Raw genomic sequence first — 54,981 nt, 5'->3', positions numbered from 1 at the left:
TGGTCGTCTAGTTCAAGAATTCCGCGCTACAGAAGCTGATCTTGAAGGTCGTGAAGTTGGCGGAACTATTGGTGTAGATGTGTTCACAGTGGGTCAAATTGTTGACGTTACTGGTACATCTAAAGGTAAAGGTTTCCAAGGTGGTGTTAAGCGTTGGAACTTCCGTACTCAAGACGCTACACATGGTAACTCTGTATCTCACCGTGTTATCGGTTCTACAGGTCAAAACCAGACTCCTGGTCGCGTGTTCAAAGGCAAAAAAATGCCTGGTCACTTAGGTGCTGAACGTGTAACTACACAGGGTCTTGAAATCGTTGCTATCGACGCAGAACGTTCAGTTCTAGTTGTTAAAGGCGCGGTTCCTGGTGCTACTGGTGGCGACGTTACTGTTCGTCCTACTATCAAGGCCTGAGGGGAAATAACGTGAATTTAAATACTGTTTCCGGCTCTGCTGTTGAGTTATCTGAAGTTGCGTTTGGTCGTGATTTTAACGAAGCTCTTGTACACCAAGTTGTTACAGCTTACTTAGCTGGTGGTCGTCAAGGTTCTAAAGCGCAAAAATCACGTGCTGACGTTTCTGGCGGTGGTAAAAAACCTTTCCGTCAAAAAGGTACTGGCCGCGCTCGTGCTGGTTCTATTCGTAGCCCAATCTGGGTTGGCGGTGGTAAAACTTTTGCTGCTCGTCCACAAGACTGGTCTCAAAAAGTAAACCGTAAAATGTATCGCGGTGCTATGCAATGCATCCTGGCTGAGCTTGTTCGTCAAGATCGCCTTGTTTTAGTTGAAGAGATTGCTGTTGCAGCTCCAAAAACTAAAGAATTGCTTGCAAAACTTAACGACTTGAATGCACCTCGTGCATTAATCGTTACAGATGCTGTTGATGAGAACTTGTATCTTGCTGCTCGCAACATTCCACACGTTGATGTGGTTGATGCTGCTGCAATCGATCCTGTTAGCTTGATCGCGTTCGATAAAGTTGTTATGTCTGTTGCTGCTGCTAAGAAAATTGAGGTAGAACTCGGATGAACAACGAACGTATCTATCAAGTCCTACAAGGACCTGTATTCTCAGAAAAAGCACAAGTTTTAGGCGAAACTGCTGGTGTTCAAGTGTTCAAAGTTGCACTAGATGCAAACAAACTTGAAATCAAAAAAGCTGTTGAGCAACTATTTGGTGTTCAAGTTGTTAAAGTTAACACAACGATCACTAAAGGTAAGACTAAACGCTTTGGTAAAACATTAGGACGTCGTTCTGATGTTAAAAAAGCATACGTCACCCTGAAAGCTGGCCAAGATGTTGAAATGGCTGACTTGGGCGATACCGCTGAAAACGCAGCGGAATAAGGACGAAAATTATGCCGATTCAAAAATGTAAGCCAACGTCTCCAGGACGTCGCTTTGTAGAGAAAGTGGTTCATAACCACCTTCACAAAGGCGCGCCATATGCTCCGTTGGTTGAAGCTAAAAAACGTACTGGCGGTCGTAATAACAACGGTCACATTACAACTCGTCACGTTGGTGGTGGTCATAAACAGCACTACCGTATCGTAGACTTCAAACGTAACAAAGACAGCATCCCTGCTGTAGTTGAGCGTATTGAATACGATCCAAACCGTACAGCTCATATTGCTTTATTGAAATATGCTGACGGTGAACGTCGCTATATTATTGCACCTAAAGGCCTTCGCGCTGGTGATCAAGTTCAATCTGGTAACGATGCTCCAATCCGTCCAGGTAACTGCTTACCACTTCGCAACATGCCTATCGGTTCTACTCTTCACAACATCGAGCTTAAAATCGGTAAAGGCGCACAATTAGTACGTTCTGCTGGTACATCTGCTCAATTGTTGGGTCGTGACGGTTCTTACGCTATCATTCGTCTTCGTTCAGGCGAAATGCGTAAAGTACACGTTGAATGCCGTGCTGTGTTAGGTGAAGTTTCTAACTCAGAAAGCAACCTTCGTTCACTTGGTAAAGCAGGTGCATCACGCTGGCGTGGCGTTCGTCCTACCGTACGTGGTATGGCGATGAACCCAGTAGACCATCCACATGGTGGTGGTGAAGGACGTAACAAAGGTATTCAACCTGTAAGTCCATGGGGTCAAAAAGCTAAAGGGTACAAAACACGTACCAACAAGCGTACGACTAAGATGATCATTCGCGACCGTCGCGTTAAGTAACAAGTAAAGGAATCTGACAATGCCTCGTTCTCTGAAAAAAGGCCCATTCGTCGATGCGCACTTGTTCGCTAAGGTTGAAGCGGCTATCGCGGCTAATAACCGTAAGCCGATCAAAACTTGGTCGCGTCGTTCGATGATCTTACCGGATTTTGTTGGTCTAACAATTTCTGTACACAATGGCCGTAACCATGTTCCAGTGATTGTATCTGAGCATATGGTTGGTCATAAATTAGGTGAATTCGCGCCAACTCGTACCTATCGTGGTCACGGTGTTGACAAGAAGTCTAAACGTTAATAGGTGCTATGATGGAAGTAACTGCTAAATTACGCGGTGCCGCTATCTCGGCACAAAAAGCACGTTTGGTTGCAGACCTAATTCGCGGCAAATCTGTTGCGCATGCTTTAAATATCTTAAACTTCAGCAACAAAAAAGCTGCAGTTTTAGTTAAAAAAGCATTGGAATCTGCGATTGCAAACGCTGAACACAATAACAGTTTAGATGTAGACGACCTTAAAGTTTCTACGATCTACGTTGATGAAGGCATGAGCCTGAAACGTATTTTGCCACGTGCTAAAGGCCGTGCAGATCGTATTACTAAGCGTACTTGTCACATTACCGTTAAGGTAGGGGTTTGATATGGGTCAGAAGGTTCATCCAATCGGTATCCGCCTAGGTGTTGTGAAACGTCATAACGCTAACTGGTATGCGAATCCGAAACAATATGCTGAATATTTGCTAAAAGATCTTCAAGTTCGTGAGTTTTTAACTAAAAAACTTAAGAATGCGATGGTGAGCAATATTCTTATCGAACGCCCTACAGGCGCAGCTAAAGTAACTATTAGCACTGCACGTCCTGGTATCGTGATCGGTAAAAAAGGCGAAGACATTGAGAAATTACAACGCGAATTAACAGCCATTATGGGTGTTCCTGCGCAAGTAAGTATCAACGAAATCGATCGCCCAGATTTAGACGCTCGTTTAGTTGCTGAAGCAATCGCTTCTCAATTAGAAAAACGTGTAATGTTCCGTCGTGCTATGAAGCGTGCGGTTCAAAACTCTATGCGTGCTGGTGCTAAAGGTATCAAAGTGGAAGTTTCAGGCCGTCTAGGTGGTGCTGAGATTGCGCGTACTGAATGGTATCGTGAAGGTCGTGTACCTCTTCATACTCTTCGTGCTGACATCGACTATGCTACTATGCGTGCTGAGACTACTTACGGTACGATCGGCGTTAAAGTATGGATCTTCCGTGGTGAGATCTTGGGCGGCATGAAACAAGTCATGAACCCAGCTCCAGCTGAAGAACGTCCAGCTAAACGTGGCCGTGGTCGTGGTGAAGGTCAAGAGCGTCGTGGTCGTCGCAATGATCGTTCTGCTGAAAAAGGAGAATAATCCATGTTACAACCTAAACGTACTAAATTCCGTAAAGTGCAAAAAGGCCGTAACACTGGTCTAGCACATCGCGGTAGCTCAGTATCTTTTGGTACTATTGCACTTAAATCAGTTGAACGTGGTCAAATGACAGCACGTCAAATTGAAGCAGCGCGTCGTACAATCAGCCGTCGTATTAAACGTGGTGGTAAGATCTTTATCCGTGTTTTCCCAGACAAACCAATTACTGAAAAACCATTAGAAGTTCGTATGGGTAAAGGTAAAGGTTCTGTGGAATACTGGGTTTGCCAAATCAAACCAGGTAAAGTCTTGTACGAAATTGATGGTGTTAACGAAGAACTTGCTCGCGAAGCGTTTACGCTTGCTGCTGCAAAACTTCCGTTTAAAACCACTATCGTGACTCGGACGGTAATGTAATGAAAACTAATGATCTACGTGAAAAGTCGGTAGAAGAGTTGACAGCTTTGCTTGATGAGCAACAGCTTAACCAATTCCGTCTTCGTATGGCGAAAGCAACTGGTCAATTGGGTAAATCGCACGAAGTTGCGCTTACTCGTAAGACAATTGCTCGTATTAAGACCCTCCTTACCGAAAAACAGGGGAACGGACAATGAGTGAACAAACAGTTCGCACGTTAACCGGTAAAGTAGTTAGCGACAAGATGGACAAGTCTATCGTTGTTCTTATCGAACGCCGCGTTCAACACCCGTTGTATGGCAAATTAATCCGCCGTTCAACTAAATTACACGCTCATGATGAAAACAATGTTGCTAAAGTTGGCGACGTAGTAAGCATCAAAGAAAGCCGCCCAATGTCTAAAACTAAGTCTTGGACTTTAGTTGAAGTTGTTGAAGCTGCTGCTGAGTAATTAAACGTTCTTGCATCATCGGTCAATTTCGAGTACTCTTTGAGCCTTTCGAAATTGCGACCGGTGATGCTCGGTTTTGGAGTAGGGCAATGATTCAAACCGAAAGTATGCTCGACGTAGCAGACAACAGTGGTGCTCGCCGCGTACAATGTATTAAAGTACTTGGTGGTTCACATCGTCGTTATGCTTCTGTTGGCGACATTATTAAAGTTACTGTAAAAGAAGCTATTCCACGCGCACGTGTTAAAAAAGGTGACGTGATGAATGCTGTAGTTGTACGTACAAAATTCGGCATCCGTCGTGCAGATGGTTCAGTTATTCGTTTCGACGATAACGCAGCTGTTATTTTGAACAACAACAAAGCGCCGATTGCAACTCGTATTTTCGGACCAGTGACTCGTGAACTTCGTACTGAACAGTTCATGAAAATTATTTCATTGGCTCCTGAAGTTCTATAAGAGGCACTCATGGCTAAGATTAAAAAGGGCGATCAAGTAATTGTGATCGCAGGTAAAGAAAAAGGCAAACAAGGTACTGTTTTGTCTGTTTCAAATGACCGTGTTAAGGTTGAAGGCCTTAACTTGGTAACGAAGCATCAAAAGCCTAACCGAGCTACTGGCGCTGAAGGCGGCATCGTAACTCAAGAAGCTGAGCTTCATATCTCTAACGTGGCAATTTTTAATGCTACAACCCAAAAGGCTGACCGTGTTGGTTACCAAGTGATTGAAGGCGTGAAAACTCGCGTATTCAAATCTAATGGTGAATCAGTGGCGGTAGCGAAGTAATAGGTTGACTAGGCAATGGCCAGACTTAAAACGCGTTACAACGACGAACTTAAGGCTCAATTAAAAGAAACATTGGGCGTTAAGAATGTGATGGATATCCCTCGCATTACAAAAATTACCATCAACATGGGTGTTGGTGCTGCATCAGCTGACAAGAAATTGTTAGATGGCGCTCTTTCTGATATGCAAGCAATTGCTGGTCAAAAACCAGTACTTACTTTAGCTCGTAAATCTATCGCTGGTTTCAAAATCCGTGATGGTTGGCCGATTGGCTGTAAAGTTACTTTACGTGGCGAACGTATGTACGAATTCTTAGACCGTTTGATCTCTATCGCGATCCCTCGTATCCGTGACTTCCGTGGTTTCTCTGCGAAATCATTTGATGGTCGTGGTAACTACTCAATGGGTCTTAAGGAACAAATCATGTTCCCTGAAATCGATTTTGATAAGATTGATCGTATTCGTGGTATGGACATTACCATCACTACGACTGCTCGCACCGATGACGAAGGCCGTGCGCTTATGCGTGCATTCGGCTTCCCGTTCAAATAAGAGGTCGATATGGCTAAGAAAGGTATGATTAATCGCGAATTGAAACGCGAAGCTACTGTTGCTAAATACGCTGCCAAACGTGCTGAATTAAAAGCAATTATCGCAAACGTAAATGCATCAGACGAAGAACGTTTCGAAGCGATGATGAAATTTCAAGCATTACCACGTAATGCGTCTCCAGTACGTCTACGTAACCGTTGTGGTTTAACTGGTCGTCCTCATGGTTACTTCCGTAAGTTCGGTTTAAGCCGTAACAAATTACGTGAAACAGTAATGCAAGGTGATGTACCGGGCGTTGTTAAGGCAAGCTGGTAAGGAGCACTATAAATGAGTATGCAAGATACCGTTGCCGACATGCTAACACGTGTTCGTAACGCACAAATGGCAAAGAAACAAACTGTTTCTATGCCAAACTCAAAGTTGAAAGTTGCGATTGCTAACGTACTTCAACAAGAAGGTTATATCGCTGATGTAGCTGTTGCTGACAATGAAGGCAAAGCGACTTTAACGATTACTTTAAAATATTTCGAAGGCAAACCAGTTATCGATACTGTGAAACGCGTAAGCCGTCCTGGTCTACGTCAATATCGCGGTAAAGATGCACTTCCTAGCGTTAAGCAAGGTTTAGGTATTGCAATTGTTTCTACAAGCAAAGGCATCATGACTGATCGCGCTGCACGTGCTGCAGGTATCGGTGGTGAAGTTATTGCTTTTGTTTCTTAATAGGTGATTCCTCATGTCTCGTGTGGCTAAAGCCCCAGTAACTGTACCTAACGGTGTTACAGTTACTCAGAACGGCCGGCAGGTCGAAGTGAAAGGCAGCAAAGGTACATTGTCTTTCAACCTGCATGCGCTGGTCGAGCTAAAACAGGAAGACGGTACTCTAGTTATTGCTCCTAAAGCTGAATCTAAAGATGCTTGGATGCAGGCTGGTACTGCTCGCGCTGTGCTTAACAACCTTGTAAAAGGTGTTAACGAAGGTTTCGAACGTAAGTTACAGCTTATCGGTGTTGGTTATAAAGCTGCGGTTAAAGGTAACATTGTTAACCTTAACCTTGGTTTCTCTCACCCGATCGACTACAACCTTCCTGAAGGTGTAACTGCAGAAACTCCTACTGCAACTGAAATTGTACTTAAATCAGCTGATAAAGCTAAATTAGGTCAAGTTGCTGCAGAAATCCGTGGTTACCGTCCGCCAGAGCCTTATAAAGGTAAAGGTGTTCGTTATTCTGACGAAGTTGTACTTCGTAAAGAAGCTAAGAAGAAATAAGGCGCGAGGTTCTTATGAACGAAAAGAAACAATCCCGTTTGCGTCGTGCGAAAAGCACACGCTTGCACATCCGTGCATTGGGTGCGACTCGTTTGTGTGTAAACCGCACTCCGCGTCACATCTATGCTCAAGTTATCTCTGCAGATGGTGGCAAAGTATTAGCGCAAGCTTCTACTTTAGACGCTACTCTACGTGCTGGTACTACTGGTAACGTTGAATCGGCTCAGAAAGTTGGTGCTTTAATTGCAGAACGTGCTAAAGCGGCTGGTGTAACTAAAGTTGCATTTGACCGTTCTGGTTTCAAATATCATGGTCGTATCAAAGCCTTGGCTGATGCTGCTCGTGAAAACGGCTTGGAGTTCTAATCATGGCTAAAGTTGAACAAAACGAAGGTCTTGTTGAAAAGCTGGTTGCCGTTGATCGTGTAGCCAAAGTTGTTAAGGGTGGTCGTATCTTCTCTTTCACAGCATTAACTGTTGTGGGTGATGGTAATGGTCGCGTAGGTTTTGGTCGTGGTAAAGCACGTGAAGTTCCAGCTGCTATTTCTAAAGCACTTGAAGCTGCTCGTCGCAACATGATTACTGTTGACCTTGTTGACGGTACTGTTCAGCACCCTATCAATGCTCGTCACGGTGCAAGCCGCGTTTACATGCAACCTGCTTCTGAAGGTACTGGTGTAATTGCTGGTGGCGCTATGCGTGCAGTTTTAGAAGCTGTAGGTGTACGTAACGTATTAACTAAGTGTTATGGTTCTACTAACGCTGCTAACGTAGTAAACGCAACTTTTAACGGTTTGCGTGATATGACTTCTCCTGAGAAAGTTGCTGCGAAACGTGGTTTATCAGTAGCACAAATTCAAGGGTAATCAATCATGAAAACGATTAAAGTTACCCAGACTAAATCTTCATCGCATCGCTTGAAAAATCACAAGCTTAGCCTTAAAGGTTTAGGTCTGCGTCGTATTGGTCATACAGTTGAAGTGCAAGATACGCCTTCTAACCGTGGTATGATCAACCAAGTTTACTATATGGTTAGTGTAGAGGAATAAGCCATGACTCTGCGTTTAAATACAATTGCACCTGCAGAAGGTGCTAAGCGTGACAACCTACGTTTAGGCCGTGGTATCGGTTCTGGCGTTGGTAAGACTGGTGGCCGTGGCGTCAAAGGTCAAAACTCACGTAAGAGCGGTGGTACACGTCCTGGTTTCGAAGGTGGTCAAACTGCGTTATATCGTCGTTTACCTAAATTCGGTTTCACTAGCCAAATGGCTTTGAAAACTGCTGAAGTACGTTTATCAGAACTTGCTAAAGTTGAAGGCGACATCGTGTCTCTTGAAACTTTAAAAGCTGCTAATGTTGTACGTAAAGATATGTTACGTGCACGTATCGTACTTTCTGGTGAAATTACTCGTGCGTTCACTGTTCAAGGTGTTGCATTGACTAAAGGCGCTAAAGCTGCTGTTGAAGCTGCTGGCGGTAAAGTCGAGGAGTAATCCCCAGTGTCTATGACTCCTAGTTCGACAGGTCATGTTAACATGATGAAAGGCCAGCCTTTTCATGTGAAATATCGTGAAATTATCCGCCGTATGATGTTCCTCATCGGGGCGTTGTTGGTTTTTCGACTGGGAGCACATATTCCAGTACCGGGCATTAACAATGCCGCACTAGAGAATCTGTTTAATGCAAACCAAGGTACGATCCTTGGTTTGTTTAACATGTTCTCAGGTGGTGCATTAGAGCGTATGTCAATTCTTGCTCTTGGGATTATGCCGTATATCTCTGCATCGATTATTGTGCAGTTAATGTCTACGGTTGTTCCTTCGCTGGAAGCTTTAAAGAAAGAAGGCGAACAAGGTAAGCGTAAGATCAATCAATATACGCGACAAGGCACATTGTTTCTTGCACTTGTGCAAGCTGTTGGGATGTGCGCAGGTCTGATTAGTCAAAATATTACTTTGACTAGTGGACTTGCTTTTTACGTTCCTGCTGTAACTTCTTTAGTTGCAGGTACAATGTTCCTGATGTGGTTAGGTGAGCAAATTACAGAGCGTGGAGTAGGGAATGGTATTTCCATGATCATCTTCGCTGGTATTGTTGCTGGTTTGCCGAACTTGGTTCTGCAATCTTTAACCTCAGTAGATAATGGCCAATCAAGTTTAATTGGTCTTGCAATTTTTGCATTGCTGTCTGTTGCAGTGTTAGCAGCAATTGTGTTTATTGAGAAGGCGCAGCGTCGTATTCCGGTAAACTATGCTCAAAAACAACAAGGTCGTCGTGTATTTACTGCCCAGCAAACACATTTGCCATTAAAAATTAATATGGCGGGTGTGATTCCTGCAATTTTTGCTAGTTCATTGCTATTGTTCCCAGCGAGCTTAGGGCAATGGGTAGGCAGCGCAGATCCAAATGCTGGCGTGATTAAACGTGGCCTACAAGATTTGGCACTCGTATTGTCGCCGGGTCAACCGATGTATTTGGTGCTATTTGGCGCATTAATTATCTTCTTCTGTTACTTCTATACTGCGCTAGTATTTAGCCCGAAAGAAGTGTCAGAGAATTTAAAACGTAGTGGTGCTTATGTACCGGGTATTCGTCCTGGTGAGCAAACTGCACGCTATTTAGATCATATTTTGAATCGTTTGACTTTTATTGGCGCGGTTTATATCACAATCATCTGTTTAATGCCGATGATTCTACAAAGTTCATTTGGTATTCCATTTAGCTTAGGTGGTACGTCTTTACTGATCGTAGTGGTGGTGGTGATGGACTTTATGGCTCAGCTTCAAGCTCATCTCACATCGCATCAATATGACAATCAATCGTTAATGCGTAAAACGACTGCTCATCCGAAAGGATAAGCGCACTTAGAGGTTTCATTATGAAAGTTCAAGCTTCTGTAAAGAAAATTTGTGGTAGCTGTAAAGTTATCCGTCGTAATGGGGTTATTCGCGTAATTTGCAGCGCAGAACCTCGTCATAAGCAGCGTCAAGGTTAATCTGATCAAGACCTGTTGATTTCAGTAGGCTAATTAGGTTATTATCCGCCCCTCAAAGATTTTGTCGGGCGGTTGATTATCTTAACTGCCTTTTTGGAGAAAATTGAATGGCTCGTATTGCCGGTGTAAACATTCCGGATAACAAGCATGCTGTTATCTCTCTAACGTACATTTTTGGTATTGGTCGCCACACTGCAAAAGCTATCTTAGCTGCTGCTGGTATTGCACCAACAACTAAAATTCGTGAATTAGATGACGCTCAGCTTGATGCGATTCGTGCAGAAGTTACTAAGGTTCCTACCGAAGGTGATTTACGTCGCGAAATTTCCATGAACATTAAACGTTTAATGGATTTAGGCTGCTACCGCGGTCTTCGTCATCGTCGCAGCTTGCCTGTCCGTGGTCAACGCACCAAAACTAACGCACGTACCCGTAAAGGTCCGCGCAAACCTATTAAGAAATAAGATTTCTGGAAGCTAAAAGATGGCTAAAGATACTCGCACACGCAAGAAGGTCACTCGTACCGTCTCTGAAGGTGTTGCACACATTCACGCTTCTTTTAATAACACCATTGTGACTATTACCGATCGTCAAGGTAATGCACTGGCTTGGGCTACCTCTGGTGGACAAGGCTTCCGTGGATCACGTAAATCAACTCCGTTTGCTGCTCAGGTAGCTGCTGAGGTTGCTGGTAAAGCTGCTTTAGATTACGGTTTGAAAAACTTGGACGTCCTTGTAAAAGGTCCTGGTCCAGGTCGTGAATCTGCGGTTCGTGCTTTAGGTGCAGTGGGTTATAAAATTAACAGCATTACCGATGTGACGCCAATCCCGCACAACGGTTGCCGTCCACCTAAAAAACGTCGCGTGTAAGGAGAAACATTCATGGCTCGTTATATTGGTCCAAAATGCAAACTCTCTCGCCGCGAAGGGACAGACCTGCAATTAAAATCTGGCGTTAAACCATTTGACGTCAAAACAAAAAAAGCTGCTAAAGCACCTGGCCAACATGGTGGCGCTCGTGGCGGCAAACAATCTGAGTACTCACTACAATTACGTGAAAAACAAAAAGTACGTCGTATGTACGGTGTTTTAGAGCGTCAATTTAGTAACTACTACAAAGAAGCTGCTCGTGTTAAAGGCGCAACAGGTGAAAACTTGTTGAAACTTCTTGAAAGCCGTCTAGATAACGTTGTTTATCGCATGGGTTTTGGTTCTACACGTGCAGAAGCTCGTCAGCTTGTATCTCACCGTTCAATCACTTTAAATGGTCGTCGTGTTAACATCGCGTCTATCCAAGTTAAAGCTGGTGACGTTGTTGCGGTTCACGAAGGTGCTAAACAACAATTGCGTATTAAAAACGCAGTTGAGTTAGCGACTCAACGTGGCATTCCATCTTGGATTGAAATTGATCATTCTAAATTGGAAGGTACATTCAAAGCTGCACCAGATCGCTCTGATTTACCTGCTGAAATCAACGAAAGCTTGATTGTAGAATTGTATTCTAAATAATCCTTGAGGTAGCAATAATGACGCGTACTGCAAATGAGTTTCTAACTCCGCAAGCGATTAAGGTCGAAGCGGCAAGCGGGACCTCGGCAAAAGTTATTCTAGAACCATTAGAGCGTGGCTTTGGTCATACTCTTGGTAATGCTTTACGTCGTATCCTTTTGTCTTCTTTACCTGGCGCAGCCGTGGTTGAAGTAGAGATTGAAGGTGTCGAGCACGAGTACAGTACTTTGGAAGGCTTGCAGCAGGACATCGTCGAGCTCTTGCTGAACCTAAAAGGATTGTCTATTAAGCTGTTCGATCAAAATGAAGCTTATCTGACATTGGAAAAACAAGGTCCTGGCGACGTTACAGCCGCTGACCTTCGTTTACCACACAATGTTGAAGTGGTTAACCCTGAACATTTGATCGGTACTTTAAGTGCTTCTGGCTCATTAAAAATGCGCCTGAAAGTTTCTCAAGGTCGTGGTTATGAGACTTCTGATTCACGCTTCCCTGAGGGCGAAACTCGCCCAGTGGGTCGTTTGCAATTAGATGCTTCTTACAGCCCAATCAAACGTGTGTCTTACACAGTGGAAAACGCTCGTGTAGAACAACGTACTGACCTTGATAAATTGATCATTGATCTTGAAACCAACGGTACTGTTGATCCTGAAGAAGCAATCCGCAAAGCGGCAACAATCTTGCAACAACAAATTGCAATTTTTGTTGATCTTCAGAAAGATCAAGCACCAGTTGCTCAAGAGCCTCGTGAAGAAGTTGATCCGATTTTGCTTCGTCCAGTAGATGATCTAGAGCTTACTGTTCGTTCTGCTAACTGTTTGAAAGCAGAAAATATTTACTACATTGGCGATCTTGTTCAACGTACTGAAGTTGAGTTGCTTAAAACTCCTAACTTAGGTAAAAAATCGTTGACTGAGATTAAAGATGTTCTGGCATCGAAAGGCTTGCAATTGGGCATGCGTTTAGAGAACTGGCCACCGGCTAGCCTCCGCATGGACGATCGCTTTGCTTATCGTAGCCGTTAATTAAGTAGGACTATCACCATGCGTCATCGTAATAGTGGTGTGAAATTAGGCCGTACAAGCAGTCATCGTAAAGCGATGTTCCAAAACATGGCTAATTCTTTGTTCGAACACGAGTTAATTAAAACTACTGTTCCTAAAGCAAAAGAATTACGTCGTGTTGCTGAGCCTTTAATCACTTTAGCTAAAGTCGATTCTGTAGCAAACCGTCGTTTAGCGTTTGCTCGTACTCGTTCAGCTGCAACTGTTGGTAAATTATTTACCGTTCTTGGCCCTCGTTACAAAGAACGTAACGGCGGTTATCTACGTGTTCTTAAAGCGGGCTTCCGTGCAGGTGATGCTGCACCGATGGCTTACGTTGAGCTAGTAGATCGCGAAGTTAACTAATTTCGTGAAGAGCAGCGTACGTTGTTCTAAAAAAGGTCGGTTTTTAACCGACCTTTTTTAATGTCTGAAATTTTGTATTGGCTGTATATTGTTAGACAATAATTCAATTTGTCCTTAAAAGATAAAAATAAAACGCCTTTTGCTTAAACTTGACATTGTGCATTGTCAAAAATGTGATTTAATGAATATAAATCTAAGATAGGTTAAAAGAACAACATGGAAAAACAAGTTGATATTCTCATTGTAGGTGCAGGGATTTCCGGTGTAGGTTTGGCTGCGCATCTTTCAAAAAATTGTCCAAATCGTTCATTTGAAATTATTGAACGTCGTGAAAGTTTCGGTGGAACATGGGATCTATTTAAATATCCGGGTATTCGTTCTGATTCGGACATGTCAACTTTTGGCTTTAATTTTAAGCCGTGGAAAAAATCTAGTGTGCTTGCAGACGGGCCTTCGATTAAAGGCTACCTATCTGAAGTGATTGATGAATATAAAATCAAAGAAAAAATTCATTTTCAACATCGTGTTGTGAGTGCAAATTACGACTCACAAACTCGTAAATGGTCTGTTGTTATTGAAGATGCGAAGAAGAAACAACAAACTTGGGTTGCAAATTTCGTCTTTGGCTGTACAGGTTATTATAATTATGACCAAGGGTTCCAACCTGAGTTTAAAGGGCAGGAAAACTTTAAAGGTACCTTCATTCATCCACAACATTGGCCTGAAAATTTTAATTATGCAGGCAAAAAAGTGGTGATTATTGGCAGTGGAGCAACAGCGATTACACTGGTACCAGCTATGGCAAAAGGCGGTGCAGGGCATGTGACCATGCTACAGCGTTCTCCAACCTATATTGCCTCAGTACCTTCTATTGACATCATTTATGACAAGATGCGTAAAGTATTACCTGAAGATGTTGCTTATAAACTTACCCGTGCACGGAATATCGGTGTACAGCGGGCTGTTTATGCTGTTGCACAAAAGCAACCTAAATTACTCCGTAAATTTTTATTAAAATCAATTGAGTTGCAGTTGAAAGGTAAAGTGGATATGAAACACTTTACCCCAGATTACAATCCTTGGGATCAGCGCCTTTGTGTGGTGCCAGATGGTGATTTGTTTAAAATTTTACGCGAAGGCCGTGCATCTGTTGAAACCGATCAAATTGAAAGTTTTACTGAAAATGGCATTCAATTGAAATCAGGTAAACATCTTGATGCAGATGTAGTAATTTCTGCTACAGGTCTCAACATTCAAATTTTAGGCGGCATTAGTGCCACAATCGATGGACAGCCATTAAATACCTCAAAGCATATGCTGTACCGTGGTGTTATGGTCAGTGATGTACCCAATATGGCGATGATTATTGGCTATATTAATGCTTCATGGACTTTAAAAGTCGATATTGCTTCTGAATACATCTGTAAATTGATTAACTATATGGATCAAAATGGTTATAACCAAGTGATTCCACAAGGCGATGCGACCGAGTTGTTAGAAGATACCGTAATGGGAAGTTTGACTTCAGGCTATATTGCACGTGCAGCAGATGTGATGCCAAAACAGGGTAAACATGCACCGTGGAAAGTCAGCAATAACTACTTGGCAGATCGTAAAGAATTAAAGCATGCTTCATTTGAAGATGGAGTGCTGAAATTTGAAAAAAAGTCTGATCAAGTGGCTGCTAAACCCAGATTAGTTTCTTAAGTCTATTACATAAAAAAGGAGCATGATGCTCCTTTTTTTTTACTTTAGATGTGTGACTTTAGGGTTTTATTTGATGCGCTTTATTTGTTGAAAAATATATCATGTTGAAAATAAGGAAGTGTACACAGGGTTAATGTGAATATTCAAGAACATTCAGAATTTATAAAATTAAATGATTATGAGCTATATATTAAAGCTTGGCAGCCTGAAACAGCAGATAATGATGCAACTTTGGCTCCGATTATATTGATGCATGATTCACTAGGCAGTGTGGATTTGTGGCGTGATTTTCCTGCGCAATTGGCTTCTGTGTCTGGCAGAAAGGTCATTGCTTATGATCGATTGGGTTTTGGTCGTTCGTCAGCAAACCCTGATGTATTAAGTACGGATTTTGTCTATGCCGAAGCACAGCAGGGCTTTAAGGTGCTACTTCAACATTATTCTATTCAACAGTTTATCGTGATGGGACATAGTGTTGGCGGGGGAATGTCTGTCGTGATTGCCAGTGAATATACTGAACAATGTCGAGGTCTGATCTCCATAGCAGCACAGTATGAAGTGGAAGAACTGACATTATCGGGTATACGTGAAGCCAAAATAGGGTTTGCGCAGCTGGGACAACTTGAACGCTTGGCTAAATATCATGGGGATAAAGCCCAATGGGTTTTGGATGCTTGGACTGAAACTTGGCTCTCACCGAGTTTTCGTCAATGGAACCTCGAGAAATATGTTGGAAAAGTACGGTGTCCAAGCTTGATCATCCATGGAGAACTGGATGAATACGGGACGACAGCACAAGCTCAGAAACTTTTTTCGGGTATACAAGGTGATGCTGAACTAGAGATTTTGGAAGGGCTTCATCACATGCCGCATAAAGAGCAACCCGCATTGGTCACTGCACTGATCTGTGATTTTGTGAATGATTTAAGTTGATATCGAAAGAATGAAAAAAGCCCATCAGATGATGGGCTTTGTTGTTATAAAGAGCGGGAAATCAGCTCTTTCATAATTTCATTGGTACCTGCATAAATACGATTGGCTCGATTGTCGATATAAGCCCGTGCAATTGGATATTCAAGCATATAGCCATATCCACCATGCAACTGCAGACATTCATCCACGACTTTGGAAAACATTTCTGAAATTTTGTATTTAGCAGCCGCAGCAGCGTCAATACCGAGCTGTTCCTCAAGTTGTAGTTCCATACAGCGATCTAAATAAGCTCGACAAAAATCGATTTCAGTACGTAGTTCTGCCAATTTAAAACGGGTGTTTTGGAAACTTGATACCGTTTTGCCAAAGGCCTTACGCTCTTTGGTGTATTGAACAGTGTGAGCAAAGGCTGCTTCTGCACCGGCTTGGCAAATAATCGCGACCAACATACGTTCCCAAGCCAGCTCCTTCATCAGCATCATAAAGCCCATACCTTGCATGCCGAGTAAGTTGCTTTTAGGGACGCGGACATTGTCAAAGAACAGTTCACAGGTATCTTGACCTTTCATGCCAATTTTGTTTAAAGGTTTGCCTTTACTAAAACCGACGCGATCTGCCTCGACGATAATTAGCGATAAATTAGCTGAGCCTTTTTCACTATTGCCTGTCTTACAGACCACAATCGCCATGTCACATAAATAGCCATTGGTGATAAAAATTTTTGACCCATTAATAATATAGTCATCACCATCTTCTGTAGCAGTTGTGCGTACGGCTTGTAGGTCTGAACCTGTGCCCGGTTCGGTCATTGCAATGGCAGTCACGGTTTCGCCAGAAGCCATTTTCGGCAGCCAATGCAGCTTTTGTTCTTCATTGCCAAAGTTATGAATATAATTGGCCACGATGTCGGAATGCAGTGAAAAGCCGGTAGAGGAGTCCATGGCATATGCCTGCTCTTCAATCAGAATCATGCTATAGAGTCGGTCTACACCATAGCCGCCATAAGCTTCGGGCATGGTCGGGCAAAGCAAGCCCATGGCACCGGCTTTATTCCATAAGTCACGGTCTACATGTTGTTGTTTTTCATACTTTTCGATATTGGGCACAACTTCTTTTTCATAAAATTTTCGTACTGTTTCACGAAATGCATCATGTTCTGCATTAAATAATTGACGTGGCAGCATGTTGTTGAGTGGGCGAATCGCTCCAGATTGCATTTTGAATATCCTATTCATTTTTATGGCTTTGTCTCAACTTATAAGATGCAGCGTGTGACTACAATGTGCAGAACATTCAAAAGCAAGAATTGCGATGAAGGATTCGGTCAATCTTTGAAAACACTCCACTTCAATGGGGTGGATGAGTTACACTAGACGGGTTCAACGATTGGGGAAGACAATGACTGATGAAATCAGCTTAGAAGAGCGTAAAGTGATCTACCGTGCACGTCGTGGTTTAAAAGAGATTGATGTTTATTTTGATCCCTACGTCAAAAATTACTATTTACAAGCCGATGCAGCTGAAAAAGACATGTTTGCAGAACTCGTTGCTGCAGAAGATCCAGATTTGTTGGATTGGTTTATGGAAGTTAGTGAACCGCCACGTCCTGAATTAAAAACGTTTATTCAAAAATTAAAACATTACGTTCATGGATAATCGGCAATTCAAACTGAAACGCAGTTTTTTATCGCATGCGTTTCAGTTTTTTATTTTTGCGGTATTGATGACGCTGCTTTATCAGTTACTAACACCCATGCTTTGGGGGATATTTTTTCTCATCGGGCTAGTGGTTTATGTTCTGTTTTTCCGTAAGCATTTACACGTCACCAGTCTAGAATATTTGGATGGAACTGATTGGTCTTTGCAACGACTGAACCGCCCAGTACAACGTGTTCAAATTAGCCATATTTTGGATCATCAAATGTATATTGTGGTGTACTTTATGCATGCGCGTGCAAAACCGGTGATTATTTGGCGCGATCAATTGTCATTGAAACAGTGGAAATCACTCAAAGTATTGGCCAAAATGATCTAATTGTTAGACAGCCTTATTTTTTAAATTCAATAAAATGCAAATAATTCATTATCTTATTTTGTAGGTAAAATAATCTTGTCTGACAGGATTGGATTTTATTGGCAAAATATTTAAATTGTCTGACAATTTTAAGCTGTGCGGTGATTCTCTGTCTATATATTAGCCTTACCAACAGCCGTTAAAGGAAATCATCATGATGATGCCAACTTGGATGTTTCTGGTAATAGCGATTGTGTTAGCAATTGTTATAGGACGACTAGGAACAGTGCTGAAGGAACAGTTAACTCAAAAATAAGCAGCAAACGCTTTCACAGTTAATAAGTAGCATGTGCCGAACCGTCGCTATGCTACTTTTTTTTGCCTAAAATTTAGTCTTTGTGAAAAATCAGTCAATTGCATTCAGCGTGATTCATGGCACAGTGTGTCGTTCAAATTAGAGCAAATACTCTTTTATTCATTTTTTGCTTCTGATATGTTTGTCGTGATGGACATAAACACAATTATAGAGGACAGGAAAATGTCGAGCGTCCAAAAAATATGCCAGGGTGTGGCAGTTGTAGCAATAACAAGTACATTATTCGCGGGTTGTTCGCAGGTTGTAAAAACCGGTGCTAATGTCGCACTCGGATTTACTGAAAAACATATTGTGCCCCCCATTTTAGCCATGGAAGATGCTGAAATGGTGTGTAATTCAGGTAATTCATTAACTCCAGCAATTATGGCGACCAAAGATATGGGCGCAGACCCAACACGTGTGGCTGTGTTGATGTATTCAGCAGCAGGGATTTGTGCAGAACAAAAAGCCTTGGACGCAGAGTTACGCTATTTACGTGCATCTAAAGCCAACCAAGTGACCGAAGCACAGGATGCCCGTGTTGAGCAAAAGCGTTGGGCGGCACTTGCGGCACAGCGTCAATATACCGGCTATCAATTATTTCAAGATCGTTTTGAAAAGAAGTATAAGAAAAGTCTAGGTGAAGGCTGTCCAAAAATGAACAGCGACATTGACCAAACAGTGTATATGTTGGGAATGTTAAGTGGCTTACAGGCCATGACCAATGATATTAACTCAGGTGGGGCGGTAAACGTTCCTAAAGACATTGCTGCGATCGTTGAACGCGGTATGGTGTGTCTGAATAATGAAAAATTCTGGGGCGCACCAAATGCAACCCGCGCTGTGATCTGGACGTTATTGCCGGGTGCAGGAGATGGAAAACCTGATCCATACCAAACCTTAAAACAATCGGCGCAAATTGGTGAGCAAAAAGGCGTAAGACTGTCACATGCGTTATATGCAGTTGCTGCACAAGCCAGTGGCGATGATGCGAAAATCCGTGATGCCTTACGTACTTTTGCACAGGCACGTAGCGATGAAAAACCTGTTAACCCGCAATTTAAGCTTATCGACAGTATGGCTGAAAGCATGGTGAAAGGGATTTCAGATCGCTATTGGACTGAACATACAGGCGTTCGTACCGGCGATGATGGTATGGAACATTTCTGGGATGAAAGTGCCAATAGTTCAGAACTCGATGATTTGTTTAGTGGCGATGCTGAAACCAGTGGTGCTACAGAAACGAGTGGTGCTGCAACAAATTAATAAAGCATGTAGTCCAAATGTGAGGTACAGGAGGAGCGAAAATGAAAACACAATTTTTAATTCCGAAAATTGTCTTTCTTGCCGTATTCGTTTCGATCTGTGCCTCGCTACAGGTATTTAAAGACTATTTTATCTACTGGCAAGATGATTTATTTCATGATTTTTGGCGCTTATGGACGGCCCATTGGGTTCATGTTGGTTGGATTCATTTTGCTTTAAATATGTTGGCCTTTATCTGCTTACCGTTTATTTTTCCAAGAGTTTCAATATGGCACTTTGTTGCCATCTTATTGATTTTATCCCCTTTAATCAGTCTAAGTTTCTATTTTTTCCTTCCCGATATTGAAGCCTATGCAGGATTATCTGGTGTCTTGCATGGCGCCTATGTTGCGGTCGCTTGCGTACATTTAATGTATAAGCGGGAGCGAAATTTTGCAGCCTTTGTTCTCTTGCTGATTTTGGCAAAATTGGTCTGGGAAAATACCGTGGGGAACACCGGAACGGCTGAATTAATAGGAAGCCCCGTTTTAGTCGAAGCTCATTTATTGGGGGTGATTTGGGGCATTGTCATCGCCGTGTTTTATCTTATTGGTAATTATTTCTGGGATCGCTAGCGCACTTTAGGTGATTGGGTTGACAAAAAAAACCGAAAAGAAAATACATATTGTCATTTTAATGTTTTGAATATTGATGCAAATTTAAACGTAATAATAAAACAGTTAGGTCAGGGAAAGGAACTTCTCGAGCCGATAAGGAAAAGGATGCTTGGCTCCGCTAGGCTCCAAAATAAAAAATAGGAAGACTCATGCAAAATGATACACAAAACAGATCCGGCATCGTCGGGCTGTTAAGGTATGTCTGGACAGAATGGATTTCGACTCTAGTCGTGTTGATCTTGCTTCTGCTTACATTGATTATCGGGACAGGGGAGATGATTCATGGTCAGCTTCTGCGTACTGGTGAGCGTTTGTATGGTAATGAAAGCATTGGGATGCAGTATTCATTTTTACGTGCAGAACCGACCAAGCCAGATTGTGACCGCCACCCAGATGTAGAAAAAATGGTGCAAACGCAAATGAAAGCCAATGCGGCTGACGAATTTGCTGACATTTTTGGTACAGCATCTGAATCCGATGTACGTGCATCGGTCATGGCAGGTGTACAGCAATGTGAAGAAAAATTCCAATTTTATGACAAAGCAAAAGCTTATTTAGATGAGCATCCAAGTATTCGTACTTATCGTGCGATTGAAACGACATTCTTTGGCATCTTTAAATTTGGTTCCGAAAACCGTGTATTGATTCTTTTACTGATGGTCTTGGTGTCTGCCATTACTGCTTCAGTGAAGTTCCATCATATTGGTCTACGTGCGCCAACAACACGCTTGGATTATAAAGTCTATGCTTTATTCATGGCGATTGGGAATGGCCTATTAACCTTCTCGGTATATAGCCAATTTAATTCAGTCCTGAATTCTGGGGTGAAATCGACCACAGAAACCTTGGTGGTATATTGGTTGTGGCTAGCCCTATTTGGTATTGTCACCCTCATCAGTATTTATCAGTTCTTTAAACCACCTGCTGCGAAAGAGCCGGGGCCGGGGAATATTGGTTTTGCGCTATTGAGTGTTCCGTTATATGCCTTTATGGCGATTATTACGGGTGTGGCGTTTACCTTCTTTATGGACTATCCAATGGGTCAGGGGATTTACCTTGGACAATTGGTTGAATTCTCTGGGATTTTCCTAAACCTTGCATTGTTTATTTGGGCCGGGATGTTATTGACCCAAACGCGCGTGATGGATTTGTTCTTGGGGATTTTACGTCCATGGAACTTAGCACCTGAGACTTTGACGTGGTTAATTCTGATTGCTGCGGCTATTCCAACTGCTTATACCGGCGCTTCAGGGATCTTCGTTGTAGCAGCCGGTGCAATTATTTATAAAGAAGTGTGGAACTCTGGCTCTCGTCGTCAGTTCGCACTCGCTGTATCTGCAATGTCAGGTTCCTTAGGTGTGGTCATCCGTCCATGTCTATTGATTATCTTGATCTCGATGCTTGATAGCCGCCATGTCACGTCAGATGAACTATTTGATCACGGTATCTATGTGTTCTGGCTAACAGCATTCTTGTTCTTGGGTATTTCACTGTTCTTGGCAGAAACACGTTTCCGTGTGGCATCGCCGAAAGTGGCTATTCCGGGCATGCTGAAAGCATTCATTCCCGTGATTCCGTATATCGTACTGACCTTGCTTGTGATTGCTTTCTACAAGTACGGTTTAGATACGCAAATGGATGAATTCACTGCCCCTGTGGTTCTACCGATCATTCTGATTGTTTACATTATGTTTGACCGTTGGTTTGCAGATCGTTTTACTTCGCAAACTGTAGATGCACATGAACAACTCAGCTTACAACATGAGCAAAGTTCTGAGTTCATGCGTGAACATGGTGGACATGGGGCTAACCGTCGTGGTTTCGGTAGTTCAATTTGGTTTGCTTCTTCAGAAACGGTTGGACACATTGGCGCATTAATTATCTTAATGGCCTTGTCGGCAAGTGTCGGCGGTTTGATTGAACGTACAGAAATCGTTGAATTATTACCAACGCATTTGGGCAATATCTATATTTCATTGGCCTTTATCGCATTGTTGTTGGCGATTATTGGTATGACGACAGATCCATTCGGGGCAGTGATTTTGGTTGCAGCAACGATTGCACCAGTAGCTTATGAAAATGGTATTCATCCGATTCACTTCTGGATGATCGTTTTGGTTGCCTTTGAGCTCGGTTATGTTTCGCCACCTGTAGCGCTGAATCACTTGTTGACACGACTCTCTGTCGGGGATGAGGAGGTGCGGGCAGCAGATGCAGAAGCAAAAGCCCAATACACCAATTTCTATTATCGCTATGAACGTTGGATTTTACCGATCCTTGTATTGTTCCCAGCTTTGGTGATCGTGACTTATGCGCCTTATATTCTGAAACTGTTTGGTTGGTACCAATAAATTCGCAGTGAGCTATAAAAAAGCACCTTCGGGTGCTTTTTTATTGAATAAGGGGACGCGCGATTGATAGTAAATGAATGAGATCTTTACGACTTTTTAAACTTATTTTGTAGGATCGGACTACAAAGCAAAATCGCTAAAAATATAAAAGCAAAGCCGAATAGGCTGTAAATGTCTGGCAATTCTTGCCACAGGGCAAAGCCCCAAATACCCGCAAAAATAATCGCGATATAGTTCACGGGGCCAATTTGACCTGCGGGTGCAAGCTTATAGGCATTGGACATAAAAATTTGACTGATATTGGCCAAAAGCCCCGCTGTAATCAGAAAGGCTAACTCCTTTAAACTATAAGGACGCCAAAGCCAGAACATCGGGATCATGGAAATGAGCGTGCCAAAAAAGCAGAAATAAAACACAATGCGTTCAGGCGGCTCGGTTGCTGTAAGGGCACGGACAGTGACAAATGCCATGGCTGCCAAGAAGCTTGCGGTCAGTCCGATCAGTGATAACTGATTAAACATTCCTGCATCGGGCTTTGCGACGAAGAGCACGCCGATTAAACCAATGACTGCGGCAATGAGCATACTCAGGGTCATTTTTTCTTTTAAAAATAACCATGCAATTAAGGGGATGAAGATCGGCGAGGAATAGGTGAAGACCATGGCATTGGAGAGTTTTAAGTGGGCAATGGCATAAAAAAAGCCATACATTGCCACCAAGCCTACGATTGAACGCCAGGTATGCATCCACAATTTTTCAGTTCTAAAAAATGTGCTGCCCTTTTGTAGGATCAAAGGTAGAAAGATCAATAAGCCAACCGCATTGCGAAAAAATACGATGGTGGCATTATCTACTGTGTGGGATGCGTAGCGTATACAAACCCCCATGATGGAAAAAAGCAGCGCTGACAGCATGAGAAAGCCAATTGCTTTGGGGATATTTTGTGGCGTTGTAGTAGTGGACATAACAAAAAGGCTAGAAAATCTGATGATATTCTAGCCTATAAGTACGCATGGTGTAGCAGAAGTCAGTTATTTTGCTTGTTGCGCTAACTGTGCTTCGAGTAATTTAATTTGTTCTTCTTTCAGTTTAATCAGCTCATCTGCATCTGAATGTTGCTGTTTTAAGCTTTGCTCCTGATCATTCAATTGTTGTTGAATGTCATCTAATTTGGCAATTTCTTCTTTGGCTAAAGAGGCATTTTCAGGTACAGCTGCATCTAAAATGTCTTCTTCGACCAATTTAAGGGTTTCAGTCTCTGCGACAGGGACTGATGCTTCAGTTTCAGATTGGACTGGGACTGCAACAGGCGGTTTAGCCGGTGCAGCGACCATTTCTTCTTGAAGCGCAGATTTATCTGCTGTACTGCTGCTTAACCATTGATATGCAAAAAAGATAGCAATCAATAACGTTAAGCCCCCAATGATTCCAACTAACAATTTTGGATTATGTCTTTGATCTTCTGTCATTGCTTGACCTTAATTTTTATTTAGGCTGACGTGGCTTAAATTGGATCACACCGATATCGTCTGGCACGGCAGGTTGTTCAGGTTGATCGACATGAGTCGGTCGATTTTCACTGTAACCACAATCAATGCATTCGATCCATTCGTCTTCGCCAGAGGTCAGCATGACAACCCGGTCCATCGCTTGGCATTTTGGACATTTTGCACCTGCAATGAAGCGTCGTTTAATGGTCATCATACTTACCTTGAATCTAACTAAGGTGCCTAGTTTAAGCGTTTTTAGATGCGTTCGTCCAACCTTGATGACGCAGCAGAGCATCTATTTTTGGCTCGCGTCCGCGGAAATTGATAAATGCGTCAAGTGCCGTATCTTTTCCGCCAACTGCTAGAATAAATTGTCTAAACGACTTGCCAGTCGAAGTATTAAAAATTCCTTCATTTTCGAATCGGTCGAAGGCATCACTTGCCAAAACCTCTGCCCATTTGTATGAATAATAACCAGCAGCGTAACCACCTGCGAAGATATGACTGAAACCATGTTGGAAACGGTTGTATGAAGTGGTGGGTGCAACTGCATATTTTTGACGAATATCATCTAAGGTTTTTTGGATGCCTGTAGCGTCCAAAGCAGGGTTGGCCTTATGGATATTTAAGTCAAACATGGCAAATTCAATTTGACGTAACGTTTGCATCCCTGACTGGAAGAAACGCGCATCTTGTAGTGCTTTTAACAGATCGGCTGGTAAAGTTTGCTTTGATTCTATATGTTCACTAAGTAAATCTAAACTTTCTTGATCCCAAGTCCAAAACTCCATGAATTGACTTGGCAGCTCTACAGCATCCCACGCCACGCCATGTGTACCAGCCACAGCAATATTATCGACTTCAGTGAGCATGTGATGTAAGCCATGACCAAATTCGTGGAACAGCGTCGTTACTTCATCATGAGTGAGTAAAGTAGCTTGCTCACCGACAGGTGGGGTAAAGTTGCAGACCATGTAGCAAATTGGTTTTTGCAGACCATTTTCAGTTTGCATGCGTGAACGGAAGCCGCTCATCCATGCGCCGCCACGTTTACCGCTTCGTGCATACAGGTCAAAGTAAAAACCGCCAATCACGCTGCCTTGATCTTCAAGTTCAAAGTAACGTGCATCGGGATGCCAAACAGGCGCTTCACGCTCGATTACATTGATGCCATAGAGACGATTTACAATGCTGAACAAGCCTTGAATAATCTTAGGTGCAGGGAAGTAGGGCTTCAGGTCTTCTTGTGACAAATTAAACTGTTGAACTTTGAGTTTTTCTGAGTAGAAAGTGGCATCCCACGGTTGTAACTCAGTGATACCGTCTTGCGCTGCAATGGCTTTCAGTTCAGCGATTTCTTTCTCTGCTGGTTCACGCGCATGTTGTGCCAATTCAATCAGGAACTGATCTACAGTTGCCACATCGGGTGCCATTTTGCTTGCTAAAGACAATTCGGCGTAATTGTTAAAACCAAGCAGGCTTGCCATTTCCTGACGTAGCTTCAAGATTTCTTCCATGACCGCTGTATTATCAAATTCAGCAGAGTCTGCCTGATCAGAAGCACGTGTGGTATAGGCTTTATAGAGTGCTTCACGCACTTCGCGGTCTTCTGCATAGGTCATAATGGCAATATAAGACGGGAAGTCGAGTGTGGCTACAGCCTGTTCGAGTTCGCGTTGCTGACCATATTGTTTCAGAAGTTCAATACTGCCTTGAGGTAGTCCTTTGAGCTGCGCTTCAGTTAAAGGTTTGAAGTAGGCTTGGGTGGCATCCAATACGTGATTGGAAAAGTCTGATGATAACTGTGAAAGTCGTGCAGATATTTCTGCATAGCGTTTTTTCGCTTCACCTTCTAAGGCTACGCCTGAAAGTTTAAAATCTCGTAACGCAAGTTTAATCGCGCTTTGCTGTGCTGGAGGAAGCGTGTCGAATAAACTGTTGTCATGTACATGCTGATAGGTTTGATACAAAGCTGTATGTTGACCTAGCTGTGTATAGTACTCACTCAGGCTGGGTAATAAAGCCTGATACAGCTCACGGGTTTCCGCGTTGTTCATCACAGCATTTAAGTGTGACAACACGCCCCAAGCTTCGCTCATATTATTTTCTAGGCGATCAACTTGTTCTAAGGTATTCAGTTGTTGCTGAATCGAATCAGGGACTTCTGTTAATTCATTGAGAAATTGCTGACCTTGTTGAATGGCGCTTTGAATTTTTTCTTTCAGCTGTTCCAATGTGATTTGGTCAAATTGTGGAACAGGTAATGTTGCCTTTTCTAAAGTCATATCCGTCTCAATTATGTAATGTCTTGTGTTAAGTAGTAAGGGCATTGATCAAAAAATCAAGTTTGATAGTATGTTTTCCAAATTATAACTTTTGATTTTGAGACAAATTATTTATGTCAGGGATAATAAAAGATAAACCAGTTCATATTTCTTATAGGACTTACTTATCAAATAGGAAATTAAAAAGTAAAAAAACCAATAAAATCTCTCGACTTGATAAGCAACAAATTGATAGAGGAGAGAGAGTAATTAGACGTATAGTTGATTTAATTAAGATAGAGGAGGTAGAAGAAATATATGGTGAAGTTTTATTAGCTTTATTTGGTACAAAAGATTTAATGAAGTTACAGTCTAAGTTAGGAATATTATTGCCCTTAGAAGAAAGTAAAGTGAAACAAAATTTGAGAAGATTAGGGTTAAGTGAGGAGCAAATAAAGCAATATTATTTGAAAAATTTATGGGTCTTAAAAAAATATCTTCAAAGTCTTAATAAATAAAAGAGCGCCGAAGCGCTCTTGATTTAAACCTTAATCCGCAGATGATTTTGCATTGGATTTTTTCTTTTTCGGTTTAGATTTTTTCTTCACTTTATCTTTAGCCTTCGCTTCAGATTTGCTTGCAGATTTTTTAGCAGGCTTTTTACCGAATGAACTGGGCTTAGATTTCGATTTTTTGCGTCGTATGGGCTGTTCTCCATCTTCAGCAGCGTTGGTTTTACGCTCTGAAAAGACTTCTTCTTTGGCTGTAGGCTTTGCAACACGAGGGGCACGCGCTCGAATAGCACGACCTGCATGGCTCAATTGTTGAATCAATTCAAAGTCGATTTTGCGCTCTTCTAGATTTACACCAGCGACTTTGATTTTAACTTCATCGCCGAGACTGAAAACTTGACCACGAGATTGACCAATTAAGCTCTGACTCGGTTGGTCATAGACGAAGAAGTCATCACCCAATTGGCTGACGTGGATCATGCCATCAACATATAAGTCTTTGAGCGTTACAAACAGGCCAAATTCAGCAGTCGCACTGATGGTGCCGACAAACTCTTCACCCAAATGCTGCTGCATGTAATGGCACTTCAACCATGTAGTGACAGAACGTGAAGCTTCATCTGCACGGCGTTCGGTCGCAGAGAAGTATTCACCTGCATCATCCAGCGAAGCACCAGAAATTGGGTAAGGCTTTTTCTTCAATTGTGCTTTGATGGCACGGTGAAGTAACAAGTCTGGATAACGACGGATTGGAGAAGTAAAATGTGTATACGCTTCGTAGGCCAAGCCAAAGTGACCTGCATTGTTCGCGCCATAATAAGCTTGCATCATTGAGCGGAGTAAAACGGCATGAATGCTTGGAGCATCAATACGGTCTTTGGTGGCATCAATCACGGCTTGATAGTCAGCTTGAGTCGGCTGTTCAGGGAATGGCAGCCCCAATAATTTCACAAAATCACGAACCTTTTGAATGCGTGAAAACTCAGGTGGCTCATGCACACGGTACAGCATTGGAATTTCATTTTTTAATGCATATTCTGCCGCTGCGACGTTTGCCAACAACATACATTCTTCAATTAGCTTATGTGCATCATTACGGCTGCGCGGTAGGATTTCATTAATACCGCCTAGCTCATCAAAGGTCATATAAGTTTCAACGGTTTCAAATTCCATCGCGTGGCGTTCAGCACGTAAGCCTTTCAACACTTGATACAATTGGAATAAGGTATTGACCGATTTACGTACATCACGGTCGTCAGGAATGGCTTGACTATTACCCTCAAAATATTCGGCCACTTGAGTATAGGTCAAACGAGCTTTTGAATGCATTACACCCGGATAGAACTCAAACTTAGTGACACGACCCGCGCGAGATAAGTTTAAATCACAGACCATACATAAACGGTCTACGTGTGGGTTCAAAGAACATAAACCATTCGACAGCGCTTCAGGCAACATCGGCAATACAAAATGAGGGAAGTACACCGATGTACCGCGCTCTTGAGCTTCGTCATCGAGCGGTTTACCCGGACGTACATAATGGCTGACATCGGCAATTGCCACCACAACACGATAACCACCACCCGGACGTTTTTCCGCATACACGGCATCATCGAAGTCGCGTGCATCTTCACCATCAATGGTGACAAGTGCTAAATCACGTAAATCGACACGACCTTCACGGTCTTGTTCTGATGGCTCTTTAAAGCTGTCGGCTTCTTGTTGTACCGCTTCAGGGAATTCGTAAGGTAAACCAAATTCTAATATGGTTTGTGGAATAATAATTTCAGTGTCTGCTTTATCTGCCATCGACTGAACAATATGACCTGTCGCAAATTCTTCTTTGGTTGGGTAGCTGTCAATCGCAATACGCACAGAGTCGCCGAGTTTGACTTTGGCATGCTCGATTAATTCTCTTTCTAACGTAATCGGTTGGTGTGCATTGGGATTTGCCGGCTGAATAAAATATTCACCTTCATATTCAGACACTTTACCGATAATTTCTTTGACACGATGCTGTAGAACTTCAGTAATAAAGCCCCATGCCTTGCCTTTACGGTCTACTGATGTTTGGCGGACTTTAACGCGGTCACCATTAAACACCTGACGCAACTCACGTTCAGGAAGTAAAAGGTCATCTTCACCGCTAATATTGGCTGTGCCTAAACCTTTTGAGTTGATATAAACCGTTGCTTCATGAGTCGGTTGCTCAGCTGCAAGCTGGAACTTAAATCCATCTTTCATCAACTGACCATCTCGAACCATCGCAATCAGACGATGACTCAGTGCATCAATACTTTTTTGATCGGCAATTTCAAAATGTTCTACAAGATCGGCATGCGACATTGCAGTTTTCAGTTGTTCAATCGTCTCTTGAATTAGAGTACGGCTTGGAATTGGATTGTCATAACGTTCGGCTTCAGCTTTTGCTTCAGGGTCGACCCAGTTTTTCATATGTATTTGGCTTCAAATCAGAAGATTAGGATTAGCATAAGTCATGCAAGCAGATACTGCACGCAATTGATTGCAATAAAGTGTTTTATGCCGATATTTTATAATGTCTAAAGCTGAAAAGTAGGGGATAGCAGCGCGTGCTGAACTAATTTTGCACTAATTTTTTGAAAATCGTTTAAAAAATATCTAATTGAGTAAAAAAATGAAAAAAATATAACGACTGTGCTTGCAGTCGTATCATGATCTTTGTATTATGGCGGCACGTTACGGTGAGATGGGTGAGTGGCTGAAACCACATCCCTGCTAAGGATGCATACGGGCAACTGTATCGAGGGTTCGAATCCCTCTCTCACCGCCACGATTTACTTATGTCGCGCTCATAGCTCAGCTGGATAGAGCACTTGGCTACGAACTAAGGGGTCGGGAGTTCGAATCTCTCTGAGCGCACCAATAAGTAAATCTGAAAACGTAGTCTTTTAAGACGACACAAGTACGCGCTCATAGCTCAGCTGGATAGAGCACTTGGCTACGAACTAAGGGGTCGGGAGTTCGAATCTCTCTGAGCGCACCAACTTGAAAAAATTACCGCACATGTTGCGGTTTTTTGTGCTTGTGATTTATCGCTTTGATATAGCTGTCTTTTGTTTGGATTCTATTAAGCGTTCTATTTCATAAAACTACCCATCAGTAAATTTCAATTTTGCTTATCTTCTATAGATAACCCTTTTTTCAGATATTCATAGTGATGCAATTTTTTTAAATCTAAGTTTAAAAAAGAATTGAGTGAGTTAAAGCCGAGATTCAATGATGGCGATAGATTTGTTATCTATCTTGAGCATTTATACGTGAGTATTGCTAAGTTTAAATTCCAAACTTGTGATGCAAAAGCCATTAAAAAAGTAAATCTAGCTGATTTTTAGCGTGTTTAAAGGGTAATTGTTTATTTGCTGTGCGTTTGGTTAAATTTATATGAAAAAGCTCTTAACAAAAAATAAAAATCACGTATAATGAGCCTCATCAAGACGTCGCGCTCATAGCTCAGCTGGATAGAGCACTTGGCTACGAACTAAGGGGTCGGGAGTTCGAATCTCTCTGAGCGCACCAACTTGATCAAGATTGAAAAAACCGCACATGTTGCGGTTTTTTTGTGTCTGAAATATAGCTAAAAACAATAAATTCAGCTCATCACTCGAGGTTCTAACTTAACGTCTGTTTAACTTTAAGTGCAAAGACCGTATTTCCGCCTAAAGCCGGCAACATGTCGTGATACGGCATACTGCGCATAGCACGAAGTAAAAAAGGCGCTTTGTCATCAATCTTCATCGCACTGGTCAATTGTAATAACGACCCTTGTTGTAAGGGGCGAATATGCATGGCACCTCGGACAAACTTTAAGTCCCCACCTGTCGCGGTATATTGATTTTGCAGTAAGTCGGGATAGTTAAAACGCATTTTAAAATCAAAGGGAATATTGATCACACCTAAACCCACCGAAATTTTATAGTCGGCATCCATCAGGTGCGGATTAATTTTCTGCACTTGCATATGTTTAACTTGTCTTGGAAATAAGTGCTTGAACGAAGACACATTAATCCAGCGCTGTAAGCTCGAAGGCTCTTGTGCATAATATTGAAAACTGGTGCTAAAGCGCATCAATTCATAATTTTGCCCAAAGGGAACGCGCTGCGCTGTCAAAATAAAGGACACAGGTTCTTTTGAGCTTTGACTTAATTGGGTGACTTTGTCGAGTTGAGAGGCATTTAATTTGAGTTCAGGTAATTGATTTGCAGCGAGAGTTTCGCTGCTAAAGGCTTTAAATCGGCGCTGTAATGATTCGAGTAAAAAACCATTGGTTCCCGCAGGAATCCCTAATTTGGCATCGGGTAAGGCATTTAATATTTTGCTAAACACAAAACCTTTGGGCTGATTTAAATCGCCCCATTGGGTCACACTAATCAAGGTGTGTTGAGCATCGATCTCAAACCATTCAATTTTCCCTGCACCAAAGGGCACCGGTGCTTGTAGAACCAAACTATTAATGCTGTTGTGATCAATTTGGTGCTGCATCACCACGGTTTCTTTAAAGTTTAAAACCGGAATAGGTGTCGGGATATGGATGCGGTATTCAACTTGGCTGGTTGAACCTTGCTGTTGCAAAACCTCAGCAGATTTTAGCGTGGGAAATAAGCCAGCATAGTTTGGATAATTACTGAGTAATCTGGACACATTTTTGCTGTTGGTTGGGACAACCACGGCGGCACTTTGAAATTTACCAACGACTTTTTGACCTGCTTTCATCGTGGGCAGACTAATCTGCTGTGAGGGATGTGCAAAAATCACGATGTGATCACCGGCAAGATTTGCCAAGGCTTTGGCATTGCCATTAAACAAGTCCAAACTACTAGGAATCTGGGGTTGCCATTGAACGAATTTGGCCCAACTGGTCGATATGCTCAGTCCACTCAGAAACACTAGCATCATGATTATTTTTGTTATCTGTATGTCACATCCTGCGTATGCAATCTTTTATTTGTTGCTGTTTTTAACGTATTTCTAGATGGAAGGGAAGTAGTGATGTGTTACAACCGACCATTAAAAAGCATGAAGCAAGTTTGAATTGTGGTGTAGTATTTAGCGCAATTCATTTTTAAATATTCATACGCTTATGTCTGAGAATCTACCTGCATTATCGCTGCGCTATTTTTTAAATCTAGAAGAATCACAGGATGGTTTTGCACTAGCTACTTTTGGCAAAAAGCAATTTACGCGTTTTTTAACGCCAGCCATTAGCCTTGGGATTATCATCTGGGGTTTTTATTTGGGTGTAGATGGTGTCGGTGCCTACTATGTTGGGCTGGGTGCTTTCTTTTTACTTCTTCAAGGCATCATGCGTTATTGGTTTTTACCGATGATGTTTAAACGCCAGTTTGTAAAATACCAATTGGGTAAAAGTGAACAAGGTATTGATTTATTTCAAGACTATGCAGAAATTCATGCCAATGGGCGTAAGAATGTCTTCCATTATGCTGAAGTGGCAAATTTTGCTGAAGGCAAATTGACCTATATGCTTGAGCTGAAAAATAAAACCGTGATTATTGTGCCGAAAAGTGCATTTAAAGATACTGCGGACCAAGCGATTTTTAGCAATACTTTTCAGCACTAAGACAATCTATTCATAACAAAAGAGGGAGTAGTATGCAGTCACGTCCATCTAAAATTGTTTGCGTCGGTCGTAGTTATGCAGATCATGCCAAAGAATTAGGCAATGCAATTCCTGACCGTCCTGTACTTTTTATGAAGCCGCCAAGTGCATTAACCGCATTAGAGCAAGGCATCTCATGGAATCCTGCATGGGGCAGTTGCCACTATGAATGCGAATTAAGTTTGCGTATTGATCGTCCTTTATCGGCTGAAACTGATACACGAAAAGCCTTAGAAGCAGTGGGAGCTGTGACTTTGGGCCTAGACCTGACTTTGCGTGATCTACAAGATGACTTAAAGAAAAAAGGTCAGCCGTGGGAACGTGCCAAAGCTTATGATGGTTCTTGCATCCTTGCGGATTGGGTCGATGTCCAAGAGGTGGTTCAAGATTGGAAAGATGTGCATTATACCTTGCATGTCAATGATGAACTGCGTCAGAACGGTGATACCGCATTGCTGATTTTTGATGTGGGTACATTACTGGCCGATATTAGCCAAGTATTTAGTCTTGAAGTGGGTGATGTGGTCATGACGGGTACGCCTGCGGGTGTTGCGGCACTACAGTCAGGTGAGCAGTTGAAAATGACCCTGAAAGGCAAAAATCAGGATTTTGTTTGGATAACTTTTGTCAAATAATCTGTGAACGAAATACAAAAAAGGCTGCTTAATGCAGCCTTTTTTTGATTGATCTATTCAGTGCTGCTTGATTGCGGTGGCTCATTCGGTTGTAAAGGGCCGATGTCTTTCCATGTTTCATAGGTCTCGGCCATATGCTGTGAGTCGGTGTCTCCCAATGCACCTGCTTTGGCATACCATTGTCGCGCTTTTTCACCATCTCGAATATCATAATGATAATAATGTGCCATTTTCATCGCCGCGTCAGCATCTTGCCCTTGTTCTGCGGCATAGCTTAAATATTCAGCTGCTTTGTCGGGTGTAGACGAAGGGTGTTCAGAAAAATAGTGTTGATTTCCCAAGACTTTGATCGCTTCGACATTCTTTTGTTTGGCAGCTTTTTCATACCAAATTTGCGCTTGGTGCTTATCTTGAATTAAGCCTTTTCCAGTGTCGTACATCCAACCAACGGTATATTCAGCAGCAGGATCATGAGTCTTTTTTGCAAGGTCTAGCACCCAGTGTGCAAGGAAAATATTACCATCTTGCTGCATCTTTCGAATCACTTGATCTGCATGTGGGTTGCCTTGATAGGCTTGAGTCATCAACCATGCGAATGCGTCCGTAGTGCCTTGATCCGCAGCAGCTTTGTACCAATGGACACTTTGTTCGATATTTTGTTCTGTGCCCATTCCACTGAGGTATAAATCACCCACTTTCATTTGCGCAGTCGCATCACCACTTTGAGCTGTTTTGAGTGCGGATTTAAATTCGCGCTGTTCTTTGGAACTACAAGCCGTTAAAAATACGGCAGATAAACACAGCGCTAAAATGGTTTTTTTATTCATTCGAAAGGGAGTCATTATCATTCTTTGTGGATTTTTTGATCTTAGCGGATTGTTGAATCACTTTATAGAGACCCTTATAGCTAAATTTAAACACATTTAGGGCTTTAAAGCAGATTTTCTAAACTGATCTGGGGTGCAAAGCATCCATTTTTTAAACATATTAATAAACGCCGAGGCATTGGCATAACCAAGTTCTAAAGCAATATTTTCGACGGTTTGACCTGCGTTGAGCATCGACATGGCTTTCATAACTTTGAGACGTTGTCGCCATTCATGCAGGGACATCCCAAGTTCTTTTTGACAATAACGCGCCAGAGTACGTTCTGTCATGTTTATCTGCTGTGCCAATTGCTCAAGCGCGCTCTGATCTGCAGGATGTTGATGTAAATAATCAAGCAGTTGTTTGAGGGCAGGGTGTTCCGAATGCGGTAAATAGCTACTGACCAATTTGGCTTGATGCAGTTGATCTAAGATCACATGGAGTAAGCGTTGATATTCGGCCGTATTTTCCATGAGGTCGGCTTGTTGATGCAACAGACGCAAATGGCTGAAGATAGCGGTGACTAAGGGGGAACTGAGTAAAATCCCCGGTTGTTTCGGCAAGTGGGTACATAGTGATTCATGTACATATAAGGTTCCATGTGAAACCGCAGTACGATTTAAACCACTGTGTTCTAAGTGTGGGGGAAGCCAAATGCCATAAGGTGGAGGGGTAATATAGTCTATCTGGTTGATGTTCACTTCCATTACGCCATTAAAGGCATAGACAAATTCACCCCAAGCATGCCCGTGGACGGGATAAACAGACAGTGCAGGATCGTCACGAAAACTGATCCACAGTGCTGCTTGAATTTCATCGTTGGTGGGAAGTTGTTGCAACTGCGTATGATCTGCACGAGCTTTATGACGCATGAGAAATTTTGCCTGAATAAGAAGATCACTTGTCTATTTTGAAGTATATATTTTATTTCTGACAGTTCTATAGTGTTGCTTGTCGTATTGTCGAGTAAATAGTGTGGAACAGCGTAAGGCGCTAGATGCAAAAGCTTCTGGTCTGATGATTATTTTGTGCATGATTTTAGGGATTCAACAGGTCATTTTGAAATTGGCCGCGGTTGATATTGCGCCGATCATGCAAATTGCCATTCGATCGGGTTTGGCTGCGCTGTTGGTCTTTCCACTGATTCGTCTCAAGCCGGAAACACATTTATATACACGCGAATACTTGCTACCGGGTATCTGGTTGGCGTTTTTATTTTCAGCTGAATTTATTTTAGTGGCAGAATCCCTGCGCTATACCTCTGCATCACATACTGTTGTCTTGCTCTATACCGCACCGATATTCGTGGCATTAGGTTTACATTGGAAGTTGCCTGAAGAAAAGCTTACAGCGATCCAGTGGGTCGGTATTTTTATTGCCTTTTCAGGTATTGTCCTGTCGTTTATGGGACGTGAAAGTAGCACTACAGTCAACACTCAAGCCCTGTTGGGTGATGCGATGGCATTACTTGCAGGGGTGATGTGGGCCTTGACCACCATTTCATTAAGACTCACCAAACTCTCTAATGCACCTCCGACTCAGACCTTGTTTTATCAGTTAGTCGGTGGATGCGTGTTTTTATTACCCGTGGCGTGGCTGACAGGACAAATGACTGTACATTGGACGGTGCTGTCCATCAGCAGCATGATTTTTCATGTGCTCATTATTTCATTTTTCAGTCTGATGCTGTGGTTTTGGCTGTTAAGTAAATATCTGGCCAATGGTCTGGGCGTTTTTTCATTTCTCACCCCAATCTTTGGTCTGGTCTTTGGCGTATTGATCTTAAATGAAACGATTGAACTGAACTTTATCTTGGGGACGGCCTTAGTAATGGTCGGGGTGATGACGGTAACCTTGCATCAATGGTTAGCTAGATTGATGGGACGTCAGCGTACAGCGATCTAAGATCATGTATAAATAAAAAAAGGAGAGCTACGGCTCTCCTTTTTTTATTTACGCTTATTTTTCTTCAAAAATAGTCGCAAGTGGAATCGAGAGTTTGGCCGCGAGATAATCATCCGATTCGACCAGTTGCGGCCCAATTTTTTCCATCCAAACATCATCTGGATCGACGCGACCTAAATCTTGCCGTTTAGGGAGCGGATAGGGCAGCTTACTGTAAAAACTCCAAAAGTCCACTTGGGTTAAATTACGAACTAAAACATAATGATCATCATCTGTACGTTTAATCAGGTGTTGCTCTTCAAACAATAAAATATAGCTTGGCAGGCGGCCGATTTCATCACGCCCTAAAACCTCAAGCGCTTCTTTTTCTGTCACGCTCTGACCGAGTTTTTGCTTTTTATAAAATAATTCAAGCAAATCCATCAACATAATAACAGGATGACGTTTTTGGTCGTTGCCCGAATTGAAAGCGGTCAGTGCATAACTAATTTCTACCCCAATCAGTACGATATTCCATGAAAGGAATATCCAAAGCAGGAAAATTGGCACTGCAGCAAAAGCACCGTAAACGATTTGATAACTGGTGAAATTTGACATGACAAAACCAAAGAGGTTTTTGAGCAGTTCAAAGACCACCGCACTAAAGACACCCGCGATCAGCGCCGCCTTAATCGGCACACTGCGGTTGGGAATCGTCCAATACAGAATGAAAAAACCTAAAATGGTCAATGAAAAAGACAAGATCCACAGCAGAAAAGCCCCATCCAGTTCATAGCCGGCAAAATTATTGCTGAGGACATTCATAGAGGCCAAGGTAGATGACACAACAAATGCGCTACCCAGTAAGATTGGGCCTAATGAGATAATAGTCCAATAGCGCATAAAGCCAATAATGCCGCCCCGTGTCTCACGCACCCGCCAAATTCGGTTAAATACTGTCTCAATGCTGGTCAGCATCATAACTGTGGTAATGAATAAAAACAGTACACCAATAACAGTCAGGTTACTGGATTTATCGGTGAATGCATTCAGTGCTTTATCAAAAGCAATTGTCGTTTTAGGTAGGAAATTACTATAAATCAATTGTTGAAGCTGTTGACGAGCAGGTTCTAAAGCTTTAATTGAGGAGATGATGACCAAGAATACGGTCAACATGGGTACCACTGCAAACAAGGTGGTATAGGTTAATGATCCTGCTTGTTCACGGCAGCGATCGGCTTCAAAACGTCGAATGACAAATAAAACAAACTGAAACCATTTCTTGTCGTAAAAGGGAAGTTTTTTTAAAAATGCTTCGATCATTCGTTCAAGTCTCGAGTTATTTTAGTCATGTTTATGCAATTTTCATCACTTAGCTTAACCAAAAAATAGGAAAAATACCGTATAGTTTTCTTTTTTCATTGAATTTATAAAAATGACGCAAGCTTATGTACTGGTGCTGTATTACAGCAAATATGGTTCAACACGTGAGATGGCACATTTAATTGCCAATGGAATTGAAGCGTCTGGAATGGCAGTAAAAATACGAACCGTTCCAAATTTATCTACTGTGGTGACTGACGTGCAGCCCAGTATTCCTGCCGAAGGCGATATTTACTGTAGCTTAGATGACTTAGCGCATTGCTCAGGTTTAGCCCTTGGTTCGCCAACACGTTTTGGTAATATGGCGTCGGAAATGAAATATTTCTGGGATCAAACCACAGCGCTTTGGCTCAATGGCGCATTACATGGCAAACCTGCCTGTGTGTTTACCAGTTCAGGTTCAATGCATGGGGGACAGGAAAGTACTTTGCTGACCATGCTGCCGCCTTTGTTTCATCACGGAATGATGGTTATGGGTTTAAGTAATGCCCATCCGGCATTATCAAATACCAAAACGGGTGGTACACCTTATGGTGCAAGCCATGTCAGTGGTCCACGCCATGATCAGTCATTGAGTCAAGATGAGCGTAATTTGTGTGAAGAGCTGGGTAAACGCCTAGGCGAAGTCGTCAAAAAGTTGATTTGATACTTACTTGCTCTAGGAAGTTGCGCTAACTTTGTAGCGAACGAGCAAGAAAAGGCTTAAATATTGCACTTTTCTTGCTTTATTTACGTGTGACTTCTTTTTTATTTATGACGTTGTATACCGACCAAAATATAAAAATAAATCTGTCGAACTATTCCTGAAATATTAAAAATAAATGATATCAACAATGTATTGAAAGTTTTTAAATACAGCCTGCTCAGTGATGGTTTCGAGTCGAATATTGCTCTGTCTTTGGGCGCGTTATTTTTATTTTTGATTACATGATTTGTATTTAAATTTTTTCTTTAGGGTGTGTGATGTCTATTGTTAATTTTCTAATGACTTTCCTGTGTTCCGTATTGGCTGCATCTTCCTTGTGTACGGCAATGCCAGTTTATACAGTATGGATTTCCCGCAAGAGAAAAAGCCGAAGAAAAAGAATTTTTAGCGAAACAAGATCAAGTTAAAGTGGACTCAAAATCTTTAACTGATGTTTCAAAATAATTGATTCGCCATGGTTTTCGAATAGCATTTCAATAGACTAGAAATACATATTAGAAAAACAATAACCTATAAAAAAAGAGCGCTGATGCGCTCTTTTTTTATATCCAAATTAGTCTTGATCCGAAGTCTTTGCAGCGTCTTCAGGCTGTTGCTCAACTTCAAAGCGCTGTTTGCAATCTAAACATTGGTAGTCGAGAAAAATATTTTGATCGACGATCACGCCGGCTTTTTTACCAAAACGGTGTCCGAGGAAACCGCCTGTGATACCGACGCTAATTGCACCAACAAAAGTCCCGATGGTTCCGCCCATAATCACGCCAAGTGGGCCAGCAGTCACGCCACCAATCGCAGCACCAATAGATGCGCCAGATGCCGCACCACCGACAGTCCCTGCAGCAGTTCCTGCACCACTGAGTAAGACCCCACCAATTTTTTGTAAGTTTTGTTCATGGTTACGCTTTTCAATATGGGTTGATCCACATTTTGGACATTTAACTGTCGGTTCCATGTTTTGATCTTCTGTATTCATAACTTTCCGTAGCCTTAAAAAAATAAAGTGGCCGAATTTATGGTGCAGCATAAAGTAATTTGACAGATGAGTAGTTGACCCATTCGATCAAATGCAACGATTTTCCTGAATTTTATCGAGTTTTGCACACCGATGTTTTGTCTGCTTGTAACTAAGGCGTTAAAAAGTGCGCTTTATGTCACCTTAATCGCAAATTTTTAGTAAAAAAAAGAACACCTGATGTGTTCTTTTTTCTTTTGAACGAAAACTTAGTCACGAACAAATTCAACTGTACCATTCGCCAGTGATTTCACACGTGCCAATGATTCAACGCGATAGCCTTTTTCAAGCAAAATATCACGACCAGGTTGGAATGATTTTTCAATCACGATACCGATACCCAATACTTCAGCACTTGCTTGATGAATAAGATCTGCAAGACCTAAAGCCGCTTGACCATTGGCCAAAAAGTCATCAATCACTAAAACTTTATCTTCAGCATTGATGTGCTTTTTAGAAATCGCGATAGTGCTTTCAGTTTGTTTTGTGAAAGAAAACACTTTTGAGCGATACAAATCATCTTTTAACGTCAAAGATTGATATTTACGTGCAAAAATCACAGGAACACCAAGTTCAAGACCAGCCATTACCGCAGGTGCAATACCTGATGCTTCAATCGTAATGATTTTTGTGATGCCAGCATCTTTAAAAAGACGGGCAAATTCTTGACCAATTTGTTGCATCATCACAGGGTCAATTTGGTGGTTCAGGAAAGAATCGACTTTCAGAACTTCTTCAGAGAGAACGATACCTTCAGCTAAGATTTTCTGTTCCAGAGCGTGCACGGGAGAATCCTCGAGGGGGCAGGTGCTTTTTAAAGCAAAAGCGTATTTTAAAAAGCACCGTGAAAAATGCAAGCGAAATTGATCAAATCAATTAATTTGTTGCACCTTTATAGCCCGTTAACAATAAACCGTAAGAGGTTTTATTGTCTTGGTGGGAAACTTTGACAGGTAGATAATCTAGTTTTGGTGCTAACCAGAAGGTGGTTTGACGGCCAGGTTTGTCATGGCGCATCACGACTTTCACGGTGTCAAAAGTTCCATAAGTGGTTTTCACTTTTTCAGTGCCTTGTTTCACGAACTTACGAGCTTCAACCTCTTTGGCATCGGCAATGTAGTAATTCGATTTCAAACCACCATTTTTTAAATCTTCACGAATTTGCAATTCAGCATTGAGTTCATCTAACACACCTGATTTCCACGCAAATGAACGCGCTTTATCATCTTTTTTGGTATTAATGGTTTTTGCGCCAGCATTAAAATTAATATTCATGGTGTTGTTGTGCACCAAAATTTTGCTGCTGCGGCTAAAGCTGTTCGAGTGAATTTGGCTGCCATTTAAACTAAAACGACTGGTTTCAGTTGCAGAGGCCATCGCACCAGCTTTTGCTGCGAAAACATAGGTCCAGTTATTCCCAGATTGTTTTAGGGTACGTGTTGCAGAACCCAAGTTTTTGCCGTTGTAATTAAACTGGTAGCTTGCTTGGAATGGACTCATGGCAAATGACTGACTTGAGAAACCAGTCAAAAGCAGTGTAGTCGATACCCCAGCAACAAGACCTAAATTTTTCAAAACTGAATGTGCCATAAGTATGGTTTTCCTATTCAATAGAAGTGCGGTGGGCTAAACCACCTGATATGTTTATTATGCGGCTGGATTGTGGAGAATCACGTCACAAATCCGTGCCTAATGTATATATTGTGTAGCGTTTTATAGGCTCAAGATATCTAAGTACAGGATAAGTCTAGCTTTCCTTTTGTTTAATTGGCGTGACTTCATCATCTTTTAAATTTGAATCATCCCAGTCTTCAATCCGTTCTTGCGACATCTTGGTGAACAATGCGGTTAAATTAACATTACCAATCACCACCAATTCGGCCTCACGTAAAACAGCATGGTTGACATGGACTTTGCCCAATGTGTCGATAATCGATCGACTTTTACCGAGCCAGCGATTCAGGTCTAAATACAGTAAATCATCTTTAACTTTGATCACATTGAGCTTTTCCAAAATCATACCCAATGGATCTTGGTTGAGTACTTTTTGATAGAACCATAACGCCATGCGCACGCCCATCTTATACAGAACATTTGGATACTTCGCTTCAATCACTTGTGTATCACTAATTTGTTCAAATACGATCAATTGGGTTTGTTTGTTGAGTTCCATCTGTACCAGTTTTAAATCAACAGAGAGTGTTATGATCAGCCCGTTATAATCCAATGTAGCATACAGTCGAAGCCAGTCATCATGCAGGTCAGCATGCAAGTCTTTGAGCATTTTCACATTATCGGTCACAAAGCGCTGAAATGTCGCATTTAAAAACACTTGAGACATTGGGAATTCACGCTCATCTTCAATAAATCCTTCAGCTTTTTGGTACACTTGGCGTATACGTTTAGCGATATTGGAAACTAGCGTTTGCATAAGAAGTGCATCCTGACAAATTATGTTTTTTAACGATGTTTATCTTGTCGATTTCTATAAAAACACAAGGTTTTGATCTTGCAGTTTAGCAAAATAAATTGCACCATTTTCATGATTTTAATTGTGCATTATCGATGTGTTGATGGATTTCTCGTTTTCATCAAAAAATGAATACGAGTTTTATTTTATACTGTTTTAAGCAGTTTGGGGAATGCGGCAAATTGTCGGTTTAATGTGATGCTGAAAAAAATAACGTTCATGCCCTTGATGAAAGAGTGGTGGAAAGATCCCATATTTGCAACTGCATTGGCGTTTGCTGCTGTGTTGCATTTGGCTTTTTTAACCATGCAATTTTCCATGCCCCAAGAGGCGGATTATAACACCAAAGAAATTGCAGTTTCTTTACGTTCTACGACGGAAAAAATTGAACATGCAGACTTTTTAGCACAAGCCGATCAGCAGGGCTCTGGGACATTCCGTGAGTCACATCGTATGTCGAGTGACATGCCTGCACCGATGATCGAACAAAAAGCCGGTGAGCAAAAAAGTGAAGCTTTAGAACAACTGCAACAAAAGAAAGAGCTGAGCTTTGAAGACAAAGTGTTGATGACAACCTTGAGTTGGCAAAAACAAGCGGAAGAAAACAGTCGTAAAAAAGCCGTTGAGGAGTTGAATAGTCAGTTTCAGGCCAAGGCTGCGATGGTGGCGAGTATCGAAGCTCAATATTTACAACGTCAGCAAAACTTTAGCCGTCAGCAAAAAATTAAAACCATTGATGGTATTCAAGCCAAGCAAGATGTTTCTGCTGCTTACATGGAAAAATTTCGCGAAAAAGTCGAATTTTACGGTAACCGTTATTATCCTGAAGCAGCAAAACAGCAGCAGCTCCGCGGTGAAGTACGCTTAATGGTTATTTTGAACAGTAATGGCGGGATTCGTGCCATTCGTTTGATCGAAAGTTCAGGTTCAAACTTATTGGACGAAGCTGCAAAAACCTCTGTACGTAAGGCGGCACCTTTTGGTTTGTTTGATGCCAAAATGAAAGACATCTCAGAACTTCGTATTGTGCGTACTTGGCGCTTCGATCCTGCAGAAGCAGAATTTGAGGTGCGTTAATCAGTTGTGATAGCGTCGCAAAACTTCGCAGATTTCGACGCTAAAATTCGTATACCATTGGTTTTTTCCCAATTGCTGCGCCACTAGATGTTGTGCATCTTGTTGCCAAGCTCGAATGTCTTCTAATGTATTCCAGTAGGAAAGGGCGATTTCATGCTCACCCTCTGTCAGCGCTTCAAAATGTTGACAGTTAAAGTGTGTCAAGGCTTTGTCTCTAAGCTGCTGTGCAGTCGAAAAATACAGCTCATCAAGCGTACGAATGCATGCTTTAAAAATCACGACATATTGCATATCTTTCCTTCCTTGGTTTCTCTGACGATAAAAAAAGCGAGCCGTAGCTCGCTTTTTGGGTTCTTAAACTCTTTCCAGATAAGGGTTATCAAAACCCAATTTGGCTAAAATCTCGATTTCCAATGCTTCCATTTCTTCAGCATCTTCATCAGAGGTTTCATGGTCATAGCCCATCAGGTGCAACGTACCGTGTACCAGCATATGCGTAAAGTGGGTCAGGGGTGCTTTGCTTTGTTCTTGTGCTTCTCGAAGAACTACAGGAATACAAATCACCAAGTCGCCAATCGGAAATGAGTCTAAAACTGCTGCCATTTCATCGGGGAGATCGCTCGGAAAAGACAGCACATTGGTAGGTTTGTCTTTACCACGATATTCCAAGTTCAATTTGTGGCTTTCGTCATTGTCCACACATGCAATACCGATCTCACAATCACTTTGTGTATCGATATGACGTAAAGCCGTTTCCACGACTTTTTTGATATGCGCACGTTTCACCACCAATTCAGGTGACTGAAAATTTTGCTGCAAAGAGAGATTAAGTTTCAAAATGAATCCTTAAATGTTTTCGTCTTGATGCTGCCCATCAGCTTTAGCATCATTGTCCGCCACCAAGGCTTCCTGACGTGCTTTACGTTCCGCACGTTGTTCAGCCGTGAGGCGATGTTGTTCGCTGTCCCATCCCTCATAGGCTTCAACAATTTTTTGAACCAATTGATGACGTACCACGTCACGAGAGTGGAAGCGAGTAATATGAATTTCTTTGATTTTTTCAATCACACGTAAGGCATGTGCCAAACCAGATTGTTGACCACGAGGTAAATCGACCTGTGTAATGTCGCCCGTGATCACCGCTCGAGAACCAAAGCCTAAACGGGTGAGGAACATTTTCATCTGTTCAGGGGTAGTGTTCTGTGCTTCATCTAAAATCACAAAAGAATGATTTAAGGTACGACCACGCATGTAGGCGAGTGGTGCAACTTCAATCACTTGACGTTCAATTAGTTTAGCGACTTTTTCAAAACCGAGCATTTCATACAAAGCGTCGTAGAGAGGACGTAAGTAAGGGTCAATTTTTTGGCTCAAATCACCGGGTAAAAAACCCAATTTTTCACCGGCTTCAACCGCAGGGCGAACCAATAAAATGCGTTGAATTTCGTTACGTTCTAGCATATCTACAGCAGCGGCGACCGCGAGATAAGTTTTACCTGTACCCGCTGGGCCGATACCAAATGAAATATCGCTTTGTAAAATACGCTGTACATAGCGTTTTTGATTGGCACCACGTGGATTGATTCGACCTTTACGGGTTTGTAGATAAACATTGTCTAAACCGGTATGCTCATTTTCAGAAAAATCTTCCTGAATTTCGCGGTCAGTCTGACTGCCTTGAATCATCATGTGTAAAATGTCCGCACTAATCTGTGGATTGGTTTCGGACTCTTCATAAAGACGGTGAAGGAGACTTTCGGCTCTCTCTACCGCATCGATTTCCCCATCGACAAAAAAAGCATCTGCACGATGAGAAATTTTGACATCTAAACGTTGTTCAATTTGTTTGAGATGACCGTTATAGGCACCGAGCATGCTTTGTAAACGGTCAAGTGGAATACCAGCAAAAGTTACAGTACGTCGAATCGCTGCAGTCAAGAGAATTCCTTTAAATTGGTCTGACGATTAAGCTTACATTACGCCACGTCAGGCTCAAGATTCAAGAGTTCACCGTAAACAAACTTCAAAGTTTTAATATCGGTCACTTCAATCTCTGCAAAACGCCCAACCCATGCAGGATCACCGATAAAGCTAACCAAACGTGTATTGTCTGCAGTACCAATCAGCAAGTTCGGATCTTTGTCTGAAACAGACTCAATCAAGACACGCTGAATGGTCCCTAGCATTGCATCAGTTTTATCGATACTGGATTGTTTAATCCATTGTTGAACTTTTGCAAGACGTTCTTTTTTCACATCTTCAGGGGTTGTGTCTTCAAGTTCTGAGGCAGGAGTACCCGGACGTTTTGAGTAGATGAAACTGTATGAATGATCGAAGTCCATATCTTGGATAAATTGATAAGTTTCTTCGAAGTTTTCGTCAGTCTCACCCGGAAAGCCAATAATAAAGTCGCTAGATAAATGCATATCAGGGCGAACTTGACGTAATTTAGCAATTTTATCGATATATACATCAATCGTGTGGTTACGTTTCATGGCTTGTAGAACGTCATTCGATCCACTTTGAACTGGTAGATGCAAGTGAGAAACCATTTGCGGTAAGTCACGGTAGCATTGAATCAAGTCATCATTAAATTCAAGCGGGTGCGATGTGGTGTAACGAATACGACCAATGCCTGGAATCTCAGCAACTAAACGTAATAAGTCTGCAAAGGTACAGATTTCCCCTTCAAAAGTTTCACCACGGTAGCCATTCACGTTTTGGCCGAGTAATGAAATTTCACGTACGCCTTTTTCAGCTAAAGTGGCAATTTCAGCCAATACGTCATCGAGTGGGCGAGAAACCTCTTCACCACGGGTATAAGGAACTACGCAGAATGAACAGTATTTAGAACAGCCTTCCATGATAGAAACAAAGGCTTTAAACCCTTCTACACGCGGTTCAGGTAAAAAGTCGAATTTTTCAATATCAGGGAATGAAATATCCACCAACTGAATTTTTTCTTTTTTCGGTTTGACCACTTGCTCAGTATGCTGATCGAGCATTTGCGGTAAACGATGCAAAGTTTGCGGACCAAACACCATATCTACATACGGTGCGCGTTTTTGAATGTTGTCACCTTCCTGAGAAGCAACACAGCCACCAACACCAATCACCAAGTTAGGATTCTTTTCTTTCAGTTTGCGCCAGCGGCCTAACTCAGAAAATACTTTTTCTTGTGCTTTTTCACGGATAGAGCAGGTATTCATCAGGAGAATATCCGCTTCTTTTGGATCGCTTGTCAGCACATAGCCGTGAGAATCACCTAAAAGGTCGCCCATACGTTGACTGTCATACTCATTCATCTGACACCCTTGCGTTTCGATGTACAGTTTTTTCACTGTTCCATCTTGAGCTGGGGTGTGCTGTGGCTGGGTAACAGTGTTATCTGGGGCAGCTTGGGCACTATTGGGGATGAAGGTTTGAACCGTCATGTAGGCTCCTAAAGGAATTTTATGAAAATCAATAACCATACGTGGCTGACAGACAATTCAATCAATTGAATTGTGCAGCTGCGGAGGTCAAAAAGGGGATTTTAAGAATGGGCAATATTTTAGCAGTAATTCACTAGAAACTTACAGCCTAAAATGACAACTCTGCCATATTGATTTATGAAGCAAAAATGTTTGAAAATTAATATTGGCTAATCATAAGGTTACATAACAGAACACAATGCAGAGTTTAGAATTATTAAACTAATTCCTAAACAAAGTTCGATGTGCTGTAACTGAGCAGAATGACATGAAAGAAGGCAAGTGGATGTTAAAACATAATTTTAAACAGAAAAATTACGCTAAATTACTTGCTTTGAGTGTCGGGCTCTCCGGAATTTCTGCGTTTGCCCAAGCCGCAGATGAGCAGTTTAACGATGCTTTACGTGCCGCGAATGCAGGCAATATTAGTTTATTACAACAATACCAATCATCCATGCAAAATGACGTTTTGGGCTATTATCCAGAATATTGGTTACTGAATAACAATTTGGCTTCACAGCCAGCAAGTGCCATTATTAATTTTGCACAGCGCTATCCAAATTCGGCAATGGCAGAAAAATTAGCCGCAGATTATGTTGAAGAAAAAGTCAAACAAGCTGATTTCGCTACAGCACAGCCTGTCTTGCAATATGTGACTAATGCTGACCGTGCTGAAACATGTGCCATGGCTCAAGTCCGCGCAAAGTCGGGCGACCCTCTTGTTTACGCAGAATTTAAAGATGTATGGTTGACCACAAACTCACAACCTGACTCGTGTACGGGCTTGGGCCGTATGATGCTGTCGAGTCCTTTAATGACTCAAGATGACCGCCATCAACGGATGTGGGGACAGTTAAGAGCGGGTCAGTCAGGACAAGCGATTGCGACTGCGCAAACCATTGGCGTGAATATTAATTTATCGCAACTCAACACCATTCAAGCCAATCCACTGAATTATTTATGGTCTGCACCCAAAGCCACAGCTGAAGATCATGCATACCTGATTTATGCGATGGGTCGCTTGGCCGATAGCGACTTAAATGGCGCGATTTCTTCGGTGAAACGTGCAGCAGAAGGCACACCAGCCGATGTACAAAAAGCCCTATACCGTAGTGTCGGGTATATCGGTGGTACAACGGTAATGAAAAATAATTTCAACCGTGAAGTTCTAAATTATCTTGATTTGAGTTATGGACTGCCTTTTAGTGCAGAAGAAGCCGAGATTTATGCGCGACAAGCCATTCGTTTTGGCGCATGGGAAAGTGTCATTCGTGCAATTGATGCGATGAGCGTTTCGCAAAAGCAGGAAGACCGTTGGCAATATTGGTTAGCACGTGCCTCTGAACAACGTGGGGATGCCTCATCTAAACGTGCGGCTAAAGAAATTTATCGCAAGCTTGCCGTTGGCGATGATTACCATAATTTGTTAGCACGTGACAAAATTGGTCAGTCTTATAACAATATTCCGTCAAATGTGCAGCCTTCGTCACAAGATGCGCAGCGTCTCAGTCAGGATATTCACTTCCGTCGTGCCTTTGCATTGCGCAATATTAATGCATCTGACAGCTATATTAACCGTGAATGGAACTGGGCAGTGCGTCAAGCCTATTTAAAGCATGATGATGGCATGATTCTTGCCGCAGCTAAACGAGCAACCGATATGGGGTGGTATGATCGGGCGATTTATGCAGCAGATCGAACCACCAACCAGCATAACTATGCTTTACGTTATGCCATGCCACATCAAAATTATGTGGTGAGTCATAGTCGTAATGCAGGGATTGACCCAGCATGGGCTTATGGTTTGATGCGTCAAGAAAGTCGGTTTGTTACTAGCGCACGTTCACATGTCGGTGCCGGTGGTTTAATGCAAATTATGCCAGACACCGCAAAATTGGTGGCTCGTCAGATGGGGGAGAGTTATAACCCCGCTGCATTAACGGATATGAATACCAATATCCGTTATGGCACTTTCTATTTATCAATGATTCAACGTCAATTGAGTAATAGTCCAGTATTAGCGACTGCAGGCTACAATGCGGGTCCAAATCGTGCTCGACGCTGGCAGCCTGAGTATCAAGCGATTGCAGCGGACCAATATACGGAATCGATTCCATTAACGGAAACTCGAGACTATGTAAAACATGTGATGACCAATGCAACCCATTACGGCCTTTTATTGGGTCAGGGGCCGCAATCGATTGAAAAACGAATGCAAATGATTCCATTACGGAATGCGCAATAAGCATTGAAGCAACGCGCCTGTTTTGAGGCGCAATATGGGTAAATAATGAATGCCGAACTTGAACATTAGACCTGTTTATCGAATACTGACATCACTGCTCATCGGCATTGGTGCAGGCTTTGGTGTGTCTGTGCTTTCGGCAGCACCCATGGTTAATGGCTATGTGATGGATGTACAAATGGTGCCAGCTGTTTGCGCCTATGATCCTTTAAAAAGTAAAAAACGTAAATGTCTGGAAGGCTATTCACTCAATATCACGGGCCTATATCCAGAAACTTCTACCCGTGATTGCACCACCAATAGTTCAGCTAAACTTTCTCCGTTGCAAGCCAAAGTGGTTGCACGGATTATGCCTGATGAAAATGCTCGCGTGGCGCTTTGGCACACTACCGGCGGCTGTATCCCAATGAATGCTAGTCAGTATTTCAGAACCATTATTAATCATGCAGATAAGCTAAAAATTCCAGATGAATTGACTAGCCAAGAAACCCAATCCATTCATGCCAATGTCTTGCGTAATAAAATGTTGCGTATGAACAGCGGATTGGTATCCCAAAGTATTGAATTTAACTGTATGCAAACCCGTGGTGGCAGTTTACTGACCGAGATTAAAATTTGCTATAAAAACAATGGGCAGTATAAAAGTTGCCCTACGACTATTGTCGGAAATTGTCCTGCAACTTTCATAATTAAAGGTTCTTTCTAAGCTTTTTTCTGCATTTTATTTATATTTCCTATCATACTTTTGTTGAAAAGCATTCTCTTTTACATGCAAGCGTCAAAAGATTGGAGTACAATCTTTGCCGTTTATGATTATTAAGATTAGATAGAACAGCTATTTAATCATTATGACCTTCCTCAATTGGAGATAATTACATGAAGCAAGCAGTTCGTGTTGCCGTTACTGGCGCAGCTGGTCAAATCGGTTATAGCTTATTATTCCGTATCGCAAGCGGTGAAATGTTGGGTAAAGACCAACCAGTTATCCTTCAATTATTAGAAATTCCAGTTGAGAAAGCTCAACAAGCGCTTAAAGGCGTAATGATGGAACTTGATGACTGCGCATTCCCTCTTTTAGAAGGTATGATCGGTACTGATGATCCTAAAGTTGCATTCAAAGATGCTGACTACGCTCTTCTTGTAGGTTCACGTCCACGTGGTCCTGGTATGGAACGTGCTGACCTTCTTAAAGTAAACGGTGAAATCTTCATCGGTCAAGGCCAAGCACTTAACGAAGTTGCTAGCCGTGACGTTAAAGTTCTTGTTGTAGGTAACCCTGCAAACACTAACGCTTACATCGCAATGAAATCTGCTCCAGATCTTCCAGCGAAAAACTTCACAGCAATGTTACGTCTTGACCACAACCGTGCGTTAACTCAACTTGCTCAAAAAGCGGGTGTTGCAGTTTCTGACATCGAAAACATGACAGTTTGGGGTAACCACTCTCCAACAATGTATGCTGACTACCGTTTTGCAAATGTAAACGGCGAGAGCTTAAAAGACAAAATCAACGATGCTGCTTGGAACAAAGACGTATTCCTTCCAACTGTTGGTAAACGTGGTGCTGCGATCATTGAAGCGCGTGGTCTTTCTTCTGCTGCTTCTGCTGCAAACGCTGCAATCGACCATATGCGCGATTGGGCTCTTGGCACAAACGGCAAATGGGTAACTATGGGTATTCCTTCTGACGGTTCTTATGGTATTCCTGAAGGCGTAATGTTCGGTTTCCCTGTAACTTGTGAAAATGGCGAATACAAAATCGTTCAAGGTCTTGAAATCGACGAATTCAGCCGTGAACGTATCAACGTCACTCTAGACGAGCTTGAAGAAGAACGTGCAGCAGTTGCTGACATGGTTAAATAATTTAATTTTTTAAATTAAATTATAAAAAAAAGCACTCCATTTGGGGTGCTTTTTTATGGCCTGCGAAAAATACCAAGCTTAAGTTTTGAACAAAAAAATAACACGTTGAGATGTAGTTGCAACTGACAAAGTCAATTAAACAGATAACTATGAAGATGGAAGAAATGTTTTTGGCTTGAGGAGAACGGCAATGTTTGATCAACAACCGACGTTGGAACTATTTTTTGAACAATTGGGTTTAGATGCAAGTCCGGAAGGCATTGACCAATTTATCGAAACGCATCAAATCACCATGGATGTTCCATTGCACGAAGCGCCATTTTGGACGAAGTCACAGCGTGATTTCATTATCAGTCATTGGAAAAAAGATGATGACTGGGCCATAGTGGTCGATATTTTAAATGAACAATTGCATACAGAACATAAGCTTTCCGGATCATGCAAAATCTAAATACAATTTGAAACAACAAACCTAGTTTTAACGCTAGGTTTTTTTAGCTTCATCATATAAGTTAATTAAATAATAAATGACAGATTAGTTGATAAGGAGGGCGAGATGCTCAATCAAAATAAACCATCCTTAGCTTTATTGTTTTCTCAATTGGGGTTAGCTAGCAGTCCAGCTGCGATCGAGTTATACGTGCGTACGCATCAGCTTGCTGCAAGTGAAAATTTACATGATGCGCCATTTTGGAATAAAGCGCAGCGTGATTTTCTAATCAGTCATTTAGTACAAGATGATGATTGGGCGATTTGGATTGATGAGCTGAATCAACAGTTGCATATGGATGCATATAAGCTGCAGCCAGCATAAATTTCATTTCTCCACAAATAAAAAAACACCTCCTCGGAGGTGTTTTTTTATTTAGTGCAGTTTGCTTTGGCGTAATTCTGAAAACCAGTCTTCTTGGCGATATGGATTAAATGCAGGATGCTCAAGTAATGTGGTCAGTTTGAATTCTTGAGATTTGCAGTACTTATTTAGCCAGTGGCGGGTTAACGCAGGTTCCTGTTTTACTGCAGAGGCATAGGCCAGGTAGAAGTAAATGTCGCCATGTTCAGCTTTGGACATCGGTTTCATAATCTGCTGGGTAATCAGGGCATAGCGCTGCTCTTGGGTAATTTCAAAAAATATCATATAAGCTTTGGCTAAATGTACAGACAAACTGACGTATAGCTCAATCGGCATTTCTTCAAATTCAATCCGGCTTTGCTCAAGTAGAACAATGGCTTCTTGCAGAAAATACACTTGTTCTTGATGGTTCTTACTTAAATTAACCAATTGCAGGCGTAAGTCTGCGCGCTCAAGAGCAAGTTCAGGGCTGTTGCCTTGTAGAAATAATTGATCGGTTTCGCCAATACGCTGAATAATTTTATGACTGTTTTGACGCATCGGGTACATCCTCATCTATGAATGACTCATATATGAGGATAGTTTAAGGGATTTAAAGGAGGAATCTCGAATTACCACATCGAGTTGTCATTACGTAGCCAAGCCGTAATCGATAAACGTTGATGTTTTGCTTCGAGTACCTCGTGTAATAGGTCACTTTGGAATAACGCAATGCGATTCGGTTTAGGTTCTAAAATATGCCAAACATCATTCTTATCTTGTAAGCGCAATTCACCGCCCCAGTCGGCTTGCCAATATTCATGCAAATAATAAACTGCTGAAATGACACGTCCATTTTTGCCTTGAGGATTATCTTTGTGTAGTGCATAAAACTCACCTGCGTTATAACAAGCAAAATGTGCTTCGACTTCGTGAATGTTAGAAAAAAATGCGCGATTAAATTGTTCTGATAAATGTTCTAAGGCTTGAACGTGTTCTTGTGCGACATCTAATGTGTCGTTAATCCATAAAATATGATCACTTCTAATTTTACTGATGACTCCATTTTGTACGGCTGCATCCCTAAATTTATTTAAATTTGACATACATTCTTCAACAAGTGCATGTATATATTCAGCAGGATAAGCGTCATCAATAATGCTAAACCCGTGTTGATCTAAATCATCGAGGATTTGATCAACCGGCCAAGACTTTGGGAGAAAGGCTGTTTCCATATACGATCCATAAAGTTGTGGAAAAAAAGGTGACGTATTCTAGAGCAAGAATAGCATCGGAATGAAACTATTTTTCATGCTAAAATGTCCGTTGATATTAGGAATTAAAGAAACATGAATTACCGTCACCATTTCCATGCAGGCAACTTTGCCGACGTGATGAAGCACGTTTTGCTGCTTCAGTTATTAAGTCGACTGAATGCAAAAGATAAACCTTATCGCTATGTAGATACACATGGTGGTGCAGGTAAATATGATCTTTCGACCTCTGAAGCACAGAAATCAGGTGAGTTTTTAAATGGTATTCATCGTTTAGTTAAGCTCGATGATTCGATTAAACGCAATGCGCCTGAAGGTGTTCAACAATATTTAAAAGTTGTTGAAAAAATGCGTGAAAACTTTGGCAAAGGCGCTTATCCAGGCTCTCCGTGGTTCGCACTTGAAGGCATGCGTGAAACTGATAAGGCAACGATTTTTGAAATGCAGCGCGATGTATTCCAACAATTGCGCCACAATATTTTTGATAAACGTGCAGGCTTGCATGAGCGTGATGCTTACGAAGGTTTACTGGCTGTAATTCCACCAAAAGAAAAACGTGGTTTGGTCATGATTGACCCGCCTTACGAATTAGAACGTAAAGATTTTCCACAGCTTGTAGAATTGTTGGTGGCTGCTTATAAAAAATGGCCGACAGGCGTTTTTGCGGTATGGTATCCAATTAAAGACCGCGCGATGATTGAACGTTTTGAAAAGAAAATGTACAAAACCGGCATTCGTCGTCAGTTGGTTTGCGAAATTTGTGTATGGCCAGATGACACTCCAGTCGGTCTAAATGGTTGTGGTTTATTGGTGATTAACCCACCTTGGAAATTCTCTGAAGATGCGGACGAAGCATTACAATGGTTGTTCCCACATCTTCGTATGAATGAAAATGGTGGTCATGCAGCCGTACGTTGGTTGGTTGGCGAATAATTTTAAACTTGAAAAAGAAAGGTCACAGTTAGGATCGAACAATGACAAATACAAATAAACCTGAGCGGGAAATTTCTTCAAAGGATGAAAATGCATTTGATGGCATTACATTTGAAGTTGAAGAAGAGGAGCATACCCATGAAGGGCATAAAGTGAAACGTCGTGGGATCTATCTGTGGCCAAACTTGATTACAACTGCAGCGTTGTTATCCGGCTTTTATTCAATAATTGCCAGTATGAATGGTGAGTTTCAACAAGCCATTTATGCCATTTTCCTTGCAGCATTATTTGATGGTTTGGATGGACGTGTCGCACGTGCTATCGGCGCACAAAGTCCTTTTGGTGAACAGTTTGACTCGTTGTCGGACTTGCTAGCATTTGGTGTTGCACCTGCCATTTTAATGTATAGCTGGAGTCTAAATGACTTAGGCCGTATTGGCCTGGCAGCATGTTTTGTTTACACCGCATGTGCAGCCTTCCGTTTGGCACGTTTTAACGTACAAATTGGGGTTGTCGATAAACGTTATTTTATTGGTGTTGCAAGTCCACTCGCAGCCGTTATGATTATTTCATTGGTATGGGTAGGTATGGATATCCCTGCGGTCTTCGACTTACGCGAAACAGGTATTCAGATTTTTAATGCGGTAGTGATTATTGCAGTGGGTCTATTGATGATCTCAAATGTAAAATACTATTCATTTAAAACTGTGGATCGTCGCCGTGTTCCATTTGCGGTGTTGCCAATCATAGTCTTCATTTTAGCTGCTGTAACGTATAATATTCCAATGGGTATTTTAATTATTTCAGTAATTTATGCATTGTCTGGCTTTGTCACAACCTTAATGGCAAAAAAGGCTGAAGCATGAGTTAAAACATGAAATAAAAATGAAAAGGAGCTTGATATGCAGATATTTCAAGATTTCTTGGATCAATCAAGACGATTGAATCAAGCTCCAGATATGCAACATAAAAAAATAAATCTACATGCGCCGAATACGCCTTACCCTTCAGTCCATTATGGACTCTGTCTACCGAATCTTCCTGCGCCCTTACATTATCTTAACTTTATAAGTTGGCTCGGTCAGCCTCAGATTCCCGCTTTTCAAAATCCTGTGTCCATTCAACAAGACGAACTCAATACAGCCACAGTATTGACCAGTGTGAGCGGTCATATGGTTGGGCAATTACAATCATATTCCATCAAAGACGACTGTAGTCTGAGTGATACCGTCTTTAAATTTAGAGATAAAGAGCAGATTGGTTGGGATGGAGCGGTATTTCAAATCCATCGAGAAGATACTGAACTCAGTTTAGATTTGTCCGTGCAAACTACCGATATTTCTTCGTGTTTAATTAAGTTGAGATTAGGTCTTGCTGAATATTGGTCGGTGATGTGCCAATGTGAAGGTCAAATCAAATTTCAGGGCCAGATTTATGATGTAAATCAGCTGGCGGTATTATCCTATGCGCAAATACGCAAGTTCCCATATTTACCTTTAGCGTTTTATACCCATCAGGTGATTAACCTTAGTCGACAACGTCAAATTATCTTTATGCAAACGCGAGACCGCTATAACAATATTTTGAGCTCACGTTTATATCTAAGAGATTTAAATCAGAAGCAAGTGTTCATGGCGGATCAAGGCGTGTTCTTTAAAGTCATGCGCGTTTATCCTGTGGTTAAAACACCCAATTTGCAAAAAATGTATTTGCCACGTGAATTTGAATGGATTTACCAAAATGACAAAATGAAAATACATGTACAAGCGCAGAGTCGTGGAGATTTTAAATTTGGACTAGGGGCGGGCTATGCAGGAAGCTTTAACTATCAAATCAAAATCAACGACGAAATCGAGTGTGGGGAAGGTGGTTACTGTGAATATGTTGATTGTCGAGCTTTAAAATGGCAAGAAAAGAATGAAAAAGATAAATTAACGGACAAATATGGAAATATTGTCCCTTTTATGCTCAAAAAATAGTAAAAAAACTCAATTTAGTAGAATAAATAAACAAACGTAATGAAAAATTAAAAATAAATGGAAAAGGGTGTTGCGTTGGATCAGAAATGCTGTAGAATGCACATCCATCGGCGGTGATGAAGATTAAAACTTCTGATAAAACAATGACTTGGTTGAATTGATTAAGTTTGGTTTTATTTGATAAGTTT

67 protein-coding genes, 4 tRNA genes and 2 pseudogenes (1 of these 73 only partly in view) are annotated in these 54,981 nt (G+C 41.8%); 52 read left to right on the top strand and 21 right to left on the bottom strand.

Annotation, left to right across the window (positions count from 1 at the left end; all coding sequences use genetic code 11):
• From rplC to M5F03_RS15320, 29 genes and pseudogenes are all read left to right on the top strand, one after another.
• Positions 1 to 412 carry the 3' portion of a 50S ribosomal protein L3 gene (gene rplC / locus M5F03_RS15460; RefSeq protein WP_078189280.1) on the top strand. 227 nt of this gene lie to the left of the window's left edge, so only the last 412 of its 639 coding nucleotides appear in the window; its start codon lies off the left edge, out of view; its stop codon occupies positions 410 to 412.
• An 11-nt stretch (positions 413 to 423) separates the two neighbouring features.
• Positions 424 to 1,026, top strand: coding sequence for a 50S ribosomal protein L4 (gene rplD / locus M5F03_RS15455; protein ID WP_078189279.1), 603 nt, complete (start codon positions 424 to 426; stop codon positions 1,024 to 1,026).
• Positions 1,023 to 1,343, top strand: a complete 321-nt coding sequence (gene rplW, locus M5F03_RS15450) for a 50S ribosomal protein L23 (RefSeq protein ID WP_005012992.1) — start codon at positions 1,023 to 1,025, stop codon at positions 1,341 to 1,343. The genes rplD and rplW overlap by 4 nt, the downstream gene beginning before the upstream one ends.
• A gap of 11 nt (positions 1,344 to 1,354) precedes the next feature.
• On the top strand, positions 1,355 to 2,179 hold the full coding sequence (rplB, locus tag M5F03_RS15445) for a 50S ribosomal protein L2 (protein ID WP_078189278.1): 825 nt from the start codon (positions 1,355 to 1,357) through the stop codon (positions 2,177 to 2,179).
• A 19-nt stretch (positions 2,180 to 2,198) separates the two neighbouring features.
• Positions 2,199 to 2,474: a 30S ribosomal protein S19 gene (gene rpsS / locus M5F03_RS15440; RefSeq protein WP_004281508.1), complete on the top strand. Its 276-nt coding sequence runs from the start codon at positions 2,199 to 2,201 to the stop codon at positions 2,472 to 2,474.
• Between the two features lie 11 nt (positions 2,475 to 2,485).
• Complete coding sequence (gene rplV / locus M5F03_RS15435) at positions 2,486 to 2,815, top strand: 50S ribosomal protein L22 (RefSeq protein WP_035265103.1); 330 nt, start codon at positions 2,486 to 2,488, stop codon at positions 2,813 to 2,815.
• Position 2,816: 1 nt separating this feature from the next.
• Positions 2,817 to 3,633: pseudogene (gene rpsC, locus M5F03_RS15430) on the top strand (30S ribosomal protein S3).
• Entirely contained in the window at positions 3,573 to 3,986 is a 414-nt protein-coding gene (gene rplP / locus M5F03_RS15425; protein ID WP_068909575.1) for a 50S ribosomal protein L16, read from the top strand. Before rpsC ends, rplP begins: the two are co-directional and overlap by 61 nt.
• The gene (rpmC, locus tag M5F03_RS15420; RefSeq protein ID WP_005012982.1) at positions 3,986 to 4,183 is read left to right on the top strand and encodes a 50S ribosomal protein L29; all 198 of its coding nucleotides are present in this window, start codon (positions 3,986 to 3,988) and stop codon (positions 4,181 to 4,183) included. Before rplP ends, rpmC begins: the two co-directional genes overlap by 1 nt.
• Complete coding sequence (gene rpsQ, locus M5F03_RS15415) at positions 4,180 to 4,437, top strand: 30S ribosomal protein S17 (protein WP_078192456.1); 258 nt, start codon at positions 4,180 to 4,182, stop codon at positions 4,435 to 4,437. Before rpmC ends, rpsQ begins: the two co-directional genes overlap by 4 nt.
• Positions 4,438 to 4,526: 89 nt before the next feature.
• Positions 4,527 to 4,895, top strand: a complete 369-nt coding sequence (rplN, locus tag M5F03_RS15410; RefSeq protein WP_005012978.1) for a 50S ribosomal protein L14 — start codon at positions 4,527 to 4,529, stop codon at positions 4,893 to 4,895.
• A gap of 9 nt (positions 4,896 to 4,904) precedes the next feature.
• A complete protein-coding gene (gene rplX, locus M5F03_RS15405; RefSeq protein ID WP_078189274.1) occupies positions 4,905 to 5,222 on the top strand; it encodes a 50S ribosomal protein L24 in 318 nt (105 codons plus the stop codon).
• 15 nt (positions 5,223 to 5,237) lie between these two features.
• Positions 5,238 to 5,774, top strand: a complete 537-nt coding sequence (rplE, locus tag M5F03_RS15400; protein ID WP_067762907.1) for a 50S ribosomal protein L5 — start codon at positions 5,238 to 5,240, stop codon at positions 5,772 to 5,774.
• 9 nt (positions 5,775 to 5,783) lie between these two features.
• Positions 5,784 to 6,089 (top strand): 30S ribosomal protein S14, encoded by a 306-nt coding sequence (gene rpsN / locus M5F03_RS15395; RefSeq protein WP_067762906.1) that lies wholly within the window; start codon positions 5,784 to 5,786, stop codon positions 6,087 to 6,089.
• Positions 6,090 to 6,101: 12 nt separating this feature from the next.
• Positions 6,102 to 6,497 (top strand): 30S ribosomal protein S8, encoded by a 396-nt coding sequence (gene rpsH, locus M5F03_RS15390; RefSeq protein ID WP_078189273.1) that lies wholly within the window; start codon positions 6,102 to 6,104, stop codon positions 6,495 to 6,497.
• 13 nt (positions 6,498 to 6,510) lie between these two features.
• Entirely contained in the window at positions 6,511 to 7,044 is a 534-nt protein-coding gene (gene rplF / locus M5F03_RS15385; protein ID WP_078189272.1) for a 50S ribosomal protein L6, read from the top strand.
• A 14-nt stretch (positions 7,045 to 7,058) separates the two neighbouring features.
• Positions 7,059 to 7,409: a 50S ribosomal protein L18 gene (gene rplR / locus M5F03_RS15380; protein WP_067762903.1), complete on the top strand. Its 351-nt coding sequence runs from the start codon at positions 7,059 to 7,061 to the stop codon at positions 7,407 to 7,409.
• Between the two features lie 2 nt (positions 7,410 to 7,411).
• Positions 7,412 to 7,909, top strand: a complete 498-nt coding sequence (gene rpsE / locus M5F03_RS15375) for a 30S ribosomal protein S5 (RefSeq protein ID WP_067762902.1) — start codon at positions 7,412 to 7,414, stop codon at positions 7,907 to 7,909.
• A gap of 6 nt (positions 7,910 to 7,915) precedes the next feature.
• On the top strand, positions 7,916 to 8,092 hold the full coding sequence (gene rpmD / locus M5F03_RS15370; protein ID WP_005012961.1) for a 50S ribosomal protein L30: 177 nt from the start codon (positions 7,916 to 7,918) through the stop codon (positions 8,090 to 8,092).
• Positions 8,093 to 8,095: 3 nt separating this feature from the next.
• Positions 8,096 to 8,536, top strand: coding sequence for a 50S ribosomal protein L15 (gene rplO, locus M5F03_RS15365; RefSeq protein WP_078189271.1), 441 nt, complete (start codon positions 8,096 to 8,098; stop codon positions 8,534 to 8,536).
• 45 nt (positions 8,537 to 8,581) lie between these two features.
• Positions 8,582 to 9,901 (top strand): preprotein translocase subunit SecY, encoded by a 1,320-nt coding sequence (gene secY / locus M5F03_RS15360; RefSeq protein WP_171263746.1) that lies wholly within the window; start codon positions 8,582 to 8,584, stop codon positions 9,899 to 9,901.
• Positions 9,902 to 9,921: 20 nt separating this feature from the next.
• Entirely contained in the window at positions 9,922 to 10,038 is a 117-nt protein-coding gene (gene rpmJ, locus M5F03_RS15355; RefSeq protein WP_000867907.1) for a 50S ribosomal protein L36, read from the top strand.
• Between the two features lie 107 nt (positions 10,039 to 10,145).
• Positions 10,146 to 10,502: a 30S ribosomal protein S13 gene (gene rpsM, locus M5F03_RS15350; protein ID WP_078189269.1), complete on the top strand. Its 357-nt coding sequence runs from the start codon at positions 10,146 to 10,148 to the stop codon at positions 10,500 to 10,502.
• A 19-nt stretch (positions 10,503 to 10,521) separates the two neighbouring features.
• On the top strand, positions 10,522 to 10,908 hold the full coding sequence (gene rpsK, locus M5F03_RS15345) for a 30S ribosomal protein S11 (RefSeq protein WP_001040166.1): 387 nt from the start codon (positions 10,522 to 10,524) through the stop codon (positions 10,906 to 10,908).
• A 12-nt stretch (positions 10,909 to 10,920) separates the two neighbouring features.
• Positions 10,921 to 11,547: a 30S ribosomal protein S4 gene (rpsD, locus tag M5F03_RS15340; protein WP_078192454.1), complete on the top strand. Its 627-nt coding sequence runs from the start codon at positions 10,921 to 10,923 to the stop codon at positions 11,545 to 11,547.
• A gap of 17 nt (positions 11,548 to 11,564) precedes the next feature.
• A complete protein-coding gene (locus M5F03_RS15335) occupies positions 11,565 to 12,572 on the top strand; it encodes a DNA-directed RNA polymerase subunit alpha (RefSeq protein ID WP_004650465.1) in 1,008 nt (335 codons plus the stop codon).
• 18 nt (positions 12,573 to 12,590) lie between these two features.
• On the top strand, positions 12,591 to 12,956 hold the full coding sequence (rplQ, locus tag M5F03_RS15330; protein ID WP_005012953.1) for a 50S ribosomal protein L17: 366 nt from the start codon (positions 12,591 to 12,593) through the stop codon (positions 12,954 to 12,956).
• 216 nt (positions 12,957 to 13,172) lie between these two features.
• The gene (locus M5F03_RS15325; RefSeq protein WP_180103015.1) at positions 13,173 to 14,663 is read left to right on the top strand and encodes a flavin-containing monooxygenase; all 1,491 of its coding nucleotides are present in this window, start codon (positions 13,173 to 13,175) and stop codon (positions 14,661 to 14,663) included.
• Positions 14,664 to 14,798: 135 nt separating this feature from the next.
• A complete protein-coding gene (locus M5F03_RS15320) occupies positions 14,799 to 15,596 on the top strand; it encodes an alpha/beta fold hydrolase (RefSeq protein ID WP_249708824.1) in 798 nt (265 codons plus the stop codon).
• 44 nt (positions 15,597 to 15,640) lie between these two features.
• Here M5F03_RS15320 and M5F03_RS15315 read toward each other — a convergent pair whose 3' ends face one another.
• On the bottom strand, positions 15,641 to 16,813 hold the full coding sequence (locus tag M5F03_RS15315) for an acyl-CoA dehydrogenase family protein (protein WP_168379120.1): 1,173 nt from the start codon (positions 16,811 to 16,813) through the stop codon (positions 15,641 to 15,643).
• Positions 16,814 to 16,994: 181 nt separating this feature from the next.
• On the opposite strand from M5F03_RS15315, the gene M5F03_RS15310 reads away from it, so the two are divergent.
• From M5F03_RS15310 to M5F03_RS15290, 5 genes are all read left to right on the top strand, one after another.
• Complete coding sequence (locus M5F03_RS15310) at positions 16,995 to 17,252, top strand: FAD assembly factor SdhE (protein ID WP_078189264.1); 258 nt, start codon at positions 16,995 to 16,997, stop codon at positions 17,250 to 17,252.
• Positions 17,245 to 17,631, top strand: a complete 387-nt coding sequence (locus tag M5F03_RS15305) for a hypothetical protein (RefSeq protein ID WP_111885419.1) — start codon at positions 17,245 to 17,247, stop codon at positions 17,629 to 17,631. Before M5F03_RS15310 ends, M5F03_RS15305 begins: the two co-directional genes overlap by 8 nt.
• Positions 17,632 to 18,148: 517 nt before the next feature.
• Positions 18,149 to 19,231 (top strand): hypothetical protein, encoded by a 1,083-nt coding sequence (locus M5F03_RS15300; RefSeq protein ID WP_180123908.1) that lies wholly within the window; start codon positions 18,149 to 18,151, stop codon positions 19,229 to 19,231.
• A 41-nt stretch (positions 19,232 to 19,272) separates the two neighbouring features.
• Positions 19,273 to 19,845 carry a rhombosortase gene (gene rrtA, locus M5F03_RS15295; RefSeq protein WP_078192449.1) on the top strand — a complete coding sequence of 191 codons (573 nt, stop codon included), beginning with the start codon at positions 19,273 to 19,275 and terminating at the stop codon, positions 19,843 to 19,845.
• Between the two features lie 191 nt (positions 19,846 to 20,036).
• Complete coding sequence (locus tag M5F03_RS15290; protein ID WP_180121472.1) at positions 20,037 to 22,238, top strand: TRAP transporter large permease subunit; 2,202 nt, start codon at positions 20,037 to 20,039, stop codon at positions 22,236 to 22,238.
• An 86-nt stretch (positions 22,239 to 22,324) separates the two neighbouring features.
• Here the strand turns inward: M5F03_RS15290 and M5F03_RS15285 are convergent, their stop codons facing one another.
• From M5F03_RS15285 to M5F03_RS15270, 4 genes are all read right to left on the bottom strand, one after another.
• The gene (locus tag M5F03_RS15285; protein ID WP_180035669.1) at positions 22,325 to 23,203 is read right to left on the bottom strand and encodes a DMT family transporter; all 879 of its coding nucleotides are present in this window, start codon (positions 23,201 to 23,203) and stop codon (positions 22,325 to 22,327) included.
• 66 nt (positions 23,204 to 23,269) lie between these two features.
• Entirely contained in the window at positions 23,270 to 23,707 is a 438-nt protein-coding gene (locus M5F03_RS15280) for a hypothetical protein (protein ID WP_078192446.1), read from the bottom strand.
• A gap of 16 nt (positions 23,708 to 23,723) precedes the next feature.
• Positions 23,724 to 23,933: a YheV family putative zinc ribbon protein gene (locus M5F03_RS15275; protein ID WP_171256675.1), complete on the bottom strand. Its 210-nt coding sequence runs from the start codon at positions 23,931 to 23,933 to the stop codon at positions 23,724 to 23,726.
• 40 nt (positions 23,934 to 23,973) lie between these two features.
• Positions 23,974 to 26,013, bottom strand: a complete 2,040-nt coding sequence (locus M5F03_RS15270; RefSeq protein ID WP_249708823.1) for a M3 family metallopeptidase — start codon at positions 26,011 to 26,013, stop codon at positions 23,974 to 23,976.
• A gap of 113 nt (positions 26,014 to 26,126) precedes the next feature.
• On the opposite strand from M5F03_RS15270, the gene M5F03_RS15265 reads away from it, so the two are divergent.
• On the top strand, positions 26,127 to 26,510 hold the full coding sequence (locus tag M5F03_RS15265) for a hypothetical protein (RefSeq protein ID WP_180133481.1): 384 nt from the start codon (positions 26,127 to 26,129) through the stop codon (positions 26,508 to 26,510).
• A gap of 30 nt (positions 26,511 to 26,540) precedes the next feature.
• On the opposite strand, the gene rnr is transcribed toward M5F03_RS15265, so the two are convergent.
• Positions 26,541 to 28,958 (bottom strand): ribonuclease R, encoded by a 2,418-nt coding sequence (rnr, locus tag M5F03_RS15260; protein WP_249708822.1) that lies wholly within the window; start codon positions 28,956 to 28,958, stop codon positions 26,541 to 26,543.
• A 268-nt stretch (positions 28,959 to 29,226) separates the two neighbouring features.
• On the opposite strand from rnr, the gene M5F03_RS15255 reads away from it, so the two are divergent.
• From M5F03_RS15255 to M5F03_RS15240, 4 genes are all read left to right on the top strand, one after another.
• Positions 29,227 to 29,316 (top strand) — tRNA-Ser (locus M5F03_RS15255).
• 15 nt (positions 29,317 to 29,331) lie between these two features.
• A tRNA-Arg gene (locus M5F03_RS15250) sits at positions 29,332 to 29,408 on the top strand.
• 44 nt (positions 29,409 to 29,452) lie between these two features.
• Positions 29,453 to 29,529, top strand: a tRNA-Arg gene (locus M5F03_RS15245).
• A 456-nt stretch (positions 29,530 to 29,985) separates the two neighbouring features.
• A tRNA-Arg gene (locus M5F03_RS15240) sits at positions 29,986 to 30,062 on the top strand.
• A gap of 93 nt (positions 30,063 to 30,155) precedes the next feature.
• Here M5F03_RS15240 and M5F03_RS15235 read toward each other — a convergent pair.
• Entirely contained in the window at positions 30,156 to 31,439 is a 1,284-nt protein-coding gene (locus tag M5F03_RS15235) for an SRPBCC family protein (protein ID WP_249708821.1), read from the bottom strand.
• A 184-nt stretch (positions 31,440 to 31,623) separates the two neighbouring features.
• On the opposite strand from M5F03_RS15235, the gene M5F03_RS15230 reads away from it, so the two are divergent.
• Positions 31,624 to 32,121, top strand: a complete 498-nt coding sequence (locus M5F03_RS15230) for a YcxB family protein (protein WP_078189254.1) — start codon at positions 31,624 to 31,626, stop codon at positions 32,119 to 32,121.
• A gap of 32 nt (positions 32,122 to 32,153) precedes the next feature.
• Complete coding sequence (locus M5F03_RS15225; RefSeq protein ID WP_249708820.1) at positions 32,154 to 32,795, top strand: fumarylacetoacetate hydrolase family protein; 642 nt, start codon at positions 32,154 to 32,156, stop codon at positions 32,793 to 32,795.
• Positions 32,796 to 32,848: 53 nt separating this feature from the next.
• On the opposite strand, the gene M5F03_RS15220 is transcribed toward M5F03_RS15225, so the two are convergent.
• Together M5F03_RS15220 and M5F03_RS15215 are read right to left on the bottom strand one after the other, a co-directional pair.
• Positions 32,849 to 33,622: a tetratricopeptide repeat protein gene (locus M5F03_RS15220; RefSeq protein ID WP_249708819.1), complete on the bottom strand. Its 774-nt coding sequence runs from the start codon at positions 33,620 to 33,622 to the stop codon at positions 32,849 to 32,851.
• Positions 33,623 to 33,718: 96 nt separating this feature from the next.
• Positions 33,719 to 34,534: an AraC family transcriptional regulator gene (locus M5F03_RS15215; protein WP_180106942.1), complete on the bottom strand. Its 816-nt coding sequence runs from the start codon at positions 34,532 to 34,534 to the stop codon at positions 33,719 to 33,721.
• Positions 34,535 to 34,637: 103 nt separating this feature from the next.
• Here M5F03_RS15215 and M5F03_RS15210 point away from each other — a divergent pair, with 103 nt between their 5' ends.
• Complete coding sequence (locus tag M5F03_RS15210; protein ID WP_249708818.1) at positions 34,638 to 35,567, top strand: DMT family transporter; 930 nt, start codon at positions 34,638 to 34,640, stop codon at positions 35,565 to 35,567.
• Between the two features lie 54 nt (positions 35,568 to 35,621).
• Here the strand turns inward: M5F03_RS15210 and M5F03_RS15205 are convergent, their stop codons facing one another.
• Entirely contained in the window at positions 35,622 to 36,869 is a 1,248-nt protein-coding gene (locus tag M5F03_RS15205; protein WP_078192438.1) for a YihY family inner membrane protein, read from the bottom strand.
• Positions 36,870 to 36,981: 112 nt separating this feature from the next.
• On the opposite strand from M5F03_RS15205, the gene wrbA reads away from it, so the two are divergent.
• Positions 36,982 to 37,575, top strand: a complete 594-nt coding sequence (gene wrbA, locus M5F03_RS15200) for an NAD(P)H:quinone oxidoreductase (protein ID WP_180010538.1) — start codon at positions 36,982 to 36,984, stop codon at positions 37,573 to 37,575.
• A 613-nt stretch (positions 37,576 to 38,188) separates the two neighbouring features.
• On the opposite strand, the gene M5F03_RS15195 is transcribed toward wrbA, so the two are convergent.
• From M5F03_RS15195 to M5F03_RS15180, 4 genes are all read right to left on the bottom strand, one after another.
• Complete coding sequence (locus tag M5F03_RS15195; protein WP_143221573.1) at positions 38,189 to 38,587, bottom strand: hypothetical protein; 399 nt, start codon at positions 38,585 to 38,587, stop codon at positions 38,189 to 38,191.
• Between the two features lie 269 nt (positions 38,588 to 38,856).
• The gene (locus M5F03_RS15190; RefSeq protein WP_078189246.1) at positions 38,857 to 39,432 is read right to left on the bottom strand and encodes a xanthine phosphoribosyltransferase; all 576 of its coding nucleotides are present in this window, start codon (positions 39,430 to 39,432) and stop codon (positions 38,857 to 38,859) included.
• Between the two features lie 91 nt (positions 39,433 to 39,523).
• Positions 39,524 to 40,237, bottom strand: a complete 714-nt coding sequence (locus M5F03_RS15185) for a DUF3108 domain-containing protein (RefSeq protein ID WP_180010540.1) — start codon at positions 40,235 to 40,237, stop codon at positions 39,524 to 39,526.
• A 157-nt stretch (positions 40,238 to 40,394) separates the two neighbouring features.
• Complete coding sequence (locus M5F03_RS15180; protein ID WP_078192433.1) at positions 40,395 to 41,078, bottom strand: hypothetical protein; 684 nt, start codon at positions 41,076 to 41,078, stop codon at positions 40,395 to 40,397.
• Positions 41,079 to 41,336: 258 nt separating this feature from the next.
• Here M5F03_RS15180 and M5F03_RS15175 point away from each other — a divergent pair, with 258 nt between their 5' ends.
• A complete protein-coding gene (locus tag M5F03_RS15175) occupies positions 41,337 to 42,194 on the top strand; it encodes an energy transducer TonB (protein WP_213066202.1) in 858 nt (285 codons plus the stop codon).
• On the opposite strand, the gene M5F03_RS15170 is transcribed toward M5F03_RS15175, so the two are convergent.
• From M5F03_RS15170 to miaB, 4 genes are all read right to left on the bottom strand, one after another.
• The gene (locus tag M5F03_RS15170) at positions 42,195 to 42,485 is read right to left on the bottom strand and encodes an antibiotic biosynthesis monooxygenase family protein (RefSeq protein WP_249708817.1); all 291 of its coding nucleotides are present in this window, start codon (positions 42,483 to 42,485) and stop codon (positions 42,195 to 42,197) included.
• 63 nt (positions 42,486 to 42,548) lie between these two features.
• A complete protein-coding gene (gene ybeY, locus M5F03_RS15165) occupies positions 42,549 to 43,031 on the bottom strand; it encodes an rRNA maturation RNase YbeY (RefSeq protein ID WP_249708816.1) in 483 nt (160 codons plus the stop codon).
• Between the two features lie 9 nt (positions 43,032 to 43,040).
• Complete coding sequence (locus tag M5F03_RS15160; protein ID WP_111885944.1) at positions 43,041 to 44,132, bottom strand: PhoH family protein; 1,092 nt, start codon at positions 44,130 to 44,132, stop codon at positions 43,041 to 43,043.
• Positions 44,133 to 44,170: 38 nt separating this feature from the next.
• A complete protein-coding gene (gene miaB, locus M5F03_RS15155) occupies positions 44,171 to 45,628 on the bottom strand; it encodes a tRNA (N6-isopentenyl adenosine(37)-C2)-methylthiotransferase MiaB (RefSeq protein WP_249708815.1) in 1,458 nt (485 codons plus the stop codon).
• 307 nt (positions 45,629 to 45,935) lie between these two features.
• Here miaB and M5F03_RS15150 point away from each other — a divergent pair, with 307 nt between their 5' ends.
• From M5F03_RS15150 to M5F03_RS15130, 5 genes are all read left to right on the top strand, one after another.
• Positions 45,936 to 47,912 (top strand): lytic transglycosylase domain-containing protein, encoded by a 1,977-nt coding sequence (locus tag M5F03_RS15150; protein ID WP_249708814.1) that lies wholly within the window; start codon positions 45,936 to 45,938, stop codon positions 47,910 to 47,912.
• Between the two features lie 49 nt (positions 47,913 to 47,961).
• A complete protein-coding gene (locus M5F03_RS15145) occupies positions 47,962 to 48,618 on the top strand; it encodes a ribonuclease T2 family protein (protein WP_249708813.1) in 657 nt (218 codons plus the stop codon).
• A gap of 170 nt (positions 48,619 to 48,788) precedes the next feature.
• Positions 48,789 to 49,775 carry a malate dehydrogenase gene (locus tag M5F03_RS15140; RefSeq protein ID WP_249708812.1) on the top strand — a complete coding sequence of 329 codons (987 nt, stop codon included), beginning with the start codon at positions 48,789 to 48,791 and terminating at the stop codon, positions 49,773 to 49,775.
• A gap of 190 nt (positions 49,776 to 49,965) precedes the next feature.
• Entirely contained in the window at positions 49,966 to 50,226 is a 261-nt protein-coding gene (locus tag M5F03_RS15135) for a DUF2789 family protein (RefSeq protein ID WP_078192425.1), read from the top strand.
• 105 nt (positions 50,227 to 50,331) lie between these two features.
• The gene (locus M5F03_RS15130; protein ID WP_078189234.1) at positions 50,332 to 50,589 is read left to right on the top strand and encodes a DUF2789 family protein; all 258 of its coding nucleotides are present in this window, start codon (positions 50,332 to 50,334) and stop codon (positions 50,587 to 50,589) included.
• Between the two features lie 51 nt (positions 50,590 to 50,640).
• On the opposite strand, the gene M5F03_RS15125 is transcribed toward M5F03_RS15130, so the two are convergent.
• Together M5F03_RS15125 and M5F03_RS15120 are read right to left on the bottom strand one after the other, a co-directional pair.
• A complete protein-coding gene (locus tag M5F03_RS15125; protein ID WP_180131890.1) occupies positions 50,641 to 51,168 on the bottom strand; it encodes a hypothetical protein in 528 nt (175 codons plus the stop codon).
• A 71-nt stretch (positions 51,169 to 51,239) separates the two neighbouring features.
• Positions 51,240 to 51,842, bottom strand: coding sequence for a 2OG-Fe(II) oxygenase (locus tag M5F03_RS15120; protein WP_111885952.1), 603 nt, complete (start codon positions 51,840 to 51,842; stop codon positions 51,240 to 51,242).
• 114 nt (positions 51,843 to 51,956) lie between these two features.
• On the opposite strand from M5F03_RS15120, the gene M5F03_RS15115 reads away from it, so the two are divergent.
• The 3 genes from M5F03_RS15115 to M5F03_RS15105 are packed head-to-tail and all read left to right on the top strand — an operon-like array spanning position 51,957 to position 54,793.
• Positions 51,957 to 52,814: a 23S rRNA (adenine(2030)-N(6))-methyltransferase RlmJ gene (locus M5F03_RS15115; protein ID WP_180106962.1), complete on the top strand. Its 858-nt coding sequence runs from the start codon at positions 51,957 to 51,959 to the stop codon at positions 52,812 to 52,814.
• Between the two features lie 41 nt (positions 52,815 to 52,855).
• Complete coding sequence (pssA, locus tag M5F03_RS15110) at positions 52,856 to 53,680, top strand: CDP-diacylglycerol--serine O-phosphatidyltransferase (RefSeq protein ID WP_078192422.1); 825 nt, start codon at positions 52,856 to 52,858, stop codon at positions 53,678 to 53,680.
• 36 nt (positions 53,681 to 53,716) lie between these two features.
• A complete protein-coding gene (locus M5F03_RS15105; protein ID WP_249708811.1) occupies positions 53,717 to 54,793 on the top strand; it encodes a DUF6670 family protein in 1,077 nt (358 codons plus the stop codon).
• Here the strand turns inward: M5F03_RS15105 and M5F03_RS15100 are convergent.
• Positions 54,783 to 54,981, bottom strand: a pseudogene (locus M5F03_RS15100) (hypothetical protein); the annotation flags it as partial. The gene M5F03_RS15105 and the pseudogene M5F03_RS15100 overlap by 11 nt on opposite strands.

The sequence above is a fragment of the Acinetobacter amyesii genome (assembly GCF_023499985.1).
GTDB classification, from domain to species: Bacteria; Pseudomonadota; Gammaproteobacteria; order Pseudomonadales; family Moraxellaceae; genus Acinetobacter; species Acinetobacter amyesii.
Note: the sequence above shows the minus strand (reverse complement) of the source record. Positions and strands in the feature narration are given on the sequence as shown.

Excerpts from the sequence above, each read along its gene's own strand:
- rplW (WP_005012992.1), top strand. The coding sequence starts at position 1,023 with ATGAACAACGAACGTATCTATCAAGTCCTACAAGGACCTGTATTCTCA.
- rplB (WP_078189278.1), top strand. The coding sequence starts at position 1,355 with ATGCCGATTCAAAAATGTAAGCCAACGTCTCCAGGACGTCGCTTTGTA.
- rpsS (WP_004281508.1), top strand. The coding sequence starts at position 2,199 with ATGCCTCGTTCTCTGAAAAAAGGCCCATTCGTCGATGCGCACTTGTTC.
- rplV (WP_035265103.1), top strand. The coding sequence starts at position 2,486 with ATGGAAGTAACTGCTAAATTACGCGGTGCCGCTATCTCGGCACAAAAA.
- rplP (WP_068909575.1), top strand. The coding sequence starts at position 3,573 with ATGTTACAACCTAAACGTACTAAATTCCGTAAAGTGCAAAAAGGCCGT.
- rpmC (WP_005012982.1), top strand. The coding sequence starts at position 3,986 with ATGAAAACTAATGATCTACGTGAAAAGTCGGTAGAAGAGTTGACAGCT.
- rpsQ (WP_078192456.1), top strand. The coding sequence starts at position 4,180 with ATGAGTGAACAAACAGTTCGCACGTTAACCGGTAAAGTAGTTAGCGAC.
- rplN (WP_005012978.1), top strand. The coding sequence starts at position 4,527 with ATGATTCAAACCGAAAGTATGCTCGACGTAGCAGACAACAGTGGTGCT.
- rplX (WP_078189274.1), top strand. The coding sequence starts at position 4,905 with ATGGCTAAGATTAAAAAGGGCGATCAAGTAATTGTGATCGCAGGTAAA.
- rplE (WP_067762907.1), top strand. The coding sequence starts at position 5,238 with ATGGCCAGACTTAAAACGCGTTACAACGACGAACTTAAGGCTCAATTA.
- rpsN (WP_067762906.1), top strand. The coding sequence starts at position 5,784 with ATGGCTAAGAAAGGTATGATTAATCGCGAATTGAAACGCGAAGCTACT.
- rpsH (WP_078189273.1), top strand. The coding sequence starts at position 6,102 with ATGAGTATGCAAGATACCGTTGCCGACATGCTAACACGTGTTCGTAAC.
- rplF (WP_078189272.1), top strand. The coding sequence starts at position 6,511 with ATGTCTCGTGTGGCTAAAGCCCCAGTAACTGTACCTAACGGTGTTACA.
- rplR (WP_067762903.1), top strand. The coding sequence starts at position 7,059 with ATGAACGAAAAGAAACAATCCCGTTTGCGTCGTGCGAAAAGCACACGC.
- rpsE (WP_067762902.1), top strand. The coding sequence starts at position 7,412 with ATGGCTAAAGTTGAACAAAACGAAGGTCTTGTTGAAAAGCTGGTTGCC.
- rpmD (WP_005012961.1), top strand. The coding sequence starts at position 7,916 with ATGAAAACGATTAAAGTTACCCAGACTAAATCTTCATCGCATCGCTTG.
- rplO (WP_078189271.1), top strand. The coding sequence starts at position 8,096 with ATGACTCTGCGTTTAAATACAATTGCACCTGCAGAAGGTGCTAAGCGT.
- secY (WP_171263746.1), top strand. The coding sequence starts at position 8,582 with ATGAAAGGCCAGCCTTTTCATGTGAAATATCGTGAAATTATCCGCCGT.
- rpmJ (WP_000867907.1), top strand. The coding sequence starts at position 9,922 with ATGAAAGTTCAAGCTTCTGTAAAGAAAATTTGTGGTAGCTGTAAAGTT.
- rpsM (WP_078189269.1), top strand. The coding sequence starts at position 10,146 with ATGGCTCGTATTGCCGGTGTAAACATTCCGGATAACAAGCATGCTGTT.
- rpsK (WP_001040166.1), top strand. The coding sequence starts at position 10,522 with ATGGCTAAAGATACTCGCACACGCAAGAAGGTCACTCGTACCGTCTCT.
- rpsD (WP_078192454.1), top strand. The coding sequence starts at position 10,921 with ATGGCTCGTTATATTGGTCCAAAATGCAAACTCTCTCGCCGCGAAGGG.
- M5F03_RS15335 (WP_004650465.1), top strand. The coding sequence starts at position 11,565 with ATGACGCGTACTGCAAATGAGTTTCTAACTCCGCAAGCGATTAAGGTC.
- rplQ (WP_005012953.1), top strand. The coding sequence starts at position 12,591 with ATGCGTCATCGTAATAGTGGTGTGAAATTAGGCCGTACAAGCAGTCAT.
- M5F03_RS15325 (WP_180103015.1), top strand. The coding sequence starts at position 13,173 with ATGGAAAAACAAGTTGATATTCTCATTGTAGGTGCAGGGATTTCCGGT.
- M5F03_RS15315 (WP_168379120.1), bottom strand. The coding sequence starts at position 16,813 with ATGCAATCTGGAGCGATTCGCCCACTCAACAACATGCTGCCACGTCAA.
- M5F03_RS15310 (WP_078189264.1), top strand. The coding sequence starts at position 16,995 with ATGACTGATGAAATCAGCTTAGAAGAGCGTAAAGTGATCTACCGTGCA.
- M5F03_RS15305 (WP_111885419.1), top strand. The coding sequence starts at position 17,245 with ATGGATAATCGGCAATTCAAACTGAAACGCAGTTTTTTATCGCATGCG.
- M5F03_RS15300 (WP_180123908.1), top strand. The coding sequence starts at position 18,149 with ATGTCGAGCGTCCAAAAAATATGCCAGGGTGTGGCAGTTGTAGCAATA.
- rrtA (WP_078192449.1), top strand. The coding sequence starts at position 19,273 with ATGAAAACACAATTTTTAATTCCGAAAATTGTCTTTCTTGCCGTATTC.
- M5F03_RS15290 (WP_180121472.1), top strand. The coding sequence starts at position 20,037 with ATGCAAAATGATACACAAAACAGATCCGGCATCGTCGGGCTGTTAAGG.
- M5F03_RS15285 (WP_180035669.1), bottom strand. The coding sequence starts at position 23,203 with ATGTCCACTACTACAACGCCACAAAATATCCCCAAAGCAATTGGCTTT.
- M5F03_RS15280 (WP_078192446.1), bottom strand. The coding sequence starts at position 23,707 with ATGACAGAAGATCAAAGACATAATCCAAAATTGTTAGTTGGAATCATT.
- M5F03_RS15270 (WP_249708823.1), bottom strand. The coding sequence starts at position 26,013 with ATGACTTTAGAAAAGGCAACATTACCTGTTCCACAATTTGACCAAATC.
- M5F03_RS15265 (WP_180133481.1), top strand. The coding sequence starts at position 26,127 with ATGTCAGGGATAATAAAAGATAAACCAGTTCATATTTCTTATAGGACT.
- rnr (WP_249708822.1), bottom strand. The coding sequence starts at position 28,958 with ATGAAAAACTGGGTCGACCCTGAAGCAAAAGCTGAAGCCGAACGTTAT.
- M5F03_RS15235 (WP_249708821.1), bottom strand. The coding sequence starts at position 31,439 with ATGATGCTAGTGTTTCTGAGTGGACTGAGCATATCGACCAGTTGGGCC.
- M5F03_RS15230 (WP_078189254.1), top strand. The coding sequence starts at position 31,624 with ATGTCTGAGAATCTACCTGCATTATCGCTGCGCTATTTTTTAAATCTA.
- M5F03_RS15225 (WP_249708820.1), top strand. The coding sequence starts at position 32,154 with ATGCAGTCACGTCCATCTAAAATTGTTTGCGTCGGTCGTAGTTATGCA.
- M5F03_RS15220 (WP_249708819.1), bottom strand. The coding sequence starts at position 33,622 with ATGAATAAAAAAACCATTTTAGCGCTGTGTTTATCTGCCGTATTTTTA.
- M5F03_RS15215 (WP_180106942.1), bottom strand. The coding sequence starts at position 34,534 with ATGCGTCATAAAGCTCGTGCAGATCATACGCAGTTGCAACAACTTCCC.
- M5F03_RS15205 (WP_078192438.1), bottom strand. The coding sequence starts at position 36,869 with ATGATCGAAGCATTTTTAAAAAAACTTCCCTTTTACGACAAGAAATGG.
- wrbA (WP_180010538.1), top strand. The coding sequence starts at position 36,982 with ATGACGCAAGCTTATGTACTGGTGCTGTATTACAGCAAATATGGTTCA.
- M5F03_RS15195 (WP_143221573.1), bottom strand. The coding sequence starts at position 38,587 with ATGGAACCGACAGTTAAATGTCCAAAATGTGGATCAACCCATATTGAA.
- M5F03_RS15185 (WP_180010540.1), bottom strand. The coding sequence starts at position 40,237 with ATGGCACATTCAGTTTTGAAAAATTTAGGTCTTGTTGCTGGGGTATCG.
- M5F03_RS15180 (WP_078192433.1), bottom strand. The coding sequence starts at position 41,078 with ATGCAAACGCTAGTTTCCAATATCGCTAAACGTATACGCCAAGTGTAC.
- M5F03_RS15175 (WP_213066202.1), top strand. The coding sequence starts at position 41,337 with ATGCCCTTGATGAAAGAGTGGTGGAAAGATCCCATATTTGCAACTGCA.
- M5F03_RS15170 (WP_249708817.1), bottom strand. The coding sequence starts at position 42,485 with ATGCAATATGTCGTGATTTTTAAAGCATGCATTCGTACGCTTGATGAG.
- miaB (WP_249708815.1), bottom strand. The coding sequence starts at position 45,628 with ATGACGGTTCAAACCTTCATCCCCAATAGTGCCCAAGCTGCCCCAGAT.
- M5F03_RS15150 (WP_249708814.1), top strand. The coding sequence starts at position 45,936 with ATGAAAGAAGGCAAGTGGATGTTAAAACATAATTTTAAACAGAAAAAT.
- M5F03_RS15145 (WP_249708813.1), top strand. The coding sequence starts at position 47,962 with ATGCCGAACTTGAACATTAGACCTGTTTATCGAATACTGACATCACTG.
- M5F03_RS15140 (WP_249708812.1), top strand. The coding sequence starts at position 48,789 with ATGAAGCAAGCAGTTCGTGTTGCCGTTACTGGCGCAGCTGGTCAAATC.
- M5F03_RS15135 (WP_078192425.1), top strand. The coding sequence starts at position 49,966 with ATGTTTGATCAACAACCGACGTTGGAACTATTTTTTGAACAATTGGGT.
- M5F03_RS15130 (WP_078189234.1), top strand. The coding sequence starts at position 50,332 with ATGCTCAATCAAAATAAACCATCCTTAGCTTTATTGTTTTCTCAATTG.
- M5F03_RS15125 (WP_180131890.1), bottom strand. The coding sequence starts at position 51,168 with ATGCGTCAAAACAGTCATAAAATTATTCAGCGTATTGGCGAAACCGAT.
- M5F03_RS15120 (WP_111885952.1), bottom strand. The coding sequence starts at position 51,842 with ATGGAAACAGCCTTTCTCCCAAAGTCTTGGCCGGTTGATCAAATCCTC.
- M5F03_RS15115 (WP_180106962.1), top strand. The coding sequence starts at position 51,957 with ATGAATTACCGTCACCATTTCCATGCAGGCAACTTTGCCGACGTGATG.
- pssA (WP_078192422.1), top strand. The coding sequence starts at position 52,856 with ATGACAAATACAAATAAACCTGAGCGGGAAATTTCTTCAAAGGATGAA.
- M5F03_RS15105 (WP_249708811.1), top strand. The coding sequence starts at position 53,717 with ATGCAGATATTTCAAGATTTCTTGGATCAATCAAGACGATTGAATCAA.